Here is a 41334-nt window from a genome sequence, read left to right as displayed (position 1 = left end):
TGAGAAGGAATGGGGCAAGCTCGTGCTAGAACTGGTTGGCTTGACACGAGTTTGGACAGAAGCTTTTCAGTGGCTTTGCTAATTTAGCATTTAACGGATTATCTTGGGTATCGCTAAACTTTTAATCCAGTAGCGAAAGCTACACATTCTCTGAAAAACTGTTATAATCCTTTTATTTTATTCTTAGCTAAGTTTTCTTGTTGTTTAAGGAACATGAAAAAGTTTGTCTCACTAATAAATGGGTTCCCATTTGCACCTAGCTTCTCCCTATTCTCAAATAGATAATTTTTATGTGGATGATTCGAAAGGTTAACGCTCACTACTGGCGGCTGGAGTGCAATCTTTCGAATTTTCTCCATACTACTCAAGAACTGTTCAGTCATTTTTGGATCGTTGCCACTTACGCTATGGCCACCAACGACAAAAGCACGATGTTCAGCGCCTTTATCTTTAACTGTAAAATCTAGGGAAAAATCACCTTCGGTGTGACCCGGTGTGAGATATAACTTAAACTCATGACCACCAATAACCATAGAGGTATCGCTTTTTATCTCTATATCTAAGGTTGGTGGAAGGAACTTATTCTCACCTTTGCTTTTGTTTGATTGTTGTATAGATAGCTCATGGGCGCTTCTAGTCATCACAACTTTAGAACCATACATCTTCTGAAGTAACTGAGCACCCCCAACATGGTCAGAATGCCCATGCGTTACCAATATGTGCGTTATTGGTTCATCTTCTAACCCTAGCTTCTTAAGATTGATCGGAATCCACTTAGAATAAGGGAAATCAAGTGTATCAATTATCACTAGTCCGTCATCTGTATCAATTGCATATGATGAAACCCATTTGTCCCCAACATAATAAACATTATCAAACATCTGAAACGGTTCTACATAACCGTTTTTATCATTCATCGTTGGAACGTCTTTGCTTGAGGAAGCAAAGACCGATGCACTGAAAAGAATACCTAATATAATTTTTTTCACGAAATCACCCGCAAACACTTACTGCTTAGTTTGAGCTTTGACTTACCAAGACACTTCTTGAGCGCTGATTCAGTCCAAAAGGAAGCTACGATTTTGGTAGCAATTCGTAGCATAAGCAAGACAAAAGGTATTCTGTATACTTTATGGCCTAGCGATAGAACTACAGCATTCGGATAGGGATACAACTCTTTTTAGAAATGAGAGTTCTTGAATTAACTCTGTTGACTAAATTAATCTTATGAAATTTTGGGGCTATCTAAACAAACTTTGGGGCACTTCTGAGTTACGAAATGCCATTTGTGACGTTTCTGGACAATTATTGGTTAGATTAAATGTTCTAATACATTTAATTGGAATATTAATTTTCATCAAAAACTGTCATTACTGGCACTATTGCTGAACATAAAGTTGCACATTTATTCATTTTAAGGAATTTTAATACATTTCGTTTTTGATATGGTTCATATGTAATAATCCACCGGCTTCTCACAAACATTAGATATCTAGGATTTTGACCCGCATATCTACTGTAATGTAGCTATCATCAGGCGGTGCTCCAAATGGTGGGGTGGGGTTGCTGTGTTTGGCAAAGAAAGGAGGCACTAAATAATATCCACTTATAACTAGCCCAAAAAAGACGAAGAACAAGATTAGGTTCGTGAACCTAATCATTTAATTGCCTTCGCCTCAAGAGACTCCGTACGATAGTTTTTACCCGCGAAAATGTTATATTGGATTACAGTATCATCAGAGAATGATTTAAATTCTTGATGTATGCTATAGGCATTAGACTCAGGTTCTTTTGTTTTCAGCTCCCCATCGACAAAAAACGAGCACACTGTCGCACCTGACCAACCTTTTTTGTTAGCCCATTGCCATACCTCCGCATTGCAGTTTTTTGCATCAATAACCAAATCTAAGGCAACAACTTCATCTCTATCAAATAACGGTTGAGATATACGTAGCTCCGCAAAGCCTACAGGATCAAAGTCATTTTCTGCATCAATAACAATGCGGTGTAGTTTCATATCACATTCATTTGAACTATAGCTCTTATAGGGAATCCGAAGCTCATAACGATCTTTTTTCTCTGCAAAGTTATGATCTACCAAAAAAGTTGATTTACCACCAAACCGCTTTTTACCATCCACTGCACTCAGAGAAAATGCTTCGCACCCATCGCCACCACCGTAAAAAGTAGCGTATGCTTTAACCTTTGCATCTTCCGGTTTTTCTCCTTTAACCGAAATATAATGGTCACTTGATGACGAGCCAAAAGGAGCTTTTCCTTCATATGATTCGAAAGCCGGAGCAACTACGTAATAGAACACTAAGCCTATTACAAGTAATACCATCAAGGCTTTCCAAAACTTAACCATCTACTTGTCCTTTTAAATCAATATCTTGAGGTCTATTGTCACCGTAAAGTAACGTCGCAGGTGGCAGCAATGTAGGTGAATTAACTAGCACCCCTAACTCTCGTTGAATACGCTTGAGGTTAGCAACTAGTTCTTCAATGGTTTCCTGTTCCACCTTCAAACTAATACGTTTCGCCTCCCCTACATGGTAAGGAATACTTAGGCTCTGCTCGTACTCTTTTTGCAGAGCTTGGTGACCTTGGTTCAAACTTTCTATCGTCGTATTTAACTCTCGATTGGCGTTCTCATAACTGTGGAACAATGTCCCTGCAAGTAGCATCTCTAGTTGCGATTTCAAGTTAGGAATATACTCTGACATCATATGATCCAACCCTGAATCCAGCACAGTTGCGGCATATCCGTTTAAATCAATATGTTCTTTACTCAATGTATTTGCTAGCACAAATGTATCATCTTGTTTGCTACGTGCAAACGTAAGGCTAGTAATGTGAGTTTGTTGTGGTGTTAGAAGAACCTGTTTAACCTCATCTGGTTGGTGCTTTTCAGGGCTATAAGTTAGTAACTGAACTAGGTTGCCATGGTGGTGATAATTATCAGCATCATTGTCTACAAAACGATTGACTATCAATGAGCGCAACGAAGTTAGTTGCTCCATTGTTTCAGCATCCCAGAGGTCTGGAGTTTCAATTACAGGAGCATCTTCAGGGTTTGTATTAGCCCACTTAAAAGGAACTTGTGGCACTAAATCATGATTATTCACGTGACGATAATGAATAATGTCATTGTAAGTATCCACAAACGAATGAGTCCCAGTTCGAGGCATACCAAAAGTAAATAAGCGCAGTGATTTATGAGCAACCATTTCTTTAATTAAAGCGGAAATAAGTAATGCTCCAGCACCACCTAAACTATGCCCACACACATAAAATCTCTTATTTTTGTTCTGTTGAACATCCCTTTCTATCAGCTTCCAAAATGCGGAAGCATATTGGTAAAATCCTTGATGTACGTTGCTATCATTTAGTTCGGCTATAGAGATTTGAGATGCATCTAAATCAGTCATTACATCTTGATAGCCTTCAGACTGGAAGAAAGCTCTCACACCATCTTGTACTTCAATAGCTTTGAAAGCTACACCATTAATTTTTTTTGTTGCTTGAGCCCAGCTCGTGTCACCGACTCTATAGATATCGGTATTACCGAAGTAGGTTTGAGTACCTCGAACACCAATAATAACAACCTCATCATTAATCAATAAATAGCCTTCACAGCCAATAGCCTCATCTCTATAAAATTTATAATTCAAATGTTTTGAATATGGTACCTCTTCTAAAAGCCAATTCTCTTCAAACGAAGCGCAGTATTTAGGTTTAATCTTTTGTTGTAGCAGTTCAGTAAAGGTTGCTAACCCACCTTCTGGAAGAGCAGGTAATTTGCTATCAGGAATACCAAATTCATCACTTGCATAAGCCTGTGTGCTCAAAAGCGCAAACGTATAGCTGTTAACAAGGCTGTATTCGTCAGTATCGATAATCAAAGGTAGATAACTACGAAGCGCTTTGACTTCAATCACCGTTGTCTCATTTGAAGCGACACTCAAACCCGCAGTGGTTTTGTCATGTTGACTATCAAGCGCTCCATGGTAGTCACGTAAGAAATCATCTTCGGCTTCTTCATCCCATAAGTCACCAACAGCAACATACTTGTACTGTTTAGCTTTCTCTCCCGAAGGATCTAGTTCGCTTTGCGCTCGTTGGTTTACTGGCGATAGGACAGACTCTTCGCGACTCGCATGTTGCTCAACCTCATTAAGTAGATCATCTCTGATTGCGGTAACGCGCCAACTACCCTCAACGACATCATCAAAAAATACCCCTCCATTTTGAATAACCTGAGTTAATTTTTGACCTGTGACACTATGCGTTACTGTGACTTCCAACCCATCTAGAGAAACATCTCGCTCACTGCATAGCTCAAGCGCTAACCAATGTTTCGATTGCGTTGGTTCTTGAACATAAGCAAGTGGAGAAGTTGACGTCGCAGCACTCCCTGCCGATGGGGTAGACAAAGCAGAGACAGATTTGGGAGTGCGGGTTGTCACATCTGTAAATCTTACAGCCCCTTTATTAGGGTTCATATTCACTTTTGAACCCCGAACTTTGGTCGTGCTAGCACCATCAATCGTGATATCCGAGCCATAAAGCAAAATATTGCCATTACTTTTTAGGACCAACCCAGAAAACCCGACTTTAACTGCAATTTCATCAGCAGACACCACCGCAGTCTGTCCGTCAGAACGAATAGAAGTGTTACCACTAACTTCTACACTTAAGTGATTCCCAATACCTTGAGTATCATCAGCTCCAACATCAATAGAGCGTGAGGCTTTAATGATTTCCGATGAGTTATTCAATACTTCTCGCGTATCACTCCCACCGATAAGCGTTTTACGATTGTCATAAATGGTGAGTGATTGTGCTCCCTCTACCTTCTTTGACTCGTTCTGGTTGTAGGTTGAAGAAACGTCTTGCTCGACTTGTTCAATGAAAGTCTGCTTGGCTAATGAGGTTTTGTGTCCATCAATCTCTTCTTTACGATCGCCTTTTATTTCGTTTTCTTGATTTCGAGCGATCTTCAACTCTTCATCATTGCCGATGTCTCGGTAACGGTTATTGAGCACTTTGGTTTTCATGTCTTTTTGAGCGCGAAAATGTACCTCTTCTTGGTCATTTTCATCCTCAAAATACATTTCGTTGTAACCCTCCGCCTTATGGCTTTGGGTTCTGAAAACCGTACGAGTTTTGTTTTCTGGTAATGGGTATGGCGGCGTGTGTAAACCGTTGTACACCGCGCCCGTCACTAGTGGACGGTCTGGGTCGCCTTCTAGGAAAGTCACAATCACTTCATGCCCAATACGAGGTAGATAGACGGCTCCCCAGTTGGGCGCTGCCATTGACTGACTGACGCGCAGCCAACATGAGCTGTGTTCATCGCTTTGCGCATAACGATCCCAATGGAACTGAACTTTGATGCGACCATATTCATCGGTGTAGATTTCTTCACCCGCTGGGCCAACCACCATGGCAGTTTGAGGGCCATCAATCACAGGTGACGCCATTTTAGGCGCACGGAATGTTACGTCTCGTGGTAAACAGACAAACTGATTGTGATAAGTCGTAGGCTCATCGCTCGACTCTTCTTCGTGTACACGAGGGTTGAAGCCCGTGTGCATCACAGTCAACATGAGGTAATCACGGTTAATGTTTGAACGAGGGTGCTGGCTGATATCAAAGCTGAAGCCGGCGGTGAGACGCATGATATCGCTCGCGGCTTCAATCTGATGGCTGTCTACTGTGTATTCGGACATCCACTCTGCTGCACGCTGCTGACCGAATTCTGGCGTTGTGTAGCGCCCAAGATAGTCGTAGCGCTGCAAATCAAAGTTTGGGCCTTCATCGGCGCTTGTACTTTGCGGAATTTTTGGCGTGAGATAGTTGTAGTCGCCATAGTTCACTAACCCAGTACGAGCTCGATGGATTTGCTCAAGGTCGAAAATGTGTTCTCGGTCTGACGTGCCGCCACCTTGAGCATGATACACCACCGGGCCTAAGTTAGAGGCATTGATAGGCGAACTGACAAGCGCTGGTATCGCATCATTACTGTCGACAATCACCATGGTATGCCCAGCAGTACCGTGCTCAAAGTAATACCAAAGGCCATGCTCTGCCATTAATCGCTGCACAAAATGCTGATCATTCTCTCGGTATTGAAGAACGTACTCTTTCGCCTCATATTGCGCTGACAGCTCAAAGCGGTAATCGCTCATGCCTGCATCATCAAAAACCTAACGAATAATGTCAGGCACAGCTTGCATCTGAAAGATACGACAGTCTTGGCGCTGAGTAAGAAACCAGAGATTTGGGACCAAAGTGATGTGATACCGCGAGAAACGACGACCAGTGCCTAAATAGCGCAGCTCAGATATGCTTCCGTTAAACTGGCGAGCAGTGCCTATGCCCTGACCAAACAGGCTCAAGACGCCCATTTTTCGGCTTAACGGATCAAACGAGATTGCATCGTTATCCGATAACACCGTTAGGTTCATTTCAAAGGGAGAAGAGACCGCTTCCGTTATGCGAAAGCTTTCTACTTTAAATGCACCGAGAAAACCAGGAACATAAAAGGTAAAGTTTACATCATTAACCATACTATTCGGCTCTTATGACAACGAGGAAGTGAACGGTATATCTGTCACCGCTGCACGCTAAATAGTCGAACTGTATCAAGCTCTATGACATTCATCACCGTGGCAATTTGACGGAAAATGCGAGTATTCAACAGTGTATCTGGCTGAGTGGGTAGAGATATAGGATATTCCAATCTGAAAGTTCACTCTTTGCATAGTGATATCGGCGAATATGGGCCATTGCTAACAGTTTAGTTTTGTGATGTTGGTAGGCAAAAATATTTGGGATAAGACGACGTGTTAAGGGGGCTCATCACTCTATAGAGTAATCTAGTCCCGCATTTCATTTGGAGGATGGGGAAACACCTAAGTCGATAGGGACATCCTCGATGGGCTACTGTTGTAATTGTTCCGAACGATTAAATACGCTCACTTTTCAAGCGAGACCACTAATGGGGCAGAAACGTAGGGCAATCAATCTATGGCGCTTTTGTCCCAAAGAGCCCCATAACCACATCTAAAAATACACTTTTTGCGCATAAGTACCAAAGTCAAAACATAAGAAAAATTTGGGCAAATCACGGACGATTGAATACGCTAATTTGTTCGATAAAGCTAATAATGGGGCAAAGCCGACTTAGGGCAACAGTCGGCTTTAATCGTATCCTTGTTTAGGGCCTGGCAGACTGAGTTCTAACTCATTTCTCTTTGCTCACCCCACAGCCCCAACCACCAGCGCCCTATTAATCGTTTCCTTCACATGCCAAAGTTGATCGCCGTGCTGGCGTTCCCAGGTGTTCATATCTCGATGTAGTTCTTGATGATGTTCATTACATAACGGGAAGGTAAACATGTCCGAAGCCTTACTGCCCATCTTCCCCTCACCGTGGCCTATTAGGTGATGGGCGATACCTGCAGTCTTGCCACATACGCGACAGGGTAACTTTCGGACGAACGAAAGGTATTTCTCGCTCTCCCATCGAATCGGCTTAGGTTTTCTTAGGTACATCGCTGGTGGATCGTCATCAATGACCAACTTGAGTACAGGCTTAGCTAAACGCTCGAGCTGGGCGCGCTGGCTTTCAACCATATATCTAGCATCAGTATCAATGTTGCCTATAACACCAACTCGTTTAACCGTAGCCTCTCGTTTGAACTGACGATCGATAACAGATTGAGGAAGCAGCTCATACACGTCATTGCGAACGGCCCACCAACATAAATCAACATCTGTAATACGCCTTACTTCACCATGCAGCTGGCGAGAGACAACCATCAAGCCGTGACGAACCGTATTCTTTCGGGCGATAGAATACGCCTGGTGACTATCGTCGGCCATATTGTCATGGTGCCAACACAAACGAATCGCTCCCTCGCCGGTTATTCGAGTTTTCAAATTATGATTGCAGTAGCCTTCATCCTTCAACTGACATTCGGAAATCGTATCAACGTACTTAACCGTACTACCGATAAGCAGTTGCACGCCTTCATGAGCGAAGAACGCAACCAAAGAGGAATCATCCGAAGATAACCCTCCCGCGGTCTTTGTGGCCAAACGCTGATTGGGAGAAACTAAACCAATCTTGCCGTCCACCAGCAATGACGTTAACGATTGAGTATTTGGCGTTAGCGCGATCACTGCTGCGTTAAGAGTGGGCACAATATCGATATCTACCTTAATCACGTAGTGCCTCCTCAATCATCTGTATTGCTAACCCCTTTTTAATCATATCTCCGGTAAAGCGTAAAACCGTCCAACCTCTCAATGCTGCCGTGTTGTATTTCTCACAATCCGCTTCATAACCTTTCGCTCGATTATGGCGACCATTACTCCAGGTCCCACCTTCCACTTCGATAGCCAGTTGCAGATCGGGATAGGCAAAATCAAAGCGCCATCTGCGGGTCTCATGAAATCGATATTCAGACACGGGTACTTCCAACTTCAACGCTCTTATATGATGCAATAACAACATCTCTAACTGACTCATGCTGCCACCGCCTTAAGGTGACCTGTCTCCAACAGCTTTTTGCGCAGCCAGATTTCCCCCTTTCCAGTAATCAATGCTGTGTGGCTTATCCGAGTTTGGGAGTTTGTTTCGTAAGTGCCCTGCTTCACCGTAAAGTATCCACGTTCTACAAACTCCTGATACGGCAAGTTGTAAGAATCTCCACGACTCATAAAGATCTTTAACTCCCGAAGTACACGAAAAATAGTGACAGGCCCCAAACCTACTGTTTTAGCAAACTGACCGAGCTTCACACCTTTATCCGCTCCGGCAATCGCATCTGCAAACTCGGCCTTTGGCGCTGCGATAGCTAATGCCTGGTTCTTTTCTTCCAGTTCCTTCGCTTGGTTAGCGGCTAGCTGCAATGCTTCAGCATACGTTGCCGGTATAGATGGTTTACCTGTACTTTCCAACTCATCCCACCGCTTGATAATGGAATGACGTAACTTGATGTTGTAACCAGAAACCAACGTCAAAGTAAGCTCGCGATTCAAGTGATATTGAGTGTACTGGTTGCCTTTATGCCAAAATTGGGAACCCTCCAAATTTGGATGGTTCAACTCAGCCACCATTCGTTCAATATCTCGTTTAACGTGTGAGTGCTGCTTACCTGTCAGCTCTGTAATCTCTCGACTACTCATTGTCATCTCTGTTCGAGTACTGATACTTAACATTCGACTCCCTCCGCTAACCAGTATTTACTCGAGAACCCCGTCAGTTCACTACTCTCATGTCGGACATCTACACCAGAACGGCGAGCCGCCTTAACCAATCTAACTAAGTCACAAACGTGAATACCCAACTCATCACACAGCTCACTCGGAGACCAAAGCCGACGACGAGATTTCATTACATCAACCAAATCCTTTTTACTTGCCATTCTCGCCTCCCTAATCCGTCTTTCGGTTCGAAACACGCTCCAGTAACTCTCTGCGCTTAGCCGACAAATCTGCGATCTTTCGCTTTGATGGTTCCACTTCATGTTGAGGTCGCTTAGCATCAATCAAGTACAACATGCGCTGGTTTTCTGAGTTGATAGAGCTCTCTAGCAAAGCCACTTCACGCTGAATCACGGTCACTTCGTCCTGAGTATCCATCGCAGTATCACCTTGCTGTGGTGGCAGATAACGCCCCCTGTCTTGCTCTCTGCCAAGCCAACCTTGAATAAACTTCTCAATACCCTGCTTGGTTTTTCGCTTACGAGGATTGGCATTGCACCAAGCGATCATTTTTTTCAGCTCAGCACGAACATTCACTGCACCAAACAAATCCGAGTAACGGTCGATGTCTGGTTGAGTTACTCCATGAAACTGCCCTTTCCTGTTCAAAGGAATTTCAAACAGTGCTGGTTCGGCTTCGAGCGGTTCGCTTGGAGCAAGATCTTTACTTGATGGTTCTATTGGTGGATCTATTGGTGGTTTATAGCCGGATTCCGACCTACCCCCAGTCGGAATTTGACCTACCCCCTCAGGTTGTTTCGTCTGTTCGAGTTTCGAACGTTCGACTTTTGAACAGACGAAATTCGACTGTTCAAAATCTGTCTGTTCATCTGCTTTCTTCTTCAAAAGCATCACTGGCAACTGGTACTGATTATTCGAACGAACCAAACGACCTGTATCCGCCTTCTTGAATTGGTTCTTTTTGAATAACCATCCGGCAGCTTCCAGTTTCTTGAGCGTCGATTTAACGGTGGTAGGTGAAACACCAGACTTGCGAGCAATGGTATCGATAGACGGCCAACAAAGACCACGATCATCCGAATGGTCAGCTAGGCAAAGCATCACCAACTTATCAGAACCTTTAAAACTCGGAATGTCCCAAACGTAGCTCATTACCTTAACTGACATTATGCGCTCCCCCATGGGTATTTTGGCTTGCCAAGAATCAAATCAGCATCACTATCAAGCTGTGAAATCATTTCTTCCGATTGCTCAGTTGTTAAGTAACCTTTGCATAGCTGAGCTTTTATCCAATTACGACGATCTGACTTCCAGATCTTCCGAAGCTGTCTGTCGTATTCTTCAACAATTTCAACTCTGTTTTGGTAATCCCGTTGTTCGTCACTGGTCAAGAAAGGCTTAGCATCTAATTGCTTGATGCGCTCGATCGCGCATCTCTTATCAATCGCCAACAGATTCATACTTCCACCTTCCCTACAACCAAACGCGCCTTACCTTTTCCAAACACAGCAAAGTTGTTCGCAAATAAAATCAGCACGAAGCCAGTTATCGTCTGAGTATCCAGCAAAGCTTTATATAGAGAACGAGTGAGCAGGGAGAAGCAGCCTGTTGTTAGCTCTTGGCCGTCATAGTCAAAAAACGTAGCCTTTAGCATCAAATAGCCCTCCCCTCATAAACAGCAGTTACGTAAATACGCTTCGCTTCGAATAAGTCTGCTAATTCATCATGGGTGAGCATGATGCTCTGTCCTTTCTCCACCTTGTAAAACTGGTTTTGGTGGTACCACAATGAATAATTGAGTGTTATTCTTCCCATCACTACTCCGTGATCTTTGCTGGTGACTGAGTGAGATGTGATTGTTCCTCGCAAGAATCATCACAACCCGGCTTTAAACCGTTGCCGCGGTTTAAAGCCACTTCATCATCTATTACTCGTAATCGACGTTCGCACTTTGCTTTTAACAGCTGGATTTGCTCACGTTCGTAGACTTCTGACGATTGGCCTTGCGCCATCATTAGCTTTGCCGAGCTGCAGGTGATGTCTGCCATCTGTGAAACGGTTTGCCAAAATATTTCTGTTTTCATACAACCTCCGCATATAGCGCATCGAGCTTCAGCATGAAGGCTTCGAAAGTCGCGTGATATTCCGCTTTTAATTGGGCGATGAGCGCACGTTCGCGAGCATCAAACACACCATCCTCTTTCGCTTCTTCAATTGTTCTATCCAACAGCCCTTTCACCGCATTAAGATGTAAGTGGCAATCGAACATATCCACCGTATCTAGCTCAGCAACATCAGGCTGCTCTACCACCATGCAGCTAACACGATTAGCAAAATACTCTGCAACATATGGGGTGTTTGTAAGCTCTGCCATTTCCACCAGCTCATCAACACTAAAAAAGCGAGACCTCTTCTTCTCGTATAAGTGATTGTTAAAAATGTCGATCGACATACCAAGAACTGCAGCCACCGCCTCTTTACCACCGGTGACGCCTGCAATGGTTTTATTCACCATCTCTTTCTTATTCACCATTTGCTCCTTTGATTGGTGGTTTAACTCCTTGCACCTTTGTTTCACAATCTTCTTGTGGGTCTGGGAATACATCTTCGAACTTGCAATCAGCACCTAGTAAATTCAAAGCATTCACGATTCGCCAACCAAGGACGGTATCAACGGTTCTATTCCCATTTTCATAGTGGTTAATGGCGCTTTGGGATACACCTACCTTTTCTGCTAGAGTTTGTTGTGTGACTCCTAGCTCGCCACGAATAGCTTTTAAATTCGACATGTTACCCCCTTAGTAATACTAAATATTACATTATGGAATTTTTTTGAGCAAGGAAATATTACGATATGGATATTTATCTAGTTATTACAATGAGTAATAATCTTTAACTATGAAAATGAATTGGAATGACCTAGTAAAAGCTAGGATGAAAGAAGTTGGCATCACTCAGAACGCTCTTGCAGAAATGATGGGAGTATCTCAGAGTGCGATAGCTCATTGGCTCAACAAAAATAGAGAGCCAAGCATAGAGAACGTCGCTGCTATCATGAAGTGTGTTGGCTTAACTCATATGATGCTTGATTCGGATGGTTTTATTGACTACCCAGATGACAGTGTTGCCAATGTCAAGAAGCTCTATATACAGCCTACATATCAAAAATCTTTTCCTGTCCTTAGTTCAGTTCAAGCAGGGCAATGGCACGAAGCCATCGAACCCTATTCAATTGAAGAAATCAGCGAGTGGCACCCTACTACAGAACGTTGCAGTGAGCGTTGCTTTTGGCTGACGGTTCAAGGTGATTCAATGACGTCACCAACAGGAGTTAGCTTCCCTGAGGGAACTATGGTGCTTGTGGACACAGAGGTCGACGCTGAGAACGGCAAGTTGGTGGTAGCAAAACTGACTGATGTAAACGAAGCTACTTTCAAAAAATTCATTGTTGACAGCGGACAGAAGTACTTAAAGGCTCTCAACCCAGCATTCCCAATCTTACCAATCAATGGCAACTGTAAAATTATCGGTGTTGTAATCGATGCTAAACTGAAACTCTTCTAAGGATCAGTAAAAATCCCTCTCGCATTCTTGATGCTTGGAATACTGGCATTGCTTGCGACTCTGATTGCAAAGAAAAAAGAAATTAATGAGTTTTATTACAAAGAAATCGCTAAGTTAAATGCTGAGCGCAAGTCAAAGCTAGCTGCACTTAAATAATCTAAACCGAAAGTTTCCTAAACCGCTACCTTGGCGGTTTTTTTATGTCCAGAATAAATCACAAACAATAATTCCATTTTGTAATTGACCATCAAATTCCATTATGTAATATTAACCTCATTCCAGTTGGTTAACTAACTACTGAAGCGAGGAAATCACATGTCTAACCAAGAAGCAGGAAACCTCAGTCTTGAGGACCGCACTACTAACTTCCCAAAACTTATGCAGGAACTGGACGGCGGCGTTGTCTCCAATGTCGTCGGTTTGGCGTTATCTAACGTAGCCCGAGCTGTGTCCTACAGCGATAAGCAGGGAAACGTGAAGATGGATCTGAAGCTCAAACCAATGGGTACCAACAACGAAATGGTCGAAATCACCGTCAACATGTCGGTAAAAGAGCCAAAAGCCGGATTCGGTACCAAGTCAGAAGACTTCCAATACACCTCAATCGCGTACGTGGGCAAAGGCGGCAAACTTACCTACGACCGACCAAAAGAAGATATTCACGGCCAAGCCGTTATTGAAGAAGGCATGCTGCGCGAAGTTCGCGGCTAACCCACTCCACCAGCAACTCACTCAAAGAGAGAATACATAAATGGATAAATCAGCAATCCAGCAGATCCAAGAATCAGCGAATGCACAGCAGTTTTTAAAGCAGTTAGAACAAGCAGGCTTCCCTGTTGCGGCTCTGCCTCAGTCTTTCAATCTGCATGATTTAGAAGAGTACATGCCAAACCGCAATTATTTTCGCGGCACAATGAAGACTGCCAATATCGACGAGTTTGTGCGTTACCACGAAGAGTATCAAACCGAGGGCAATCAGTGCTTTATCAGTGCAGACCGTATGGCTGCAGTGACTATTTTTGACCTTGGTACTCATAACCTCCCTGGGCACTGTAAGCATCAAGCGAACTTGATTCTGCGCCGTACCGCAGCATTTAAGTCCCTAATAAACATTAACGAAGAGCGCCTAGGACAAAAGAAACTGGCTGAGTGGGTAGAAGACTACAGCGAATTTGTTCAGGTCTTCTCTACGGCTGGCGAAGTTATCGAAAACTCTATCGCGTCTGCGGCAATTCGCAATATGAAGTTTGAAGCAAAGACGGGGCGAGAGTCTAACGTGGATGACTTCAGCCACCATCAATCTGAGTACGAGTCTGTTGCAGTCCGTACCAAGGAAGAGTTCCCAATGCCAGCGGTGTTTAAGTGCGCGTGTGTGCCTTACTTGGGTTTGGCAGAGCGTACCTTTGAACTGCGCATGAGCACAATAGGTAATGAAACCCTAGTCCTTCGAATCAAGAAGCTTGAACAGCACGAAGAAGAGATGGGCGAAGAGTTCCAAACCAAACTTCAAGCTTGTTTTAAAAACGGTGAGATCGATATTGACACCTTCATTGGATCATTCAGCTCTTAACTAATATTGGCGCCCTCTTCTTAAAGGGGGCGTATCTTGCGAGGAAATATCTATGGCGGCAACCATCGATACACAATTCGGGCAGGTCACGACATCGGCCCCTTACTTTAGTCACCAGCTAGGTTGTGAAGTGATCAACCTAACTCTGATAAAGCCAGAGAACGAGAGCAACGGCTGGGGCATCAGCAAAGAATGCCCTTCTAATGTTTCGCTCACCAATCAATTTCTAAATATGTTCGCCAGAGATGCAGCACAAGTAATGTAAGGATTTCGCGATGGGCATGACACAAGAAAAGATCAATAGAGCGGTTGATGGTGTGATGGAACTTCGCCCAACTGGTGCGCGTTTACCAAAAGAGCAACCCAGCAGCTAACGCGTCAACCACCAAATTAAGAAGAGTATGGTGGTTGCCCTGCTCTTCTCTCAATTCAACTATATTAGGAGTTTACCGATGAGAACGTTTACGGTGATTCAATTAGAACCTAGCCGTTGGGTGAAAGAAGACCTTTTAACCGATTTAACAGGCATGTCCACCAATGAGATCAAAGACTATCGTCAGTTTCGTTGGATTGAAGGCGTTCATTTTAAAAAGTCGTCCGGTAAGAGTAGTAATGGTGGTAAAGGCTTTAAGTATGACCGTGTTGCCATTGATGAGTTTTCAGCAAGGGAAAGGGTTGCGTAATGAACACACCTGAAGGTGTAGAGATCCGCGGTAAGTCTATCCGTATTAGTTTTACTTACCGCGAGATGCGTTGTCGAGAGACCCTGAAAGGCTGGGAAGTCACCAAAGGTAATCTCAAAAAAGCGAGTCAACTTCGCGCTTCTATACTTTCTGAAATTTCATTAGGCACATTTGATTACTTATCTCGTTTCCCAACTTCAAAAAAAGCACAGCTCTTTGCCACACCAGAACAGAGAGGTAAGAACCTTACCGTTCGCGAATTGTTTGATGACTACATTCAATTGAAGAGGACAACAATGGCGTCACAGTCACTCTATGTCTTAAAGAATACGGCGAGAGCATGCTGCTTATTTATTGGTGAGGAACGTACTATCTCCAACATAACGATTATGGATGCCCTAAAGTGCCAAAAGTTAATGGTCGACTCCCCTACTCGCAATGGAAGACCACGAAGCGCAAAGACGATCAATAATATGATCAAACTTATGCGCCGATGCTTTGATTTAGCAGTCAAATCAAAATTTATCGATGACAACCCATTTCTGCACGTTGAGCTACTAAGAAGTGGCTCTGGTGAACCGGACCCACTAGAGCTAGAAGAGTTCCACCAGCTAATAGAGTCAACGACAAACTTACAGCAACGGAATATATTCACCTTAGCCATTTACACCGGCATGCGAACTGGTGAGCTCTGTGCGTTAGCATGGGAAGACGTCGACCTTGAGAAAGGTACGATCGAGGTTACTCGCAACGTCACGATTGAGCGAAAGTTCACAACGCCAAAAAATAAGAAGTCAGAGCGAACTATTCACTTACTTGAACCAGCTCTCCTTGCCCTTAAGTCTCAAAGAAAGTTAACTATGCTTGGCCCGGTTAGAGATATTTTAGTGGAAGTAAAAGGCTCAAACACGTTTCGCCAGGAAAGCGTTCAATTCGTGTTTATTCCGGAACATCGTAATGGCCAAGAAACGAGTGAGACCTATAAAACGACAACATACAATCGACTATGGTCACGCGCACTTAAACGAGCAGGCATTCGCCATCGCTGCTCATATCAATCTCGACACACTTACGCTTGTTGGTTGATCACCAAAGGGGCAAACCTCTCTTTTATTGCTGAACAGATGGGACACAAGAGCACGATGATGTTGGAGCGCGTTTACGGCAGATTCATGAAGTCACACTCACATGAACAGATCGAATACCTAAATGGGATTATGGCTTCGAATAAATAAGGCCATTCGAATTATGATGTGCATTTCAATGTGCCAAGCAGAACGACTCGATTGCGAGTTGCCAGAAATTTACCTCCAAAGTGATTAACTCTAGTTAACCATCCTAAAATGTAACACTGAACATAGAAGCAGTGTTCTTCCTGCTGATATAAATCCGATAGTGGTAATGTTAGCTGTTAGCAAACTTACTTTTGCCCCTTTATGAGGTGCAACTATCGGCCTTTTCAGTTTGCTAAAGCAACGTTCAACATACCTTTACTAATACTAGTAAAATGTTAAAAAACGTGAAAAGAGCTTTAGTAAGCAAGGAGCAAGGTTTAGTGGGATACACGAAACAAAAGAAATGAAATGGGTAAAATCTGAGAAAGTAACCGGGTCAAAATAGGAACCATCCATACTGACTAAAAAGGGTTATTAGTCAGTAGAGTCAATGCTACTAGACTCAGCAAAGAGGAGAAGAGACGCTATCTTTTGTGGCGGGTGTGGCGGTGGTTATCACTGAGGCCGTTGGTTAAAAATGATTAAAACTTAACGTTGGAGATTCGCTCGGCATGAAAACGGTAGTTTGTGAAAGATTGAGCTTGTCGATGTAACCTTACCACTAACAACCGTTTTTTTAGTTCCCGTGAATCTGTAAAGAACCATTTAATCTAGATATTTACGAAGCCATATCACCAACGTATCTTCTGCGAAGGTAATTATATGTTTTAAAACAAACTGGTATCGAATGAAGAATAATCATGCGGATAATATGGCTAAGCATGATTAAGGCAGGCTCAAGCCCTAAGTAAATGGCGGCGACTGTCATCGACTCCACGCTGCCAGGCACCCATGACATCAATAGCAAAATAAACTCTCTATCAATTAGCAGACTAAACACATAGGCAAAAATTACCGTAACTATAAGACTTAATGTTGTAGCAATCACCCCGGCTCGAGCGTATGAGAGTATTTGTGTTCCAGAAATATCTTTCAATCGAATCCCAATCAATGCTCCGAGTGCTGAAGTCGCGATAAACACAAGCTCTGCTGGGACGCTAAAGTTTCCTGACGGAATCGCTACATTTGTTACAATGGTCATGATCATACCCGTGACCATATAAGGTGCCGGAGTACCAATCTTCTCAAGAAACACACCTGATAAGTACGCTAAAGCTAATGGGATTAATATCCAAGTACTATTGGTTGAGAGCGCTCCTCCTGGTACTGGTGGATTATCTGTAGATACCAACAGGGCGGAAGCTATCACTAAGAATACAAGTCGGACCGTGTGCGTAAAAATTACCTTATTAGACGGTTTGTTGTGATTCTCATTGATAACAAGAACTGCGGCCATCGCTCCCGGTACAGAACCGAGTAGACTTTCATATTTCGACCAATTCTCCCGTTTATTGAGCCAAAAATAGGAAATGAGAACTTGACATATCATGCACAATACCAGTCCAGTCAACAGTGATAAGGGAAAGCCGCTGCTCAGCGTTTGCATTGGAACCATCGAACCTACTGCAGCCCCAAGAATCAACTGCACTGAAGTTAGTGTACTTTTAGGAAGCGCCAACACTATCCCTAGCTTTCCTGCGATTAACAACGCTATCAATGAGCCAAGCATCGCACCAAGTGGTACCCCAATAAAGGTCAATGCCACAGAGCTGAAAAAAGCAATAACTATGGCTAAATACATGCTTTCGTTTCCCTACTCATTAACTTAAACGAAGATAATAACGTCGCTATCTGGTTGTTTATTACATCAATGTTGTTGGCCATGTAAAAATCACCACAAGTAATTTGTCCGAGAGCATAAAGCCCTGGCTGAGTATTTCCAGACTTAGAAAGGACTGAACAAGTTAATGGACAGACGCGGATCCCCCCGTATTGGTTTTCTGTTGCTAGTTCTCGAATAATTAGGCTATCAAGAGCCGGATTACTTCTATCCAGTGCACGCCGTATACCAGTGGCGTTGATGATGTGATCGAATAATAGCTTTTCATCGCCAATCTCCACACAATACTCCCCATTACTAAAAGAAATATTAGTGACGTTTTTGCTATGTGATACCTTGCCTCTTTCAATCAACTGTTCGATAGCATGATAATTCTGTATCGATATCGGCACTCGCATATTAGCCCAGCTACTTTGGAAAGTGTTGAATAAGCGACTTTTTGATCTGTCGGAAAGGTTTTGCCACAACAAAGATAACGAGTAGTTGGCGGCAGCAAGCACACTAGTGACTAAGTCCCCATTTTCCAGCATCTTAGTGGTAGCCAGTTGAGATATGGTTGAAGTGATCCCCTGATAACGTAATTCTTTGTTAATCAGATTTAATACTGCTTCAAGAGTAACAGTATCCCTAGATTGGATGAATGCCTCAACCCCTACTGACGACAGGTATTTAAGCTCGATGTCATAATATCGGTTTATCGGTCTTGGTCTATCAGATACGCGTGACAGCATTTTAGCATGAGATACCTTGGAATAATTGAGGCCCATCGCCACGTCATATGCCGTCAACCGACATCCCAGTATCCCCACTCGGCCTGCTAAGGAATTTAATCTGTGAATAGGGTAAGGATTCGAAAAATAACTTTTCGTCCCTGTAAGCTGGTACGGATCTGATTCAACGCTGGTTCCGGTACAAAGAAAAACCGCGTCATAAATGTCAGTCGTGCTTTCTGTGATCACACGCCATCTATCATCAATCTGACAAATATCTTCCACTTGATGATAGATTTTAGAGACTTGGCAACCTAGGTGGCGATACCGTTTTGTTACCTCAATAAGCTTCTCTTTGAGAAAATCTCCAAAAAGTGACCGTTTCAAGAATGAATCTGGAGAGACTTCAACTAGCTCAGGGTTAGAAGACATAATCCAACGGAGAAAGTCCTGTTTGTCATTCATGTACATGGCTTTCGCTGGTCTATTCAAGATATTAGAGTCAACATCCTTTTGATACGCCAATCCTGTTCCTGCTTGACAAGCTTTATCATATAAATCTATTTTAATCTGAGTTTTCTGTGATTTGAACATAGATTCTAGCATTGAAAAAAGAGATGTCCCCGTATAACCAACCCCTATGATAGCTAGTTTCATAATATGTTTACCTTATTATCCGTTATATGAGGTTTTTCGGTCTTCCATTGGGATTGACTCTGGAACCACTGATTCAACGCTGACAAATGGGATCTTACTTCGGCTTCCGTATTTCCTTTCACAATAGCACTCATAATTTCGGCATTAGTGAATGACATCCCCGTATACTTATGTAAAAAAGAGCCTGTGAACTTGTAATTTAAAACATACTCCAAGTCACACGCCTTTGGTGCTACTAGCAAGGTACCTTCTTGTGGAGGTACGAGTAACTGACCGACTAAGTTATCATGCTTATTGATGGTGGGAATAGTTGCCTTAGGATCTCTTAAAGCAGCTAGGTAAGACATCCTTAAGTCGATTCCCCACGCAGCTTTAAGCTCTTCATTAACAAAACACCCTCCAAGGCGCTGCGCAATCTCACCAAGAATGATTTCACCATCCTCTGTTATAAATATTTCTAAGTGAAATAAGAAAGTGTTTTCCGACGGCAAAGCTTCTAAAATGAGCCACTCAGTGTAAGCTCTAATTTTTTTTGCCATTGATGACGCTGGATCTACCATCTGTAAACCAAATACGGTTCCGGAAAGAAAGTCCAAACAAGACACTAAGGCTTTACTCGCTGAAATTACTACTGGCTCACCGTTGATGATTAACCCATTGATCTGATAGTGATCACCTTGGACAAACTCTTCGACCATTAAATTGAAGAATGTAGTAGTTTCCGCTTTCAATAGATATGCTCTAAGTTGCGCTTCATTTCGTAGAACTTCAACGCCATTGGAACCACGACCATCACACGGCTTTACAACAACAGGGTAGCCACATTGTTCAACAAAGCAGGTAAGCTCTGTCGAGTTGCGCACACGTGACATGACAGGAATTCGAGCGCCTTTTTCTTTAGCAAGCGATTTCATCTCATATTTATCCCTGAAAAAACGCATACGCTGAGAGGAACCCTGTGTAACTTCAAGCTTGTCGTTTATACGTGCAACTCTTTCGAGATCAATTTCTGCCAAAGCGGCGATTATAGGGTCTGTGAGCAACATTGCTCGTTTGTAAACATCTAATTCAACCAATGGGTTGTCGTTAAATTTCTCGTACAAACAGAGTTCAAAATTAGAGCCAAAATGATGCTTCAGAGCTTCTTCTTGACTGGCGCAAGAATAGATAATTGCTTTATTGCCAATACTTTGTTCCCAACACTCTATTGAATGTTGCAATAGTATTTTGGGCGGTGCTAATAAGATCAGTTGTCTCACGTTAATTCCTCTCTCGATTGATCGTGAATATGAACATGTCTCTAAATGCCTTTCCTGGGAGAAGAGGTACTATTGGGGAAGCATAGTGATGAAAATGTCTATCATCTATAATTAGTAGATCGCCAACTTCAAGTTGGCTGTTGACAATAATATCTCCCTGATGGAGTACTATTGAATTCCCGCCAGCAACATTGTGCTTGTTGATACACAGCGTACAGATATAGTCAAATCCATCTTGGTGCGGCCCCTCTGGTGCCGGAAGGCCTATGCAGTCGTCATCTGCTATTATACGAATTTGATGAACGCCAATTTCTGCATCATCGGTAGGCAAGTGCTGCATTAAAAGTGGAATAACCACTTGTTCACAAAAGGCTTTTGCTTGGGGATCAATACAACTAAAAGCCCTTTCTATGCCCCCTGCATAGGTATTGAGGCTTTTTGTTTGATAGAAAATAAAGGGGGTATCTACCCAGTGAAGGGTACTATTTCTAAAGGTACAGGTTGAGTATCTTCGTTGCCTAAAGATAGTTTTTGCTTGCAAGTATGGGTCATCCACTAGGTCATCAAACGTTTCTTTGAGCAATGACTTTTTAGGGAAAGACTCGATACTCTCAATAATACTTCCTTGGTAAAACTCTTTATTGCCAAAGCTGCTTTCCTGCTTTTTTACTTGTTTGATCGCTGTCATTTGTAAGTTTCACTTTGACTAAAAACAAGCAAGATACTAGGTATATTGGGCTTTAAAGTACACTGCTAAGTTGCTATTTTGTTAATATAGTCATTGATAATCACACGTTTATGTAACTGATAATTCCGTTTTTTTACATTTATATGGAGGTTTAAATTGTTTTAGAGGTTTTTAATGAATACTTTGTTTTCTGCGTAAGTCGGCGGAGTGAAGTCATGAACCTACGATCTGATCATCTACATTCATTACATAGCGTAGCCGCATACCTAATTCTCGTTACAAACCACCCAGCAGGGAGCAATACAATCGGGCGCTTGGGATAATGGGTATATTTTATGTGTTTGGTTATCCTAGAGACGTAATCTGGAAGATGGGTTGTGTTTTGGTTGTTGTTTTAGTAATAGCTTGTACTAGGTGCTAGTATATGGCCCTGCTGCTAAAAACATATCAAACTCAAAGTAACGTAGGAAACAGAACTGGTAGTACGACTCGTAACTGCTGGTAACGAAATATAAAATGGAGCGACATAAGCTCTAAAACGGGTACTTAAATCAAAAGGAAGGAATAGTGATCCGCACCAGCAGTTTTGGACACTGAGTTAAGTGAGTACAATCACTAATGAGGTGAACCATGACAAGCAAGAAGAAACGTATTATCCATTCTCCTGAATTTAAAGCAGAAACCCTGAAGCTGGCGGAGAAAGTGGGAGTCGCTGCAGCCGCAAGACAGCTCTCATTACATGAATCTCAGATCTACGGTTGGCGAAAAGCCACAAAGAAGAATTCTAATATTAGCCAACGAGAACAAGAATTGGCCGTTGAAGTAGCTAAGCTAAAGAGGCAGTTGGCAGAGCAAGCAGAAGAGCTAGAAATCGTAAAAAAGGCCGCCACCTACTTCGCGAAAAATCTAAAGTAAATTGCTATGAATTTATGCTCGAACACCTGCTGAGTTTCAGTATTTCCCGTATGGCTAAGGTGTTCAGATTTTTCGAAGTGGGTTTTATTATTGGGTTGAGAATCGCCACAAGGCGATTCAACGTGAGACAGAGCGCCAAAAGCTTGATATCAAAGTAAAAGAAGCCTTTGACGTTAGCAAAGAACGAGATGGCTCAAGACGTATTCAGAAAGAACTGGCAGAGAGCGGTGATAACCATAATGTTAAGACCATTGCCGCCAGTATGAAACGTCAGGATTTAGTAGCGAAAGCAGCACGCAAGTTTAAGTGTACAACAGACAGTAAACATAAAATGCCCGTTGCTCCGAACTTGCTCGCTCAAGATTTTAACACAACGGCTCCAAATCAAAAATGGGCAGGAGACATCACCTATGTTGCCACAAGCGAAGGCTGGCTGTACTTAGCTGTCATTATTAACCTCTATTCAAGACAAGTTATTGGTTGGTCAATGAATACGAGAATGACGGCCTCACTGGTCTGCGATGCCTTATCAATAGCTTTATTTCGCCGAGGTTTCCCTGAGCAGGTTATTACTCATAGCGATCGAGGTAGTCAGTACTGTTCGAAAGACTATCGAGACCTCATAGGTAATTATAATCTAAGGCAAAGTATGAGTAGGAAAGGAAATTGCTGGGATAATGCTTGTGTTGAGAGCTTCTTTCATTCTATGAAAGTAGAAGCAATCCAATATGAACCGATCATGACGAGAGAGCAGATGCGTCAAACGATCTTCGAGTACATTGAGGTTGATTATAATCGAACGAGAAGGCACAGTGCTCTTGGGTACCTAAGCCCAATGAACTTTGAAAAACAAAATGTCGCTTAGTTAAGTGTCCAGTCTGACTGGAGCAGATCAAAGACGGTAGAGCAAGATTTTAGCTTTCAATGGTCGGCCGATGGTAATTGAGTAGCTTTATTATATAGAAGCGCTCCAATAGCTTTCGTTACTAAAAGCGAAAAGTATGGTTTTAGCAAAGTGGTTGTATCAGATTCGCCAGTTGTTTCAGTCTGGAGTTCAGAGAAGTTTAGTGAACTATTTGAATAAAAGCCTAAGAAGCGTTTAGGACTCAAGATACTTTTTCTAATGTTCACGGAACGAGTTAGAGCTTCAACCCTAACTTACTTTTGTCCAAAACCTTCATATCCTGCACTCTGACCTGCCTTGGCTAGCCAGAAGTTTGTGAAAGGTAGCAATATGTCAGCCGAATCTAATGCTTACTGATGTTCAGAAATCATTACCCTAGTGTTATGAATACAAAGGCCTTCCTTCTAGCCCAAATCCAACGAGCAAAACTGGATTGTGACAAATGTTTAGACGATCTTTTTGATATGATGGGTCAAGCCTTGATGCGAACCGATTCCGCAGAAATCGATTGGCATTTAAATAACGACTTGGTGTGTGATGACATACTTCTAATCGTTGTATTGACCGATGCAGACCTATCTATCAACTTTAATGAACTTGTACTGAGAGAGGCGGTGAAGTACGTAATGGCCTTTAATCGTGATTTACTGCATTAACGTCTCCTCTGCACAGACGATTCAATGCTTTTTGTCGAATTGTGAGTTGTAATACCAGCTATTTACAGTAAGAACCAGTCGTGACTCGCCAGTGGACAGTATCGAGTATGAGTTACTACAATTAGTGCTCAAATATTCACACGCAAACTTTAACCCATATAACCATAAATAATTCTGAATTGCCCCACCAGCGCCCCACTTCGGTCTAGGCATGATAACCACTAATCAAATCAATAATTTATAGAGTAGATGTAAAAACGACTCAGATCTACACCCACGTGATCGAACGCGGTGCTGGAGGTGTATTGAGTCCCTTATCAAACCTATAGAGACACAAAAGCCACCGAGTTATTAGACGTAACTCGGTGGCTTTAACAATATAACATCTTAGTGACGCTCGCCCAGTTTGACGTTACCTTTAGAATCAAACCAAAGTGCTTGAGCGCGACGTCGACCGATTAGAATTGGCCCATCGTCATAGAACAGGAAGTTCTTCCAGTGTTTCTTGAAGGTAGACCACTTTGTCTCGATCACGTTGTACTTCTCATAACAGAAGTACACCGTCACATCGTCTTGCCAATCAATAAACGCTGCGACCTCTTCCGGTAGCTCAGGTTCATCGGCTTCCCAAGCCGCCATCCAATCGACTTCTTCGGACCAGTTCGACTCTTTCATCGGCCAGTCTGACGAGCTCAAACGGTCCATATCCGGACTTTGGGCACTAATATTCTCTTTCCAGAACTGCGCAGCACGGGCTTGGCTCATCGGCTTGATAAACTCGAGCTCATCCTCTGGCATTGGCATTGACTGGTGAGTAAAAATCCATTTTCTTTGGTATTCGTCCAAAGGCAAATAAGACATTCAGTCTCCTTTCTTACGACTTCAGCCAACCTTTCTCGGTGGCTTCTTCAATCAGTTCTTTGGCTTTGTCCCATAGAGTGACAGAACCAAATTCAATTCTTTTATTGATGGTTAACGCTTGTTCTCGCGTGACACCATGTTCTTTCCAACTTTGACCATCGTTATGGTAGTTGAGTAGCATCGGGATAAGGCGATCTAACGCTTTAGCGTACTTCGCATCATCACTTTGTGCCGCCTCAAACTCTTTCCACAGAGCAAACAGTTCATCACCTTGATCGCTCGGCAACATACCAAACAAACGCTCTGCGGCTTTTAATTCTTTTTCTTCTTGCTCTTTTGAAGCTGCGACATCATAAACAAAGGTATCGCCTGCGTCGATCTCTACGACATCATGGATAAGCAGCATTTTCATAACTCGAGCAATATCGATGGGTGCATTTGCATGTTCTTGCATCAATACCGCCATCAATGCAACGTGCCAACTGTGCTCGCCACTATTCTCTAAGCGTCGATCTGCACTCTTTACCCGAGTACGACGAAGTACGCTTTTCAGTTGGTCCAGTTCAATAAGAAGTGCTAACTGCTTTTCCAATCTTTCCATTTATCGAGCCTCTGCGGTCCAGTTTGGGTTAGTCAACGATGTCAGCACGTGGTCTCGCCATTCACCGTCGATCAACAAATAATCCTTTGCATATCCTTCTCTTTCAAACCCGGCATGTTGTAGCACCGCCTCACTACGCTTATTATGTGGCATATAGCCCGCCTGAATACGGTGTATCTTTTGCACATCAAACATGTAATCACAGGCCATTTTTAACGCGCGGCGCATATAGCCATTGCCCTGCGCGTCTTCTGCAAGGGAGTAACCAACATTGCAGGCATAGAACGGAAAACGACTCAGATTACTGAAAGAGAGCGTGCCAAGCATTTTACCAGATTCGGCATGAACAAGTAGGCAATAGTAACCAAGCCCTAGGCGGTGAAGTTCATTTAACTTAATCAGTTTTTGCAACCAACCATTGACGGTGTAGAACGCCTCTTCTCGTTTTGGCTCGAATGGTGCCAAGTACGCTCGATTCGTCTGAAAATACTCTGCGATCATATCGGCATCGCCAATTTCCGCAGTACGTAGAAGCAAGTCGCCGTCCAACTTGTGAACGGCGATTGAGGAACTCTTATCTTCCATTATAAATAACAACGTCCATTTAATTTCGGATTCATTTACGGATAGTCCGTTTGTACGGAGACCTTAACTTTACGACGAATGTCCTAACTTTTACGAATACCATAATCGCGCAATTTGTTTGCAATAGACGTATGAGACACATTCAAACGCTTAGCGAGCTTACGGCTTGATGGGAATGATTGATACAAACGCTCTAAAATCTGCGATTCGTAATCACGCATGATCTCATCAAGCGAGCCATCAAGGTTCAATGTCGCGCTACCACCGCCCATAGCTTGTGGCTGAGGTAAGTTGAAGTTATCGGCCTTGAGGACATGTCCATCCATCTCGGTCAACGCACGCAGAACCATGTTGTCTAACTGACGCATGTTACCCGGCCATTGGTAGTTCGCTAAGGCATCCACTAGCTCTTCATCTAACTCTGGCTTATCGATACCAAGCTGCTGTGCGTGCTTCATGACGAATAAGTCTAGTAGCGGTGCGATATCGTTCGAGCGCTTACGCAGAGGCGGAATATTTAAGGTTAGAACATTTAGGCGATAATATAAGTCTTCACGGAACTTGCCGGCTTCAGCAAGCTCTGCCAAGTTATGTTTAGTCGAAGCGATAATACGAACATCAACGTGCATTTCATCTTCCGCGCCCACGCGACGGAAATTACCGTCCTGTAAGAAGCGCAGCAGCTTGATTTGCAGATGCGAACTCATCTCACCGATTTCATCAAGGAAAACCGTACCGCCGTTGGCTTGTTCAAAAATGCCTTTGTGACCTTGTTCATGATTAAACGAACCTGGCGCATGACCAAACAATTCGGTTTCAGCCACATCATCCGGCATGGAAGCACAGCTCAATACAAGGAACGGCTTGCTCGCACGGCCAGAACGACTATGACAAGCTTTGGCCAACATCTCTTTACCAGTACCTGTTTCACCTTCAATCAATAACGGTTGATCGAGAACGGACAATTTCTTCGCTTGATTCATTAACGCTTTGTGGCGGTTGGATAATCCAACAAAGTGCTCAAAGCCTAACTGGTTGTTGAGCGGCAAGATCTCTTCGATTTGCGCACCATGTTGGCTAGAACGAATCGTCATCAGCGTGCTGGCTAAAGTGGAGTTTTGTGCTTCGTCTTTGATGTATACCGGCATCAACTCAAGGATGTAGTCCAAGCCATCAATCACTAGGCTTTCGCGAGTGCGTGCATTAACGCCTTCAGACCAACGAGAGAAGCGCACGCTCGGCAACAACATACCAATTTGCGTACCGATCACATCTTGTTTGTGCTGACCAAGCAGAGACAGTGCCGCCATGTTCGCCATATCGACCGCACCTTTAAGGTCGATAGCAAACACAGGATCAGGAAGATTATCCACCAAAGAAAGCAGCTCTGTATTATGGCGCTCCATTGGCATAAATTGGATTTTACGTACGTCTTTGACCCCCGGAATACGGCGGATCTCAGCCATCAACTCACTGAAGGTATCAAAATCGATATCTGGGCAGTTTAGGTAAATGATGCCACTGATATCAATTTCGATACCACGTAAGTCGATGCTTTTAGACGCTAAAATATCGAGCAGTTCTCGGGTAAGACCGAGTCTATCTTCACAAAAGACTTCAAGACGCACTGAAAATATCCCAATTCACAACTGTCAGGAAAAGTTGACAGTAGTTTCTCCCAAGCTTGGAATGGCGTCAAGCAATCCTCACCGTCAAAGGTGATATTGGTTACGGTTTCATCGTGATTGATGCAACTTTCGCCACAACCTCTTTGCGAATCGCACCGAGTTTCACTTGACGCTCTGGATACCAAGGTAAAGGACGAAGCAACGCCATGGATTTTAGACCAAGACGAGCGGTTAAGATCCCTACACCGAGTCCCTGCCCTGCTCGTGCGGAGATTTTTCCGGCGATATCCATCGACATCAAATCCATGCTGGCATCAATAGCGAGCTCACTCGCACCCGCTGCCGCCATATTCACGAACACAGAGCGGAGCAGTTTAATTCGAGAAGCGTAGCCAAGCTCCACGCCATATACTTTAGAAAGATTGTCGATCATTTTGAAGTTACGCCGTGCCACTAGCAACATGTCAGCGGCTGCCAACGGGCTAACGGCTACCAAAGCTGCGGATTCGGTAGCGTGCTGCGAAACAATTTTGGTTGCGAGCTTATCTTGCTGGCTAACGACCATGGAATCGTACATCTCTAGAATTTCAGCGTCACTGTGAGCTGGGTTTACGCTGTTTTTCCAACGATCAAAACCTGGGTTCTCTGCCAGTACACCACTTTGCTCCGCGACTTTTTCACAAAATGCTTTGCCCTTGCCGACGCTTTGGCTATCGATAAGCGCTTCACTCTCTTCTTGCACACTAAAGTGATTACGCAGTTTGCGCAGCTTCCATAACTCTTTGCCTAACGCGCCTAAACCAAAAGAAGCGATGGTAGTGATAAAGCCAACCCAACCAAGCGCTAGCCAATCAGCAGTTTGTATAGCGGTAATCACAGAATCAACCGCTTGCCAGACAACTAAACCAGCGAAGGTGGCAAAGAGACCCGTTGTCAGCCATTTGCGACCAGATTTGGGGCGAATGACTTGTTCGAGCTGCAACTCTTGCTCTGTCTCTTTCTGTTGCTCTTCAATCTCAACGGGTATGAAGGTCTCTTTTTCAGAGAACGTCTTCTGCGCATTCAACTCTGGGGATACGTCCTCTTCCTCACTGTGCATCACTTTTTCTTTGAAGACTTGTTTTTGTTTTAGTTCGCTCATTTCAATTTGTCTCCCAATAGGTATTCCAATGCTTTGTCGAGGCGAATGTGTTTCATTGGCTCATCCGTTTCTGAAGGCATTGGACGGAAAGAAGTAAAATCAAAGCCACTATTTTGCCAATAGGCCGCATTAGGTAACTTCTTCGGCACTTCACCGGGGAACATTGTCATCGACTCGCCATCGAGCGTCGTCCCTTTGAGTGCGGGCACGCTTTTATCTCCCGACGCAATAAAACCCGAAGTCGTCGCTTGAATCGAAGCAATGCTCATGCAGCTCATTTCAATATTCTCATACGCCGCGGTCTGCCATGCTGGATGCACCATTTGTTGAAGTAAGGAGATCAAATGCGGATGTTGATCCGGTGTCACGTGGTCGGCTTTTGTCGCAGCGAACAATACTCTGTCGATTTTTGGTGAGAACAAGCGACGCAAAAAGCTGCTTCTACCATATCGGAAGCTGTGCATGATTTGTTCAAGCGCTTGGCGCATATCGTAAAAGGCTTCATCACCGGCATTTAGCGGTTGTAAGCAATCTACCAACACGATTTGGCGGTCAAAGGTAGCAAAGTGATGCTTGTAGAACGCCTTAACCACCTTCTGCTGATATTCGTGATAACGCGCTTCAAGCATTGCTAAGTTACTACCTTTAACTGGCTTCGTATCTGCGTCAAATCGACACGGGAAGAACTGCAATACTGGCGCACCTTCAAGCTCACCCGGCAAGACGAAACGACCCGGCTGAACCCAATGTAAACCGCTGTCTTTGCATGCATGCAAATAGTCAGTGTAACTTTTAGCGACTTTTTCTAGCTGCTTTTCATTCAATTCCGCAGCTAAATCCAATGCATCTAGCTCTGCCAGCCAGTCGGCAGCAAGCTCACTACGCTGCCCTTTTAACGCGTCAAATTGGGTCTGTGACCACGTCGCGAAATCCGTATCGAGCAAAGGCAGATCCAATAGCCACTCACCCGGATAGTCGATGATGTCGACATTCAACACGGAAGTTTTACTCAACAACTTTTTGGTGGTTTTGTTCGGCTTGTATTTCAGCGCAAGTCGAATCTCACTTACGTCGCGCGTCGGTACTGGCCATTGTGGTGGCATAGCATGAATTTGGCTCATCGCATCATCATAGGCAAAACGCGGTACCATCATGTTGGTTTGCGGCTCACGTTTGGCGCCAATTAAGCGTTTGTCTCGAGCGGCATTGAGTAGCGGCAAGTTGTCATGAGTGGCGGTATGCAGTAATTGATTAACCAGAGAAGTAATGAAAGCAGTCTTACCTGCACGCGATAACCCCGTTACGGCAATACGAACGTTGGAGTCCATGCCACGGCTGATAAAGTCATTCACTTCTTGCGTTATTCTTTTCATACTTTTTATTTATCTCATCAATTCTTGCTACGCAGTGTAATTTTACCAACCTTAATCAAAGATGAACAAAGTATTCACTGCAAAACCTTTTTCCAAAAACGAAAAAGCCCCTGAGAATTTCAGAGGCTTAGAGATCTTAACGACTTTCTGTCCAGTCTAATCGTCTTCAATCAACTTGTAGATCACGAACAAGGCGATTTCTAGGATCAGCCATAATACACAAGTGATGGTGACGTATTTTTCATCGAAGATACTGATGCCGTGAAGAATCAAGTCGTAGCCAACAAAGCTACCAATCACAACAGCAAGAACTATTTGTAGAATTTGAATAAAACGAGGCATGCCGTCTCCTAATTATGGTCAGCATAACAACGAGATTTGCTATGCCTATTAGTTTATATCTGAATATATAGACAAAAAGTGCAGCTTTCGCTGCACTTTTGTCAAATGTTTGCTAGGTAAATCAGCACTTTGTCACATTCTCTCAATTGAGACGTTCGCCTTATGTTCAATAATGCAAAGCTCATAGTAAGCCTAGTGACGAAACACTGTAACCTGACAGGGCAGCAGCTTACGCTTCCATTTCTTGGATTTTTACTTGCCAAGTATCTGGACCAATTTGGTGAGCGTTCGCGCCATTTGAATCCACAGCAACCGTTACTGGCATATCTTCAACTTCAAACTCGTAGATTGCTTCCATGCCTAGGTCTTCGAATGCCACCACGCGAGCTTTCTTAATCGCTTTTGCAACGAGGTACGCCGCGCCGCCAACTGCCATTAAGTAAACCGCTTTGTGGTTCTTGATAGATTCAACTGTTGCAGGACCGCGCTCTGCTTTACCGATCATGCCCATAATGCCTGTTTCTTCTAACATCATGTCTGTGAACTTATCCATACGTGTTGAGGTTGTTGGACCTGCAGGACCTACGGCCTCATCACCGACGGCATCAACCGGGCCAACGTAATAAATGAACTTACCCTTGAAATCAACGCCAGCAGGTAAACCTTCACCCGCTTCTAGCATGCCTTGAATGCGTTTATGCGCAGCATCACGACCAGTTAGAATTTTGCCCGACAGCAGAACCGTTTCACCGGTTTTCCACTCTTGAACTTCTTCTTTGGTCACGGTATCTAAGTTCACGCGACGTGTGTTCTCGCCCGCTTCCCAAGTAATATCTGGCCAATCTTCTAGCTTCGGTGGCGTTAGCTCAGCAGGACCGTTGCCATCTAGTGTGAAATGCACGTGACGAGTCGCTGCACAGTTCGGAATCAAGCACACAGGCTTAGCCGCGGCATGGGTTGGCGCGGTTTTGATTTTTACGTCAACAACTGTTGTTAAACCACCTAGGCCTTGCGCACCAATACCCAGCTTGTTTACACGGTTGAAGATATCAAGACGAAGCTCTTCTTCCGCATTTTGAGGACCACGATCGATCAGTTCTTGAATGTCAACGTGCCCCATCAGAGATTCTTTTGCCAAAACCGCAGCTTTTTCAGCGGTACCGCCTATACCAATGCCAAGCATGCCCGGTGGACACCAGCCTGCGCCCATTGCTGGTAGGGTTTTCTCTACCCATTCTGCAATGTCGTCAGATGGGTTTAGCATCACCATCTTGGTTTTGTTTTCAGAGCCGCCGCCTTTCGCCGCGATTTGAATTTCAACTTTATCGCCTGGCACCATATTGATATGTACAACCGCTGGCGTGTTGTCTTTGGTATTGATTCGCTTGCCCGCAGGGTCCATCAGAACCGAGGCACGCAATGGGTTGTCCGGATTCGTGTAAGCTTGTCTAACGCCTTCATCCACCATCTGTTGAACCGTCATGTCGGTTGAGTCCCATTGAACGCCCATACCGATATTGACGAAACAAGTCACGATACCTGTGTCCTGACAAATCGGTCGATGGCCTTCTGCCGACATACGGGAGTTAATTAGGATCTGAGCGATAGCGTCTTTCGCAGCTTGGCTCTCTTCACGATGGTAGGCTTTTTCAAGGGCTTGAACAAAGTCTAGCGGGTGGTAGTAAGAAATATACTGTAGCGCATCAGCAACACTGCTGATGACATCCTGCGTGCGTATTACCGTCATTGCATGCCTCATTATTGTTATGCTTTGCTTCCATTATCGGCTTGGCTTCTATCGTGTTTGTTGAGCTTATTGCTCATAGATGAGCTTCGTTTTATGTGAACAAATTGTCGAACGGCTGATATCGACACACGAGTAACTGAAGTCGCCTTCTTCTATAGTAAAACCACCTCCAAGCCTTTGTATAGAGGTAGTTTGGCTATACAGGCGAATATGATACTCTTGCTGCCCATGACATGCCATGCAGTGAACGAACTCTTTGTCACAATTTAAACAAATGAACAACATGGATACGCAATTGCTTGATTTTAAGGCATTGGAATACGCCAACGACCTCGCTATTACTCTATTTTCTCGTATCGAGAGCCAACCTTGGGCGATGCTTTTGCGTTCGGCTTCCAATACGCATATCGACAGCCGCTTTGATGTGCTGGTCGCCAATCCAATCGCAACGCTGGAGACCGTCGCTGGCGATACGCGCATTAAAACAGAATCGCAACAATACCTTTCCCAACAAGATCCGTTCTTGCTATTGGACGAACTTCAACAACAGCTTTTGCCAAACCTTGAGTTGGACTCAGAGTGGGACCTGCCGTTTGTCGGCGGCGCGCTGGGCTATTTTAGTTACGATTTAGGGCGCCGCGTAGAGTCCATGCCAGAACTGGCGACCAAAGACCTTCAAACGCCCGACATGGCTGTTGGGTTATATGAATGGGCATTAGTGATCGATCACAAGTTGAAGAAAGCGTGTATGGTAGGCCAAAACATTGAGCAAGCTTGGCAATGGCTTAATTCACAATCTCCAGCAGATGGTGAAGACTTCAAGCTGATTGGCGATTGGCGATCGAATATGACGCAAGACTCTTACGCTTCGCGTTTTGATCGCGTTCAAGAATATTTGTTGAGTGGTGACTGTTACCAAATCAACTTAGCGCAGCGCTTTAATGCTTCTTATCAAGGAAGCGAGTGGCAAGCTTACACAAAACTAGAAGCGGCTAACCAAGCCCCTTTCTCTGCGTTTATTCGTATGCCTCATTCGGCAATCGTAAGTGTGTCACCAGAGCGCTTTTTGGAGCTTAAAGACAACGTCATTGAAACCAAGCCAATCAAAGGCACACGTCCACGTAGCCAAAATGCTGAGCTTGACCAAGCCAATGCGCACGATCTGCAAACCGCAGAGAAAGACCAAGCCGAGAACTTAATGATCGTCGACTTGCTGCGTAACGATATTGGCCGCGTCGCTTCACCGGGCAGCGTTCATGTACCGAAGCTGTTTGATATCGAGAGCTTCCCAGCGGTTCATCACCTCGTTAGCACCATTCGCGCAGATCTGGATACCCAGTACAGCGCCGCAGACTTGCTACGAGCTTGCTTCCCGGGCGGCTCAATTACTGGTGCGCCAAAGGTACGTGCGATGCAAATAATTGAAGAGCTCGAGCCGCATCGTCGTAGCGCTTATTGTGGCAGTATTGGATATATCTCACGCCATGGTCGCATGGATACCAGTATCACGATTCGTACTCTGGTTGCGGAAGATAACAAGCTCTACGCTTGGGCTGGCGGCGGCGTTGTAGCAGACAGTGATTGTGCAGCAGAGTATCAAGAGACGTTGGATAAGCTATCTAAGATCTTACCAGCACTGAAGTAACTTATATCGCTTTTCAGCATATAGAAAAACGGCTCTGCAGTAATGACAGAGCCGTTTTTGTTAATCATTATTTTTTGATGATCGTTTTTTGCTGATCACTGTTTGTAGCTGATCAAGCAGACTTGCGCCTCATTCATCGAGCCATTTACACATAATCTGTTCAATATCCGCAGCGGTATAAGGCTTGGTGAGTATGTCATTCATTCCTGATTCAATGCACTTTTGTCTCTCTTCCAGAGTTGTCCCGGCGGTTAGCGCAATGATCGGCTTGGTAAACCCAATTTCTCGCAAATGCACCGTCGCTTCATAGCCGTCCACCTCTGGCATCCGGCAGTCCATAAATATCAGTTCGTACTCATTTGCTTTAACTGCGTCGACCGCTTCTAGGCCGTTGTTTTTCAGATCTGGCTTGATATCGAGCTTCTTGAGCATTTGGGTGACGATCACTTGGTTCATACGAATGTCATCCACCACCAGCACAGAACGTCCTGCAAGCTCAATATGCTTACCGTCAGACACATCACCAGAACCCCTCCCCTGAGCCTCCCCTTGTTTGAGAGGAATCTTAAGTTTAAAAATGGTGCCTTGACGGGGCACACTGGCGAAACTGATGTCACCGCCCATCAAATCCACCAAGTTCTTACAAATAGCCAAGCCCAAACCAGAACCTTCAAAGTTGCGCTTGGTCGAACGGTCGGCTTGAACAAAAGGGTCAAACAAGGCTTTTTGAGCCTCCAGTGGGATACCGATACCCGTATCCTCTACTTCAAAGTTTGCATAGCCATTTTGCCATTCCACACGCAGTACAACCCCACCCAAGTTGGTAAACTTAATCGCATTACCAATCAAATTCACCAATATCTGCGTGATCCGTTCAAAGTCGCCAATGAGAAACTCTGGTATGCCGAGCTTCTTGTCGATGGAAAAATGTATCCGCTTTTCCGCCGCTTTGGCTGCAAACACACCGGTTAATGCGTTCTCTAAGTCCTTCCAAGCAAAAACTTTATCGATGATTTCCATCATACCTGCGTTCATTTTACTGAAATCGAGCAAGTCATTGATGATGACACGAAGTAAATCACCGGATTGAATCAAGTTACCAAGGTATTGTTGCTGTTCCTCCCCCAGCTCGGTTTTGCTCAGCAACTCTGCACTACCCAACACTCCATTTAACGGAGTACGGAGCTCGTGGTTGATCATCGCGACAAATTCTTTGGTTGCTTTTTCAGACGCTTCTGCCCGCTTACGCAGCTCGACCTCTCGCTCTAAGCTCAAATGTCGGCTGATGACGCCGTGCACCAGATCGGAAACCAACCCCATTTGTTTGGAAGTGAACTCTTGATCGACTTGATCAAGAGCGACAGAAAAGATCAGCTCACCCAAGATCACTGAGTCAATAATGATCGGTAAATAGAGACGATTCTCGATCCAATGAGGCTTGGTTTGTATCGCATTTTCATGAGCGAGCACGAGATGGCCAAATTGATGGCGACGCAAAGATGAGAGATGCTCTTGGCTCAAAGATAAGTAGGCACCGGAAACCACCGATTTTGATGTCAGTTGCTCCAAGAAACTGGCAATCATGGTCTCATCAAAGGTGCTAGAAAGGAACGTTCGTCCAAACTTGATCAGCGTTGCATCGATTTGTTCTTCAAACTCGAATTTACGTAAGTCGTTCTCAGACTTCATCTCGAGTTTTTTCAATGCCACACTCAGTTGCTGATTGGACTCATACAGCTCTAAGCTCTTTTGCTCTAACAGTGTTTCTGCCGCTTTTCTTGACGCGACTTCTCGTTTGAGTTTCCTTTCTAGTGAGGAACTTCCCGTCATATTGCCTTATTGAGCCTCCAGCCAAAAACGTACTTGGCTTCCGTCATCCGATTGGTTTTGATGTTTGACAACGACACTCTCATTGAAGTGGTTCGCACAACCTTGTATCAGGCCGACACAAACATGCGCCATACAGCGTGCACTTCGATAATCAAACACCATTTCTGATTCTGTTTCATTAATAAAATCAAATTGCGGTGGATTAGCGTCGGGATAGAGCTTCTTGACCTCGACATGGATAAAGTCTTCTACATGGCGAACAAACTGAAACGTGTTCGTGCATTGTTGTAAGCTGGCATGATTGGGGATGGACTTAAGTAGGTTTTGGAACACACATTCACCAAACACCTCTTGGAGCTTCTCTACTGGTATGTCAGAGACTTTACTGAGGTTAACGATCAACTTGACGAGGTCTCGGTGATCATAACTGCCAACAGAAGTGTAGATGCCTTCATCGTTAGAAAGGTCCAAGACTTGGTCTAGAACTTCCAAGCCAAACTTGTCCTCGACTAACTCGATGAACTCAGTGAATATTATCCCTTTCATCGTCTTCAGCTAACCTTATAGTGACGTCTTAAAATAAAGAATGGTGTATAACGCTATAAGTTTCAAATTAATATGTTCTTCGCATCATACGAAAAGCATGTGTCATTAAAGAGAGGGAGCAACTTTGGTTATTGATAAATCTACCCTGCTACAAAACTTTCAGCTGCAGCTTCCAACCGGATACCATAAAGAATCTCTGGGGCGCCTCGCACACTTGAAAGAAGAGACTTTGCGAGACGCCGCCGTGTTGATCGGTTTTGTCGAACGCAAAGAAGGCCTCAGCGTCATTTTGACTAAACGAGCGGCGCATTTAAAACACCATCCGGGGCAAATCAGCTTCCCTGGTGGCAAGTATGAGCCTCAAGATACCCATCTAGTGAACACTGCGATTCGAGAAACAGAAGAAGAGATCGGCATACCTACATCACACATTAGCGTGTTCGGACAGCTACCCAAGCTACCAACCATTAGCCAATTTAATGTCACGCCGTTTTTGGCTTTTGTTTCACCAGACTACATGACTCGCATCGACCCAAACGAAGTCGCAGAAGTTTTTGAAGTACCCGCCAGCCACATTTTGAATCCAGACAAACTCTTTAGTGAAAAATTTAATCTAAGAAAAGCCAGCCATCGTGTATTTGCTATTCTATATCAGCAACATTTCATCTGGGGAATGACCGCACAAATCATCGAATCGATGCAAAAACACATCACTTTAAAATGATGACTTTATTAATTAGTTTTGGTGCCACAAACCAATCATCATGTGCATCAATATTAATAAAAGGTTATTTTTCAAACATTCATTCACATTAGTTTAATTTGATTTTCATAAGGCAAACGCTTGCGGAGAGATAAATTCATACAACTAATGCATCGGATAACTTTTTCTAATCTCAAGCATTAACAATAATCACGTGTAGCACGCCATTTTCGTGATAAAAAGCAGGTTATTGACATATCATTCGATAAGCTCGAGCAATACATGATTTAGATCTAATTTTGAGAATGCAAAATCCTGCAAAATTGCTCCCGACTTATTTCCTGTTCCCAAAATGAGTAACTCAAAAATGATTACAACTACTTCTGCGGCTTCAACCGCACAATCGTCTAGTAAGTTTTCTTACAAAGACTTCACCTGGTGTTTGTCCCTATTTGGTACAGCAGTAGGTGCAGGTGTACTTTTCCTTCCAATTAAAGCAGGTGCTGGCGGTTTTTGGCCATTAGTTATCTTAGCTCTAATCGCGGCACCAATGACTTGGTTCGCACACAAATCTCTGGCTCGTTTCGTACTTTCTGCGAAAAACCCTGAAGCAGATATCACTGACACAGTAGAAGAGCACTTCGGTAAGACTGGCGCAAACCTTATTACTTTTGCCTACTTCTTCGCTATCTACCCAATCGTACTAATCTACGGTGTTGGTATCACAAACACGGTTGACTCTTTCCTAGTTAACCAAATGGGTATGGAATCTATCCCTCGCTGGCTACTTTCTGGCGCGTTAATCGCTGCTATGACTGCGGGTGTAGTATTCGGTAAAGAGCTAATGCTGAAAGCAACATCAGCAATGGTTTACCCTCTAGTATTCATCCTACTAGCGCTTTCTTTCTACCTAATTCCTGACTGGAATACATCAATGATGGAAGTGTCTCCAAACTGGGGCGAAATGCCTTCAATCGTTTGGCTAGCAATTCCAATCATCGTATTCTCATTCAACCACAGCCCAATCATCTCTCAGTTCTCTAAAGAACAACGTCGTGTATACGGTGATGACGCAGTTAAGAAAACCGACGCGATCACTGGCGGTGCAGCGATGATGCTAATGGGCTTCGTTATGTTCTTCGTATTCTCTGTAGTACTTTCTCTATCTCCAGAGCAACTAGCAACTGCGCAAGAGCAAAACATCTCAGTATTGTCTTACCTAGCTAACGTTCACGAGTCTCCACTTATCTCTTACATGGGTCCTCTAGTGGCGTTCGCCGCAATCACTTCTAGCTACTTCGGCCACTTCCTAGGCGCACACGAAGGTCTAGTTGGTCTAATCAAATCTCGCTCTGAGACTCCTAAGAGCAAGATTGAAAAAGCATCACTAATCTTCATCGTTGTGACTACTTGGATCGTTGCTATCGTTAACCCAAGCATCCTAGGCATGATTGAAACCATGGGCGCACCGATGATCGCTGCAATCCTATTCTTGATGCCTGTATTCGCGATGAACAAAGTTCCTGCGATGGCGAAGTACAAAACTTCAGCACCTGTACAGATTTTCACAGCAATCTGTGGTCTTGCGGCAATTAGTTCTGTAATCTACGGCGCTCTTTAATCACCGCTCTCTATAAAAGCGTGATTAATTCAAGAATATAACGATAATAAAAAGCCTCCCAACTCCCCTTGGGAGGCTTTGTTCTGAGGTAATCGATATGATTAGTGTTTTTGACATCTATAAGATCGGCGTTGGTCCTTCAAGCTCACACACTGTAGGTCCAATGAAAGCGGGTAAAGAATTTATTGATGATTTACGCTCAATGGGAAAATTGCGCGACATCACTAAGATCACCGTTGACGTTTATGGTTCACTATCACTGACAGGGAAAGGTCACCACACGGATATCGCCATCATCATGGGTCTTGCAGGCAACTCCCCTGAGAAAGTAGATATCGACTCTATTCCGGGCTTTATCGCTCGCGTAGAAGAAACTGAGCGCCTACCTGTTGGCATGCACTGTCATACAGTATCGTTCCCGAAAGATGGTGGTATGAACTTCCATACTACTAACCTTGAGCTTCACGAAAACGGCATGCAGATCCACGCGTGGATCGAAGACGAAAAAGTGTACTCAAAGACTTACTACTCTATCGGCGGTGGTTTCATCGTTGATGAAGAGAACTTCGGTAAAGAAGTAGAGAACCCAATCAAGGTTCCTTACGAATACACAACAGCAGAAGAGCTTGTTCACCAGTGTAAAGAAAGCGGTCTTTCTATTAGCGCATTGGTAATGAAAAACGAACACTCTCTGCACTCTGATGAAGAGACTCGTACATACTTCGCAAACATCTGGCGCACAATGCGTGAGTGTATGGATCGCGGTATGAACGAAGAAGGTATTCTGCCTGGTCCGCTACGTGTTCCTCGTCGTGCAGCAGCACTTCGTCAGCAACTGCTTACTTCTGAAAAGACAACAAACGATCCAATGTCGGTTGTTGACTGGGTAAACATGTTTGCTTTCGCAGTAAACGAAGAGAACGCAGCAGGTGGTCGTGTTGTGACAGCACCAACTAACGGTGCATGTGGCATCATCCCTGCAGTACTGGCTTACTACGATAAATTCATCCAAACTGTGACTGAAAAAGATTACATCCGTTACTTTGCGGCTTCTGGCGCAATCGGTGGTCTTTACAAGCGCAACGCGTCTATCTCCGGTGCAGAGGTTGGCTGTCAGGGTGAAGTTGGTGTGGCATGTTCTATGGCGGCAGCTGGCCTTGCTGAGCTGATGGGTGGTAGCCCAGAGCAAGTATGTATGGCGGCAGAAATCGCAATGGAGCACAACCTAGGTCTTACTTGTGACCCAGTTGCTGGTCAGGTACAGGTTCCATGTATCGAGCGTAACGGTATCGCAGCAGTAAAAGCGATCAACTCAACTCGTATGGCTCTACGTCGTTCTTCAGCTCCGACAGTTTCTCTAGATAAGGTTATCGAGACCATGCTAGAGACTGGTAAAGACATGAACGCAAAATACCGTGAGACATCTCAAGGTGGTCTAGCAGTTAAAGTTATCTGCTAATCCCATCTCCTCTCTCTGATTCTAAAGCCCGAGTTGATGCTCGGGCTTTTTTTTCATCTCTACATTGCTCTAGGAAATGTTCTAGGCAAATTTCCTTCTAGATTGAGCTTTATAAAAAAATCTAAAATAGTCACTATATCCAGAAGTTTAGGATATGCCCGTAGAAGGTCACATACCTGTCATCGCAATATTGATAACGTATTCAAAAATTAATCCTGGAGCGCTCTAACACATGATTAGGTTTGAACTTGGAAACCAAATCTGCGTTTGCCTGACCGAAAAAGAACTTTCACTACAGCTCAATAACTCCATTCACTCTTCTATTCCCGTCAACAGAATCGAATATTTAATCCTTAGTACCATTGCCGCTTTTGGAAGCTTAAATGCACCTATAAGCCAGAGGAAAATCGAAAAGAAGTTGTCAGCGCAACATCACCTGATGTTGCCGGAAAATGGGTTTAAAAACGCTGTTGCATCGATCAGAAAAAAGTTCAGGCAACTGACAAAGAATCATATCGAGACCCAAAAGTCTCTTATCGAAAACATACACCGAAAGGGATATTTTGTGCCTTACGATAGCCAACATGCCCAAAAAGACGGACTTCTTCAACAAGCAAGAATTCACCAGCAAGCGATACATAGTCTAAGAATGGCGACAGGTATCTGTTTGCGAAGCCGAGTCTTATATCTCAATGTGTTGTTCTTTCTCCTGATTGCGATCGCGCTGTACATCGCGATTTGTTTTTACACGATAAGCACCATCGTAAGGCAGAATTATTTCGATGATGCGATGAACTTTGCGCAAGATTTGGCTCAACGCAGCTGTTTTCAGCACGAGGCACAATTGCGAGGCTTGTTCGACAATATACAGTTGGTTGAATCGGCATTAATGACCGATAAGCATAATATCCGCTGCTTGGTCACCCCTGAGGCCGTGGTTCCGGTTAATCAGAAGGATAGTAAAAACTGGTTAAACAATGAGAGTTACACCACTCACTCATTTTCATTTAATGGTGCTGAGGTGTTGGTTCGTGTCAAAAACATCAACCTATCAAACAATATTGAAAGCCATATGTCGCAGATGTTTTTGTCTGGGATGAAAGTGTGTACTAACACTGGTACCGCGCTAGAGATTGGCGATACGAAAGGCGATTCGTTTCTCTACAACGTCAACGACAATGGTTACAAAGAGATCTATTATGTCTCTGGCCCCATTTCGAGTATCTTGATTTTGAGCTTTATATTAATGCTTATGGTAAGGCATAAAGAGCTGCGAGCGCTCATGGCTTATATGTGGACTATCCGCCAGTTCAACCTCAAACTTGAACCGATTCACAATACCTCAAACCGACAAAACATCCATTACGAAGTGCTGTCTCGCTTTAAGGTTAAAAATACCCAGCGCTTTATTGAGAGTCTGATAGCCAACGGCTTATTGCTGAACCACACTC

Annotated in this window: 40 protein-coding genes and 2 pseudogenes (1 of these 42 cut by a window edge); 14 read left to right on the top strand and 28 right to left on the bottom strand. The window is 43.9% G+C overall.

Annotation, left to right across the window (positions count from 1 at the left end):
- Positions 1-161 precede the first annotated feature (161 nt).
- The 14 genes and pseudogenes from KIV40_RS00995 to KIV40_RS00930 all read right to left on the bottom strand — a co-directional run bounded on the left by KIV40_RS00995 (position 162) and on the right by KIV40_RS00930 (position 12029).
- Entirely contained in the window at positions 162-989 is an 828-nt protein-coding gene (locus KIV40_RS00995; protein WP_285347718.1) for an MBL fold metallo-hydrolase, read from the bottom strand.
- Between the two features lie 668 nt (positions 990-1657).
- Positions 1658-2368 (bottom strand): hypothetical protein, encoded by a 711-nt coding sequence (locus KIV40_RS00990; protein ID WP_285347717.1) that lies wholly within the window; start codon positions 2366-2368, stop codon positions 1658-1660.
- Positions 2361-4505, bottom strand: a complete 2145-nt coding sequence (locus tag KIV40_RS00985; protein WP_285347721.1) for a lipase — start codon at positions 4503-4505, stop codon at positions 2361-2363. The genes KIV40_RS00990 and KIV40_RS00985 overlap by 8 nt, the downstream gene beginning before the upstream one ends.
- Positions 4500-6575, bottom strand: a pseudogene (gene tssI, locus KIV40_RS00980) (type VI secretion system tip protein TssI/VgrG); the annotation flags it as partial. The pseudogene tssI and the gene KIV40_RS00985, both read right to left, overlap by 6 nt.
- Positions 6576-7266: 691 nt before the next feature.
- Positions 7267-8238, bottom strand: coding sequence for a DUF968 domain-containing protein (locus KIV40_RS00975; RefSeq protein WP_285347716.1), 972 nt, complete (start codon positions 8236-8238; stop codon positions 7267-7269).
- A complete protein-coding gene (locus tag KIV40_RS00970) occupies positions 8231-8542 on the bottom strand; it encodes a hypothetical protein (RefSeq protein WP_012127717.1) in 312 nt (103 codons plus the stop codon). The genes KIV40_RS00975 and KIV40_RS00970 overlap by 8 nt, the downstream gene beginning before the upstream one ends.
- Positions 8539-9234, bottom strand: coding sequence for a phage antirepressor KilAC domain-containing protein (locus KIV40_RS00965; RefSeq protein ID WP_285347715.1), 696 nt, complete (start codon positions 9232-9234; stop codon positions 8539-8541). The genes KIV40_RS00970 and KIV40_RS00965 overlap by 4 nt, the downstream gene beginning before the upstream one ends.
- A complete protein-coding gene (locus KIV40_RS00960) occupies positions 9228-9440 on the bottom strand; it encodes a hypothetical protein (RefSeq protein WP_005376941.1) in 213 nt (70 codons plus the stop codon). The genes KIV40_RS00965 and KIV40_RS00960 overlap by 7 nt, the downstream gene beginning before the upstream one ends.
- A gap of 10 nt (positions 9441-9450) precedes the next feature.
- Positions 9451-10407: a helix-turn-helix domain-containing protein gene (locus KIV40_RS00955; protein WP_285347714.1), complete on the bottom strand. Its 957-nt coding sequence runs from the start codon at positions 10405-10407 to the stop codon at positions 9451-9453.
- Positions 10407-10700 (bottom strand): hypothetical protein, encoded by a 294-nt coding sequence (locus tag KIV40_RS00950; RefSeq protein ID WP_285347713.1) that lies wholly within the window; start codon positions 10698-10700, stop codon positions 10407-10409. Before KIV40_RS00950 ends, KIV40_RS00955 begins: the two co-directional genes overlap by 1 nt.
- Complete coding sequence (locus KIV40_RS00945; protein WP_047104230.1) at positions 10697-10894, bottom strand: hypothetical protein; 198 nt, start codon at positions 10892-10894, stop codon at positions 10697-10699. Before KIV40_RS00945 ends, KIV40_RS00950 begins: the two co-directional genes overlap by 4 nt.
- 163 nt (positions 10895-11057) lie before the next feature.
- Positions 11058-11324 (bottom strand): hypothetical protein, encoded by a 267-nt coding sequence (locus KIV40_RS00940; RefSeq protein WP_285347712.1) that lies wholly within the window; start codon positions 11322-11324, stop codon positions 11058-11060.
- Complete coding sequence (locus tag KIV40_RS00935) at positions 11321-11773, bottom strand: YmfL family putative regulatory protein (protein ID WP_285347711.1); 453 nt, start codon at positions 11771-11773, stop codon at positions 11321-11323. Before KIV40_RS00935 ends, KIV40_RS00940 begins: the two co-directional genes overlap by 4 nt.
- On the bottom strand, positions 11763-12029 hold the full coding sequence (locus KIV40_RS00930; RefSeq protein WP_012127710.1) for a helix-turn-helix transcriptional regulator: 267 nt from the start codon (positions 12027-12029) through the stop codon (positions 11763-11765). The genes KIV40_RS00935 and KIV40_RS00930 overlap by 11 nt, the downstream gene beginning before the upstream one ends.
- Before the next feature lie 109 nt (positions 12030-12138).
- Between KIV40_RS00930 and KIV40_RS00925 the strand changes: the two genes are divergently transcribed.
- The 7 genes from KIV40_RS00925 (at position 12139) to KIV40_RS00895 (ending at position 16292) form a co-directional block, all read left to right on the top strand.
- Positions 12139-12804 carry a LexA family transcriptional regulator gene (locus tag KIV40_RS00925; protein ID WP_285347709.1) on the top strand — a complete coding sequence of 222 codons (666 nt, stop codon included), beginning with the start codon at positions 12139-12141 and terminating at the stop codon, positions 12802-12804.
- A 30-nt stretch (positions 12805-12834) separates the two neighbouring features.
- Positions 12835-12960: a hypothetical protein gene (locus KIV40_RS00920; RefSeq protein WP_012127708.1), complete on the top strand. Its 126-nt coding sequence runs from the start codon at positions 12835-12837 to the stop codon at positions 12958-12960.
- A 159-nt stretch (positions 12961-13119) separates the two neighbouring features.
- Positions 13120-13515, top strand: a complete 396-nt coding sequence (locus KIV40_RS00915; RefSeq protein WP_005376932.1) for a hypothetical protein — start codon at positions 13120-13122, stop codon at positions 13513-13515.
- Positions 13516-13555: 40 nt separating this feature from the next.
- Complete coding sequence (locus KIV40_RS00910; protein ID WP_285347708.1) at positions 13556-14374, top strand: DUF2303 family protein; 819 nt, start codon at positions 13556-13558, stop codon at positions 14372-14374.
- Between the two features lie 52 nt (positions 14375-14426).
- A complete protein-coding gene (locus KIV40_RS00905; protein ID WP_005376930.1) occupies positions 14427-14639 on the top strand; it encodes a hypothetical protein in 213 nt (70 codons plus the stop codon).
- 187 nt (positions 14640-14826) lie between these two features.
- On the top strand, positions 14827-15057 hold the full coding sequence (xisR, locus tag KIV40_RS00900) for an excisionase family protein (RefSeq protein WP_010648742.1): 231 nt from the start codon (positions 14827-14829) through the stop codon (positions 15055-15057).
- On the top strand, positions 15057-16292 hold the full coding sequence (locus KIV40_RS00895) for a tyrosine-type recombinase/integrase (protein ID WP_285347705.1): 1236 nt from the start codon (positions 15057-15059) through the stop codon (positions 16290-16292). The genes xisR and KIV40_RS00895 overlap by 1 nt, the downstream gene beginning before the upstream one ends.
- Before the next feature lie 658 nt (positions 16293-16950).
- On the opposite strand, the gene KIV40_RS00890 is transcribed toward KIV40_RS00895, so the two are convergent.
- The 4 genes from KIV40_RS00890 to KIV40_RS00875 are packed head-to-tail and all read right to left on the bottom strand — an operon-like array spanning position 16951 to position 21326.
- A complete protein-coding gene (locus tag KIV40_RS00890) occupies positions 16951-17973 on the bottom strand; it encodes an AbrB family transcriptional regulator (RefSeq protein ID WP_285347703.1) in 1023 nt (340 codons plus the stop codon).
- Positions 17964-19379, bottom strand: a complete 1416-nt coding sequence (locus KIV40_RS00885; RefSeq protein WP_285347702.1) for an FAD/NAD(P)-binding protein — start codon at positions 19377-19379, stop codon at positions 17964-17966. The genes KIV40_RS00890 and KIV40_RS00885 overlap by 10 nt, the downstream gene beginning before the upstream one ends.
- Positions 19376-20638 carry an ATP-grasp domain-containing protein gene (locus KIV40_RS00880; protein ID WP_285347701.1) on the bottom strand — a complete coding sequence of 421 codons (1263 nt, stop codon included), beginning with the start codon at positions 20636-20638 and terminating at the stop codon, positions 19376-19378. The genes KIV40_RS00885 and KIV40_RS00880 overlap by 4 nt, the downstream gene beginning before the upstream one ends.
- A 1-nt stretch (position 20639) precedes the next feature.
- Complete coding sequence (locus KIV40_RS00875) at positions 20640-21326, bottom strand: 2OG-Fe dioxygenase family protein (protein WP_285347700.1); 687 nt, start codon at positions 21324-21326, stop codon at positions 20640-20642.
- A gap of 630 nt (positions 21327-21956) precedes the next feature.
- On the opposite strand from KIV40_RS00875, the pseudogene KIV40_RS00870 reads away from it, so the two are divergent.
- Both KIV40_RS00870 and KIV40_RS00865 read left to right on the top strand, forming a co-directional pair.
- A pseudogene (locus KIV40_RS00870) lies at positions 21957-23106 on the top strand (IS3 family transposase).
- A gap of 503 nt (positions 23107-23609) precedes the next feature.
- Complete coding sequence (locus tag KIV40_RS00865) at positions 23610-23801, top strand: hypothetical protein (protein ID WP_285347699.1); 192 nt, start codon at positions 23610-23612, stop codon at positions 23799-23801.
- Between the two features lie 387 nt (positions 23802-24188).
- On the opposite strand, the gene KIV40_RS00860 is transcribed toward KIV40_RS00865, so the two are convergent.
- The 8 genes from KIV40_RS00860 to KIV40_RS00825 form a co-directional block, all read right to left on the bottom strand.
- A complete protein-coding gene (locus tag KIV40_RS00860; RefSeq protein WP_010649591.1) occupies positions 24189-24662 on the bottom strand; it encodes a DUF2947 domain-containing protein in 474 nt (157 codons plus the stop codon).
- Positions 24663-24675: 13 nt separating this feature from the next.
- Positions 24676-25263, bottom strand: coding sequence for an HD domain-containing protein (locus tag KIV40_RS00855; protein ID WP_010649588.1), 588 nt, complete (start codon positions 25261-25263; stop codon positions 24676-24678).
- On the bottom strand, positions 25264-25848 hold the full coding sequence (gene rimJ, locus KIV40_RS00850; RefSeq protein WP_010649586.1) for a ribosomal protein S5-alanine N-acetyltransferase: 585 nt from the start codon (positions 25846-25848) through the stop codon (positions 25264-25266). It abuts the gene before it with no gap.
- Between the two features lie 83 nt (positions 25849-25931).
- Positions 25932-27476: a transcriptional regulator TyrR gene (gene tyrR, locus KIV40_RS00845; protein ID WP_134977722.1), complete on the bottom strand. Its 1545-nt coding sequence runs from the start codon at positions 27474-27476 to the stop codon at positions 25932-25934.
- A 100-nt stretch (positions 27477-27576) separates the two neighbouring features.
- Positions 27577-28617, bottom strand: a complete 1041-nt coding sequence (locus KIV40_RS00840; RefSeq protein WP_285347696.1) for a TIGR01620 family protein — start codon at positions 28615-28617, stop codon at positions 27577-27579.
- Positions 28614-29990: a YcjX family protein gene (locus KIV40_RS00835; RefSeq protein ID WP_228175130.1), complete on the bottom strand. Its 1377-nt coding sequence runs from the start codon at positions 29988-29990 to the stop codon at positions 28614-28616. Before KIV40_RS00835 ends, KIV40_RS00840 begins: the two co-directional genes overlap by 4 nt.
- Before the next feature lie 156 nt (positions 29991-30146).
- Positions 30147-30332 carry a hypothetical protein gene (locus KIV40_RS00830; RefSeq protein WP_005433708.1) on the bottom strand — a complete coding sequence of 62 codons (186 nt, stop codon included), beginning with the start codon at positions 30330-30332 and terminating at the stop codon, positions 30147-30149.
- Between the two features lie 229 nt (positions 30333-30561).
- On the bottom strand, positions 30562-32079 hold the full coding sequence (locus tag KIV40_RS00825) for a fumarate hydratase (RefSeq protein WP_285347695.1): 1518 nt from the start codon (positions 32077-32079) through the stop codon (positions 30562-30564).
- A gap of 283 nt (positions 32080-32362) precedes the next feature.
- Here KIV40_RS00825 and pabB point away from each other — a divergent pair, with 283 nt between their 5' ends.
- Positions 32363-33724 (top strand): aminodeoxychorismate synthase component I, encoded by a 1362-nt coding sequence (gene pabB, locus KIV40_RS00820; protein ID WP_285347694.1) that lies wholly within the window; start codon positions 32363-32365, stop codon positions 33722-33724.
- Positions 33725-33853: 129 nt separating this feature from the next.
- Here pabB and KIV40_RS00815 read toward each other — a convergent pair whose 3' ends face one another.
- Positions 33854-35554 (bottom strand): ATP-binding protein, encoded by a 1701-nt coding sequence (locus tag KIV40_RS00815; protein WP_285347692.1) that lies wholly within the window; start codon positions 35552-35554, stop codon positions 33854-33856.
- Between the two features lie 6 nt (positions 35555-35560).
- A complete protein-coding gene (locus KIV40_RS00810; RefSeq protein ID WP_134977725.1) occupies positions 35561-36100 on the bottom strand; it encodes a heme NO-binding domain-containing protein in 540 nt (179 codons plus the stop codon).
- Positions 36101-36224: 124 nt separating this feature from the next.
- Here KIV40_RS00810 and KIV40_RS00805 point away from each other — a divergent pair, with 124 nt between their 5' ends.
- From KIV40_RS00805 to KIV40_RS00790, 4 genes are all read left to right on the top strand, one after another.
- A complete protein-coding gene (locus KIV40_RS00805) occupies positions 36225-36824 on the top strand; it encodes a CoA pyrophosphatase (protein WP_285347690.1) in 600 nt (199 codons plus the stop codon).
- A 346-nt stretch (positions 36825-37170) separates the two neighbouring features.
- Positions 37171-38424, top strand: coding sequence for an aromatic amino acid transport family protein (locus KIV40_RS00800; protein ID WP_285347689.1), 1254 nt, complete (start codon positions 37171-37173; stop codon positions 38422-38424).
- A gap of 97 nt (positions 38425-38521) precedes the next feature.
- Positions 38522-39883, top strand: coding sequence for an L-serine ammonia-lyase (locus KIV40_RS00795; protein ID WP_038890015.1), 1362 nt, complete (start codon positions 38522-38524; stop codon positions 39881-39883).
- A gap of 232 nt (positions 39884-40115) precedes the next feature.
- Positions 40116-41334: the 5' portion of an EAL domain-containing protein gene (locus KIV40_RS00790; protein ID WP_012127672.1), read on the top strand. Its footprint extends 497 nt past the window's final position; only the first 1219 of its 1716 coding nucleotides appear in the window; the start codon lies at positions 40116-40118; its stop codon lies off the right edge, out of view.

The organism is Vibrio sp. D173a (genome assembly GCF_030248475.1).
This window is presented reverse-complemented; position numbering and strand designations above follow the sequence as displayed.

Excerpts from the sequence above, each read along its gene's own strand:
- KIV40_RS00835 (WP_228175130.1), bottom strand. The coding sequence starts at position 29,990 with ATGAAAAGAATAACGCAAGAAGTGAATGACTTTATCAGCCGTGGCATG.
- pabB (WP_285347694.1), top strand. The coding sequence starts at position 32,363 with ATGGATACGCAATTGCTTGATTTTAAGGCATTGGAATACGCCAACGAC.
- KIV40_RS00930 (WP_012127710.1), bottom strand. The coding sequence starts at position 12,029 with ATGTCGAATTTAAAAGCTATTCGTGGCGAGCTAGGAGTCACACAACAA.
- KIV40_RS00865 (WP_285347699.1), top strand. The coding sequence starts at position 23,610 with ATGATGGGTCAAGCCTTGATGCGAACCGATTCCGCAGAAATCGATTGG.
- KIV40_RS00800 (WP_285347689.1), top strand. The coding sequence starts at position 37,171 with ATGATTACAACTACTTCTGCGGCTTCAACCGCACAATCGTCTAGTAAG.
- KIV40_RS00915 (WP_005376932.1), top strand. The coding sequence starts at position 13,120 with ATGTCTAACCAAGAAGCAGGAAACCTCAGTCTTGAGGACCGCACTACT.
- KIV40_RS00840 (WP_285347696.1), bottom strand. The coding sequence starts at position 28,617 with ATGAGCGAACTAAAACAAAAACAAGTCTTCAAAGAAAAAGTGATGCAC.
- KIV40_RS00945 (WP_047104230.1), bottom strand. The coding sequence starts at position 10,894 with ATGCTAAAGGCTACGTTTTTTGACTATGACGGCCAAGAGCTAACAACA.
- KIV40_RS00905 (WP_005376930.1), top strand. The coding sequence starts at position 14,427 with ATGGCGGCAACCATCGATACACAATTCGGGCAGGTCACGACATCGGCC.
- KIV40_RS00815 (WP_285347692.1), bottom strand. The coding sequence starts at position 35,554 with ATGACGGGAAGTTCCTCACTAGAAAGGAAACTCAAACGAGAAGTCGCG.
- KIV40_RS00955 (WP_285347714.1), bottom strand. The coding sequence starts at position 10,407 with ATGTCAGTTAAGGTAATGAGCTACGTTTGGGACATTCCGAGTTTTAAA.
- KIV40_RS00825 (WP_285347695.1), bottom strand. The coding sequence starts at position 32,079 with ATGACGGTAATACGCACGCAGGATGTCATCAGCAGTGTTGCTGATGCG.
- KIV40_RS00990 (WP_285347717.1), bottom strand. The coding sequence starts at position 2,368 with ATGGTTAAGTTTTGGAAAGCCTTGATGGTATTACTTGTAATAGGCTTA.
- KIV40_RS00920 (WP_012127708.1), top strand. The coding sequence starts at position 12,835 with ATGCTTGGAATACTGGCATTGCTTGCGACTCTGATTGCAAAGAAAAAA.
- KIV40_RS00950 (WP_285347713.1), bottom strand. The coding sequence starts at position 10,700 with ATGAATCTGTTGGCGATTGATAAGAGATGCGCGATCGAGCGCATCAAG.
- KIV40_RS00965 (WP_285347715.1), bottom strand. The coding sequence starts at position 9,234 with ATGTTAAGTATCAGTACTCGAACAGAGATGACAATGAGTAGTCGAGAG.
- KIV40_RS00935 (WP_285347711.1), bottom strand. The coding sequence starts at position 11,773 with ATGGTGAATAAGAAAGAGATGGTGAATAAAACCATTGCAGGCGTCACC.
- KIV40_RS00855 (WP_010649588.1), bottom strand. The coding sequence starts at position 25,263 with ATGGAAAGATTGGAAAAGCAGTTAGCACTTCTTATTGAACTGGACCAA.
- KIV40_RS00885 (WP_285347702.1), bottom strand. The coding sequence starts at position 19,379 with ATGAAACTAGCTATCATAGGGGTTGGTTATACGGGGACATCTCTTTTT.
- KIV40_RS00890 (WP_285347703.1), bottom strand. The coding sequence starts at position 17,973 with ATGTATTTAGCCATAGTTATTGCTTTTTTCAGCTCTGTGGCATTGACC.
- KIV40_RS00795 (WP_038890015.1), top strand. The coding sequence starts at position 38,522 with ATGATTAGTGTTTTTGACATCTATAAGATCGGCGTTGGTCCTTCAAGC.
- xisR (WP_010648742.1), top strand. The coding sequence starts at position 14,827 with ATGAGAACGTTTACGGTGATTCAATTAGAACCTAGCCGTTGGGTGAAA.
- KIV40_RS00875 (WP_285347700.1), bottom strand. The coding sequence starts at position 21,326 with ATGACAGCGATCAAACAAGTAAAAAAGCAGGAAAGCAGCTTTGGCAAT.
- rimJ (WP_010649586.1), bottom strand. The coding sequence starts at position 25,848 with ATGGAAGATAAGAGTTCCTCAATCGCCGTTCACAAGTTGGACGGCGAC.
- KIV40_RS00860 (WP_010649591.1), bottom strand. The coding sequence starts at position 24,662 with ATGTCTTATTTGCCTTTGGACGAATACCAAAGAAAATGGATTTTTACT.
- KIV40_RS00895 (WP_285347705.1), top strand. The coding sequence starts at position 15,057 with ATGAACACACCTGAAGGTGTAGAGATCCGCGGTAAGTCTATCCGTATT.
- KIV40_RS00985 (WP_285347721.1), bottom strand. The coding sequence starts at position 4,505 with ATGAACCCTAATAAAGGGGCTGTAAGATTTACAGATGTGACAACCCGC.
- KIV40_RS00940 (WP_285347712.1), bottom strand. The coding sequence starts at position 11,324 with ATGAAAACAGAAATATTTTGGCAAACCGTTTCACAGATGGCAGACATC.
- KIV40_RS00925 (WP_285347709.1), top strand. The coding sequence starts at position 12,139 with ATGAAAATGAATTGGAATGACCTAGTAAAAGCTAGGATGAAAGAAGTT.
- KIV40_RS00960 (WP_005376941.1), bottom strand. The coding sequence starts at position 9,440 with ATGGCAAGTAAAAAGGATTTGGTTGATGTAATGAAATCTCGTCGTCGG.
- KIV40_RS00910 (WP_285347708.1), top strand. The coding sequence starts at position 13,556 with ATGGATAAATCAGCAATCCAGCAGATCCAAGAATCAGCGAATGCACAG.
- KIV40_RS00970 (WP_012127717.1), bottom strand. The coding sequence starts at position 8,542 with ATGAGTCAGTTAGAGATGTTGTTATTGCATCATATAAGAGCGTTGAAG.
- KIV40_RS00810 (WP_134977725.1), bottom strand. The coding sequence starts at position 36,100 with ATGAAAGGGATAATATTCACTGAGTTCATCGAGTTAGTCGAGGACAAG.
- KIV40_RS00830 (WP_005433708.1), bottom strand. The coding sequence starts at position 30,332 with ATGCCTCGTTTTATTCAAATTCTACAAATAGTTCTTGCTGTTGTGATT.